Here is a 57,125-nt window from a genome sequence, read left to right on the forward strand (position 1 = left end):
GACCGGAGCAACGGGTTCGACGGGTGCGACCGGCCATACCGGCTCGACAGGCTCTACCGGTGCGACTGGCTCTACCGGGGCAACCGGAGCAACGGGTCATACTGGTTCGACCGGCGCMACTGGTTCGACKGGTGCGACTGGTCATACCGGSTCSACCGGAGCAACGGGTTCGACCGGCGCCACGGGTTCGACGGGTGCGACCGGCCATACCGGTTCGACAGGCTCTACCGGTGCGACTGGCTCTACCGGGGCAACCGGAGCAACGGGTCATACTGGTTCGACCGGCGCAACTGGTTCGACGGGCGCGACCGGCCATACCGGCTCGACAGGCTCTACCGGTGCGACTGGCTCTACCGGGGCAACCGGAGCAACGGGTCATACTGGTTCGACCGGCGCAACTGGTTCGACGGGTGCGACTGGTCATACCGGCTCTACCGGTGCAACCGGCTCGACCGGCGCCACTGGTTCGACGGGTGCGACTGGCCATACCGGCTCTACCGGTGCAACCGGCTCGACCGGAGCAACGGGTTCGACGGGTGCGACCGGCCATACCGGCTCGACCGGAGCAACCGGCTCGACCGGAGCAACGGGTTCGACTGGTGCGACGGGTCATACCGGCTCGACCGGAGCAACCGGCTCGACCGGCGCCACTGGTTCGACTGGTGCGACTGGTCATACCGGCTCTACCGGAGCAACCGGCTCTACCGGAGCAACGGGTTCGACGGGTGCGACCGGCCATACCGGCTCGACAGGCTCTACCGGTGCGACGGGCTCTACCGGGGCAACCGGAGCAACGGGTCATACTGGTTCCACTGGCGCCACTGGTTCGACGGGTGCGACTGGTCATACCGGCTCTACCGGTGCAACCGGCTCGACCGGCGCCACTGGTTCGACGGGTGCGACTGGTCATACCGGCTCGACCGGAGCAACCGGCTCGACCGGCGCCACGGGTTCGACGGGTGCGACTGGTCATACCGGCTCGACCGGAGCAACCGGCTCGACCGGCGCCACTGGTTCGACGGGCGCGACCGGCCATACCGGCTCGACAGGCTCGACCGGTGCGACTGGCTCTACTGGGGCAACCGGCTCGACCGGGGCAACCGGCGCGACTGGAGCAACGGGAGATCCAGGCGCCACGGGTTCGACGGGTGCGACCGGCCATACCGGTGCAACCGGCTCGACCGGAGCGGCGGGCTCCACCGGTTCCACAGGTGCGCCTGGTCCGACTGGTGCGACCGGTTGGGGCGGTGATCATGACAAGTATGACCAGCATGGTCACCATGGCCATCATGGCAACAACGGCAACGGCAACAATGGCAATGGCAATGGCCACGGCCACGACAACGACCACAAGAACAGCAGCAATTCAGGGAACGGACACAACAAGCATGACCACGATGGCAAGCCGGGTAACGGTCACGCCGGCAAGGTCACGTTCGAGTCGCTCGGGCTCAAGGACGCTGCGAAATTCCTGCAGTCGGGCTCGACACATGGCAACAGTGATCACGGCAGCCATGCGTCGTTCCGCAACCTGATCGGCCTGGCGTCCACATCCGTGACGACAGACCTGCTCAATGTCCTCAAGACGATTAGCGGATTTGGCCAGAACCAGAACAAGCCGTCGGGGGCGAGCACGGATCTCAGCTCGGACCAGACAAAGCATGGCGCTGGCTTCGCCAGCAACGACCACACCGCCAAGACCCTGAAGGACCTCTTGAAGCCGCACGAGTGAGCAAGAACCTTGAAGAGAGACGACCGACAGAAAAACGTGCGCGCGGATTACGCGGGAGAGCGGATTCGCGCGTTCATCATCTCAAGACAAGGAGTGGCATGAGAGTCGCGCGGCCGATCAGTTCGGAGTACAGTGGGGCATTGCGGGAAACCGAGGCTGAAACGCCTCGGCCCGGGCATTGTTGAACCTCGCCCTGCGTACCGGATGAGAAGTCCATGGTGAACGTCCCTGTGAATGCCGAAAACCAGCCGGTCCCGATCCGTGCCGGCACCGAAGCCGAAGTCGCGACGGGCAGGGCGGACGGCGAAAACGCGGCCAGGATTCCCGGCGGACCCGCCGAGTTCGACCGGATCCAGCCGCGCCTCAAGGCGATGCTGCGGGTCGCGCGCTATCATGGCGTCGAACTCGACCCCAACGAGTTCAGGGCGGCGGTCCCAAGCGCGGTCCCGAACGCGGCTGACCTCTCGCAATGGGCCCAGAACGGCGGCATGTGGTCGCGCGCGCTTCGCATCCGCTGGTCGCATCTCCTGCGCTTCGAGCACACGGGGCCGGTCGTCCTGCTGTTCAATGACGGTGGCGCGGGTCTGCTCACCGGGGCCAGCCCGGAGCGGAAGGTCGTCTTCCTCAAGAGCGCGGGCGCGCCCGACGATGACGAAGCCATCGCCATCGACGAATTGCGGCTGTCGCAGGTGTGGACGGGTGAGGCGGTGTTGTTGCGTCCGGCGCGATCCTACATCGCGGCCGATGCGCCTTTCACGCTGCGCTGGTTGATCGACCTGGTACGGTTAGAAGGCCGTTCCATGCGTGACATCGGTATCGCCTCGTTCACGCTCAGCATCCTTACCGTTCTGCCGCCGATCATCGTCATGACGTTGGTCAACAAGGTGCTGCAGTTCAACAGCGTTTCGACCCTCGTGCTGCTGTCGGCCATAATCGCCGTCCTGTTCGTTTACGAGACGCTCCTCGGCCACGCCCGAAGGCTGATCATCAACGTCGTCGGCGCCCGGCTGGACACCAAACTGAACTTGCACGTCTTCAGCAGGCTCCTGCGTCTGCCGCTCGACTATTTCGAGCGTCATCCGGCCGGCCAGACGATGTACCACCTCGCGCAGATCTATCGCATCCGCGAGTTCCTGACCGGAAAACTCCTCAGCACGTTCCTCGATCTGATCACGCTCTGCGTGCTGATCCCGGTGATGTTCTACATCAACGCCACGCTGGGCTGGATCRTGCTTGCCTGCGCGGGCGTGATCATGCTGATCATCTTCGCCTTTCTCGCGCCACTGCGCCGCAGCTACCAGCAGGTGGTCGAAGCGGAGACCTGGAAGTCGGCGGCGCTCGGCGAAACCGTTGTCGGCATCAAGACGGTGAAGGCGCTCGGTCTGGAGCCGCAACGCAAGGCGCTTTGGGATGAGCGGGTGGCGGACGCGGGCAGGGCCCGCCTTGCCTTCGGGCAGCTTGCCAACTGGCCGCAGACGCTTGTCACACCAATCGAGCGTGTGATGGTCCTCGGAACCATGTTGATCGGCGCTTATCTCGCGATGAGCGACACCTCTGGCTACATGATCGGCAGCCTGTTCGCATTCATGATGATCGCCCAACGCGTCGCGCAGCCTCTCGTTGGTCTTGCTCGACTGGTCGAGGACTTCGAGGAGGTAGGGGCGGCAATCGGCGAAGCAGGATCCGTCCTCAACCGACCCCTGGAAAGCAGTTCGAATTCGACCGGCCTAAGGCCGAAGCTCGTTGGCGAGATCAGTTTCCGTGACCTGACCTTCTCCTACCTCGGCACCAAGACGCCGGCGCTCGACCGGGTCAGCTTCGACATTCCGGCAGGGACGATGTTCGGCATCGTCGGGCGCAGCGGTTCGGGAAAATCGACGGTTGCGCGGCTGCTGCAAGGGATCAATCGCGATTACAGCGGTTTTCTCAAGCTGGATGGCGTCGACCTCAAGGAAATCAACCTGCGTCACCTTCGCCAGGGGCTCGGCGTGGTCCTCCAGGACAATTTCCTGTTCCGCGGGTCGATTCGCGACAACATCATCGCCGGGCGCCCCGGCCTGACCCTTTCGGATGCCATGCGAGCCGCCCACCTTGCCGGCGCCGAAGAATTCATCGAACGCATGCCGAACGGCTATGACACCTATATCGAGGAAGGGTCGCCCAACCTGTCGGGCGGTCAAAAGCAGCGGCTGGCGATCGCGCGCGCGCTCATCCACAATCCGACCGTCCTGATCCTCGACGAGGCGACCAGCGCGCTTGACCCGGAGAGCGAGGCGGTGGTCAGCGCCAATCTCATGCGCATCGCCAGGGGCCGCACGATGATTATTGTCTCGCACCGGCTTGCCTCGCTGACCGAGTGCGACCAGATCCTGGTCATGGATCAGGGCAAGGTCCTCGATGTCGCGCCGCACGCGACCCTGCTGGAACGATGCGCGCTCTACCGCCAGCTTTGGTTGCAGCAGAACCGACATCTCGACAGCCGTCACGGTCGTCTGGCCGCCGTGCCGCCGCGACTTGTTTGAGCATCGGCTTCGGGGCGCCCCATGAGCAGCATCAGCATCACCCAATCCAGCCTTCCCGCCCGCCGGCGCCGGACAGAACCGAGCGATCCGACGATGCCCGCCATCCTGGAATTCCAGTGGCCGTCGACGGCTATCGCCAATGCGCCTGTTCCGCGGATGGCGCGCAGCATCGTCTACATCATCTTGAGCATGGTCATCGCCCTGATAACACTTGCAGGGATCATACCGGTCGATCAGGTCGTCACCACCAGAGGGCTCGTGGTCTCGCAATCGCCAAACATCGTGGTGCAGCCGCTTGAGACGGCGATCGTGCGCTCGATCGAGGTACGCGAAGGACAGCGCGTGCGAGCCGGTCAAACGCTTGCGCGCCTCGATGCGACCTTCGCCTCGGCTGACCTCACCGCGCTGGCGACACAGGTTTCGACGCTTGAGGCCGAAGTGGCGCGGTTGAAGGCGGAGGCCGACGGCAAGCCCTTCAACTATGACGGCCTGGACCCGAGCTGGACCTTGCAGGCGTCGATCTATGATCGCCGCAAAGCCGTCTACGACGCCAAGCTGGCCAGTTTCGACCGGCAGAACGATGAACTCAGTTCCGTGATCTCGCGTTCCCAGTCCGATGCTGACGGCTACCGCCAGCGGCTGGCCGTCGCGGCCTCGATCGAGCAGATGCGCAAGCAACTGGAAGCAAGACAGGTGGGGAGCCGCCTCAACACGCTTATGGCCGAGGACAACTCGGCGGAAATGTCCCGGGCGCTCGGCAACGCCTTGCAGACATCGGAAGCCGCCAAGCGACAGCAGGCGACGGTGTCCGCCGACCGCGATGGCTACATCCAGAGCTGGCGCGCCGAAGTCTCGCAGGGCCTGTCTGAGGCGGGATCGCGCATGTCGGACGCCCGCGAGCTTCTCAACAAGGCAAAGCTGCGCAAACAGCTGGTCGAGCTGAAGAGCGAGGCGGATGCCATCGTCCAGTCGGTAGCCAAGGTCTCCGTCGGCTCGATCCTGCAGTCCGGCGACCGATTGATCACGCTGGTGCCGGACGACGCGGTGCTGGAGATCGAGACGAACATTGTCGGTCGCACCAGTGGGTTCGTCCACGTCGGCGATCCCGTGGCCATCAAGTTCGACACCTTTCCTTATTCGCAATATGGCCTGGCTCATGGCACTGTGCGCGCGGTCAGCCCGGATTCCTTCTCGGCTCGCGAACAAGCGCGCGACCCGAACAGCTCGTTGGCCATGCTGCCATCGGACACTGACCTGTTCTATCGCACGCAGATTTCCATCGACCAGGTCGCCCTCCATGGCGTGCCCGCCAGTTTCACGATCAGCCCCGGCATGCCGGTGACCGCTGACGTCAAGGTCGGCCGTCGCACCGTCCTCAAGTACATTCTCGGCGCCATGCTCCCCGTAGGCCAGGAAGCGATGCGGGAGCCATAGGCTTGGGTGCCGTGCCGCGACAAACGGAGGTATGAGTTCTCGCATCGATGGCAATCCTTGACCGGCTGACTGCCCTTGCCCCGCCGGCGCTGGTGTTGCGCCGGGCGATAAAGCTTTCTGACAGCGGCAAGCCTTCAGAAGCCTTTCCGCTGATGGCAATTGCCGCACGCGCCGGCATCACCGAGGCCGAATACCGGGTCGCTCGTTGCTATCTCGAAGGTTTGGGTGTGCCGCCGAGCCGGTCGGAAGGCGCGCGCTGGCTGCGGCGAGCGGCCGATCACGGCAGCCCCGATGCGCAGTCACTTCTCGCCGCGCTTTACGTGGCTGGACTGGCGACACAGGAGCCCGACGGCAATCGCATCGGATCGGAAAGCCTGTTCGAACGGGATTCCTCGCGGCAGCCGGAATTCGCGCCGGCGCTCGGTCTCGCGAAAAAAGCAGCCGAAGCCGGCTCCGCGACCGGGCAGGCAATCCTCGGCTATATCCTCAGCAGAGGCCCCGAAGCGATGCGCGACCTCGATGCGGCGCATGGCTGGTATGAGAAGTCCGCGGCCGCCGGCTGCCCCGAGGGATGCCTGGGCCTTGCTCTTTCCCTCGCCCGGCGCAGGCAACCTGGGCAAGCGGACAAGATTGCCGCCGAGGTTCGACGCGCTGCCGACGCCGGCCTGCCCACCGCAATCTACCTTCTTGGAGTGCTGACCGAGCATGGGCGTGGCGTGCCGGTCGATCGAGCGGCAGCGGCGCGACTGTATCATCTCGCCGCGGAGAAAGGCCTTCCCTCGGCCCAGTTCCGGTTGGGATTGGGGCTCATCGATGGTGGCCTTGCAGACCAGGATATCGCGGCCGGCGAGGCGTGGCTGCGGCGCGCCGCATTGGCGGGAAACATCGAGGCAGCCTACCGTCTCGGCGATCGCTACGTGAAGAGTTCGCAGCCGGACTATGCGGAGGCCGCGACGTGGTATCGACGCGCGGCCGATGCAGGCCATCAGGCCGCCGCCCGCGCCTTGGCATCGCTCTATCTCTCGGGAAACGGTGTCGCCCAGGACGTCGAGGAGGGAGCGCGCTGGCTGCGCACGTCCGCAAATGCGGGAAATCAGGAAGCGCAGGTCGACTTTGCCAATCTGGTCCTCGAAGGGGCAGGCGAGCCTGACGACCGCGACCGCGCCAGCATTGCCGGATGGTTCGAGGCGACCGCCTCGTCGGGCGATCTGGTTGCAGCCTTCAACCTCGGCCTCTGCTTTGCCCAGGGCGTCGGCGTGCGAAAGGACGAGGAGCAGGCGGCGCAATGGGTGAGGCGCGCGGCCGAAGGCGTGGCCGAGGCGCAATATGCGTATGCGCGCATGCTTCAGGATGGGCGCGGCGTGGCCGCCGACCAGAAACAGGCCCGTCTTTGGTTTGAGCGGGCGGCCAACGCCGGCATGGTCGACGCGCAGGTGGCGCTTGCCGAAATGCTCCTCAATGGGCGCGGCGGCGCATCCTTGCCCGTGGCTGCGGCGCAGTTGTTCAAGCGGRCAGCCGCCGCCGATCACGTCGGGGCCATGTTTGCGATCGGCGCCCTGTACGGGAGCGGCCAGGGCCTGTCACTCGACCCGGCGGCAGCGCAGAAATGGTTCACGGCCGCCGCCGAGCGGGGACACGGCCAGGCCCAACTCATGCTCGGGCGCTATCTTTCCAATGGCCTTGCCGGGGACCACGACCCGGCAGCCGGTCGCCTGTGGTTCGAGCGAGCGGCTGCACAAGGTGTTCAGGAAGCCGTCGACGAACTCGCCGAGTTCGCCTCGACTTGAGGCTGGTGTGGCGCTCGCTACAGGTTTGCTACACGACGCGCTTACCGGATCGGCGTCTCGCCGCGAAACAGTGGCTGGTGCGCCCGCATCAAGGTGGCGATCCGGTCGGCGACCTTTCGCACCGGCGGGGCGTGACGCTCCTCGTGATGGGTGACGATCCACTGGTCTGTTTCGAGTTCAGGGATAGGCTGGGCGACGCGAACCAGCCGCGGATCGCTGTCACCGACGAAGCACGGGAAGACCGAAAGGCCGGCGCCGGCGGCCACCAGTTCGCGCACCGAATGGGTGTTGTTGCCGCGCACCGCGATGCGGTCGCCATGATGGGCTTGCAGCCAGCGCGCCGAAGCAATGTTTGACCCGTCGCCGGTGACGCCCACGAACAGCCCGGCGGCGATGCCGTTGATCAGGTGGCGTCCGGAATAGATGGCGTGGGCGACCTTGCCGCTTAGACGACCGGCCAGCCACTGTTCGGTCGGGCGCTCGCTTCGGATGCCGATGTCGGCCGCACGGCGTCCGATATCGACCCTGTCGGTGGTGGTGACGAGTTCCACCCTGATGCCGTCATCGACCGTCCAGATCTCGCCGATATGGGCGGAAACGAAGGCCGAGGTCCATGGCCCGGCCGAGACGCGGACAATACGGTCGGGCAGGCTTCCCTCGCGCCAGCGGGTCAGCGACTGCATTGCCGCCTCGACCTCCTCGGCGCGCCGCAGCAGTTCTTCGCCGACCGGGGTCAGTTGGTAGCCGGTCTGCTGGCGCACGAACAGCGGTTCGCCGATCTGCTTTTCGAGCGCGGTGACGCGTCGTCCGAGGGTGGCTGCGCTGAGCCGCGTGGTTCTTGTCGCCGCGCTCAGGCCACCCAGCCGCGCAACGTCGAGAAACAACCTTAGATCGTCCCAGCCGATATCCATTTTGCAGAAATGAAAAACTCCTTGCGACCCTGGCTGTAGCGCGAAGCGGGCATCATACGCAAGCATGCAGGCCTTGGAGGCGTTGGACAATCCTGCCTGGCGGGACCGTGCCCAAGCACCTCGGCTGGCCAGCAAGCCAGTGCAATCCCTTGATCGCGCATGCGCTTGGCACGGACGCTTTGCGCTTTCGACCAACCAGGCGCACTGGCCATCCACGCGCCAGAGGAGACAATCATGTTGGATGAACTTCGACGCCGTTTCGCCCGCTGGCGGGCCTATCGCCAGACGCTTGCGCGCTTGAGGCATGTGTCGGACAGCACGCTGGCGGATGCCGGCATTTCCCGCCAGGAAATCCGCAAGCGCGCCCGCCAAGCCAGCCAGCGTCTTTGAGATCGTGTAGGCGGGCATTCGTCGAGGCCGCCTGGTGCGGTTCCGCCGTTTCAGGCAAGACGCAGAACCGCTCTATCGGCTGCCGAGAGCGGCGCTTAAGGTACCGGTGCGCCGGCTTCGATCAGCCGGGCCTGCTTGAGATCGGCCCACAAGGCCGGCGGAATGTCCTCGCGCAGGTAGGCCAGATTCTGTTTCAACTCGTCGGCTGATCGCGCGCCCGGAATGACGCTTGATACGAGAGGATGGCCGAGCGGGAACTGAAGCGCGGCCGCCGGCAGCGACACCTTGTGACTGATGCAGATCGCCTCGATGCGGCGGACGCGCTCGAGCACCGGTTCCGGCGCCGGCCTGGTGTTGAAGGTTGCGCCCTTGACGGCGCCGGTGGCCAGGATGCCGGAATTGTAGGGCCCGCCGATGATGATCCTGGTGCCGCGCTGCTCGCACAGCGGCAGTAAGGTCGCCAGCGGTTCCTGCTCGAGCAAGGTGTAGCGGCCGGCGAGCAGGAAATAGTCGAACGCACCCGCCACGACGAAGTCGGACAGCATCTGCCATTGGTTGATGCCGACGCCGACCGCCTTGATGACGCCTTGCGAACGCAATTCGTCGAGCGTCGGATAGGCGCCGTCCATCGCTTCCCTGAAACGGCTTCTGGCATAGGGATCCTCGCCTGGGCCGAAATGAATGGCTTCGTCCGGATCATGGATCGAGACCATGTCGACATAGTCGGTGTCGAGGCGCTTCAGCGTTCCTTCGAGCGAACGCATCACGGCGTCGCGCGAATAGTCGAACTCGGCACGGAATGAACCGGGCTGGTCCCACAGCGCCGGCTGAAGCTCCTCGGGCGGGATCGGCACGAGGTCGTAGCCGATCTTCGACGAGATGACGATGTCCGCGCGGGGTAAGGATCTGACCGCCAGCCCAAGCCGGGTCTCGCTCACGCCAAAGCCATAGACGGGTGCTGTGTCGAAATAGCGGATGCCATTGTCATAGGCCGCGTGCACCGTCTGGACCGCGGCGTCGGTGTCGACGGCGCGATACATATTGCCCAGCCCGGTGCCGCCGAGTCCGATCGTCGTCACCTTCAGGCCGTTCTTCGCGACAGCCCTGAATTCGATTTCAGCCATTTTCTCTTCCTGTGATCGTCGCTGTTCTTCGTGCCGGCCAAGCGGCTTCCCGCACCGCGCTCGGGCGGCGAAAAGCCCTTCGTGAATCCGGTGTCGAAAAAGCATTGACACAAAAGTTGTCATATAACAATGTAACCAGACGACAAATGTGGGCAAGCCCGCAAAACGAAGAGGGAGGAACCAAGTGGACGACGAAACGAAAAATCAGATGGAGATGGTCAATGCCGCCATCAGCCGGCGCAGTGCCTTTGCGCTGGCTGGCAAACTCGGCCTCGGTGCCGCCGGCCTGGCCAGCGGATTGGCGGGTGCCGGACTTGCTGGCGGCGTCAGCGCCGCGAAAGCTGCGGATTCATCGGCCGGCCTGCCGAAGAAGCCCTACAAGTTCCACTTCGTCTGCCATGTGACGCTCGACCAGTTCTTCACCCCGACCGTCTATGGCATCCAGGACGCCTGCGCGGCCTTTGGCTGCAGCTACCAGTGGACGGGTTCGCAGAAGAACGTCGTCTCCGAGATGGTCAGCGCCATGCAGACCGCGATTGCGCAGAAATCGGACGGCATTGCCGTCTGCCTGGTCGATCCGACCGCCTTCGATGCCGCAACCGACATGGCCGCCCAGGCCGGCATCCCGGTCGTCGCCTTCAACGCCGACGTGCCGGTCGGCAGCCCCAACAAGCGGCTGTCCTATGTCGGCCAGCCGCTCTACCAGTCGGGCTACAACTCGGCGCTGAAGTGGCTGAAGCTGATCCCCAAGGGCGGCCACGTCATGCTGTCGATCGGCGTGCCCGGTTCGCTCAACACGCAGCCGCGCCTCGATGGCTACATACAGGCGATCAAGGACAGCGGCAGCGGCGTCACTTACGATGTCGTCAACACCGGTCCGGATCCGGCAACCGAAATCTCGCGCGTCGAGAGCTACTATCTCAGCCACAAGGACGTGAAGGGCATGTTCGGCACCGGCGGTTCCGACACCTATGCCTGCGGTTTCATCTCCAACAAATATGGCCTGGTGAAAGCCGGCGGCGCCGTGGCCGGCTTCGACCTCTTCCCGCAGACGCTGGACTTCATCAAGTCCGGCGACGTCAACTTCACCACCGACCAGCAGGCCTATCTGCAGGGCTTCCTGCCGGTCCAGCAGATGTATCTCTACAAGCTGTCGGGCGGTCTCGTCGGCCCGGCCAACAGCGACACCAGCCAGGCCTATGTGACCAAGGACAACGTCGACGCCTATGTCGGCAAGTCCCGCTTCGAGGGCCGCAGCGACGTCGAGCCGACCTGACACCGTCCGGCAGGTGAAAACTCCTGCCCTCGCCACGTCACTGTCCGATGACGTTGCGGGGGCACCGCTGCCTGCACGCCATGCGGCCGGCTCACCCGTCGACGACCCGTCTTTTTCGCCCAGAATTCGAAATCAGGAAGACAAGAGTGCCGCCAATCGCAATCGCAAAAGCCGGGAAGGGCGCCGTTGGCGTCAAGGTTCCGCAGACGATGACGGAGAGGCTGCTCATCCTGCTTTCCCGTTATCGCGAGGCCAGCATCGCCGTCGTCGCCATCGTGCTTGTGGTCTATTTCCAGGTCGGCAGCGATGGCGGATTTCTGTCGCCGCAATTCATGAGCGTCGTGCTGCGCGACACCGGCCGGCTTGGCCTGATCGCCGCGGCCGAAGTCATGCTGATGATCACCGGCGAGATCGACCTTTCGCTGAGCGCCATCTTCTCGATCGCGCCCTATGTCATGGCGCTGATGTCAGTCACCTGGGGCGTGCCGCTGGCCGTCGGCGCCGTTGTCGGCGTCTTGATCGGTGTGCTGGTCGGCGCCATCAACGGCATCATCACGGTGCGTTTCCGCGTGCCCTCGCTGATCACCACGGTCGGCATGCTGTTCTTCCTGCAAGGCATCGTCGTCTCGATCTACAACAGCCAGCCGATCGTGGCGCCGGTCGAGCAGCCCTTCAACGCGATCTTCGGGCAGAGCCTCTACCAGCCGTCGGATGCGCTCCTGTCCTGGCACGGCGTGACGGCCTTCACGCCATTCCTGTGGGCGGTGCTGATCGTGCTGGCGCTGGCACTGGCGCTGAACCGCACCACCTTTGGCCTGCACACGATTGCCACCGGCAGCAACATCATCGGCGCGCGTGAAATCGGTGTGCGCACCGACCGCATGAAGATCTACAATTTCATGATCGCCGGCGGCTGCGCGGCCTTCGCCGGCATCATCAACACCGCCCAGTTTACCTCAGCCGACCCGCAGGCCGGCAGCCCGTTCCTCACCTTGCAGGCGATCGCCGCGGCAGTCATCGGCGGCACCTCGCTGCTGGGTGGTTCCGGCACCGTCATCGGCGCGCTGATCGGCGCGTTCGTGGTCGCTTCGCTCAACAACGGCCTGGTGATGATCGGCGCCCAGGCCACCGTTTCCGACATCTATCTGGGCGCCGCCATCATCGCGGCGATGATCCTGAGCATCCAGGTCGACCGGCTGCGCACACGGAGGCGCCTATGAACACGCAGACCATTCCGCCGCTCGCGCCCGATGCGCCCGTCGTCCTGGAAATGTCCAACATCTCCAAGAGTTTCGGCGCCGTCACAGCACTTGTCGACGTCTCGATCAAGCTGCGCCGGGGCGAGGTCCTGGCGCTGGTCGGCGACAATGGCGCGGGCAAGTCGACGCTGATCAAGATCCTGTCAGGCTTTCACCAGCCCGACACCGGCACGATCGTCTCGCAAGGCAAGGAAGTGCGTTTCGCCTCGCCGCGCGACGCGCGCGCCCAGGGCATCGAAACCGTCTACCAGGACCTGGCGCTGATCGGCGACCTCAGCGTCTTCCACAACATGTTCCTCGGTCGCGAATACCATAAGCGCATCCTGGGGCTGAACCTGCTCGACAACAGGAAGATGCGCGAACAGGCTCAACTCTACCTGGACACGCTGGGCATCTCGATCCCCAGCGTCAACAGCACCGTCGACCTCCTGTCGGGCGGACAGCGCCAGTGCATCGCCGTTGCCCGCTCGATCTATTCGTCGCCCAGGATCCTGGTGCTGGACGAGCCGCTGGCGGCACTCGGCGTGCGCGAGAGCGCGCATGTCCTGGGCCTGATCCAGAACCTGCGCCAGCAGCGCCAGGTCTCGGTGATCCTGATCGTCCACAACTACAACCAGATCTTCGAAGTCTGCGACCGCATCAACTTCCTGCATTCGGGCGAAGTCGCGCTGGACGCCTCCACCGCCGACACCAGCGAGGAGGAATTGATCCGCATCGTCAAGTCGGGCCTTGGCCGCAAGGCAATCGACGCCGCCGCGGCCGAAGTCCGGCCCGGCATCGTATGAACCCACCCAACGCCACGGCTGCCAAAATCCCTGCCGTCCAAGCCGATTTGCCGGCCCCACACACGGAGTACTCGTTTTGACGTTCTCACCGACCGAGCTGACCAAATCCCTTGGCCGCGGGCTGCTGTCCTTTCCGCTGACCTTCTTCGACGATGCCGGCGCCTTCAACGAAGCGGGCTATCGCGCCCATGTCGCGCAGCAGGGCGCTGCCGGAGCAAGCGGGCTGTTCGCGGCCGGCGGCACGGGCGAGTTCTTCTCGCTGACGCTCGAGGAGTACAAGCGTGTCGTGCGGGCGGCATCGGATGAAGTTCCCGATCACCTGCCGCTGTTGGCCGGCGTCGGCTACGGCACGCATATGGCGGTCGAGTTCGCCAAGGCCGCGGAGGCCAACGGCGCCGACGGCCTGCTGGTGCTGCCGCCCTATCTGGTCAAGTCCGAGCAGGAAGGTCTGCGCCGGCATCTGACCGCCATCTGCCGCTCGGTCGGCATCGGCGTGATCGCCTACAACAGGGACAATGCGGTGCTGACGCCCGAGACCCTCGACCGGTTGGCGCAGGATTGCCCGAACCTGATCGGGCTCAAGGACGGCGTTGGCGATATCGAGCTTCTCACCGCCTTGCGCTACCGCATGGACGACCGCCTGATCTTCATCGGCGGCATGCCGACGGCCGAAGTCCATGCCAGTGCCGCCGCGGCAATAGGCATGACCACCTATTCGTCGGCGATCTATAATTTTGCCCCCGAGATGGCGCTGCGTTTCTTCAACGCCTTGCGCGCCGGCCGCATGGCCGAGGTCGGCGACCTCATCCGCAGCTTCTTCCTGCCCTATCTCGCCATCCGAAACCGGCGTGCCGGCTATGCCGTCTCGATCGTCAAGGCCGGTGCGCGCATCACGGGGATCGACTGCGGGCCGGTCCGGTCACCGCTGCTTGACCTCACGGTGGATGAAGAACGGCAGCTCGCGGCTCTCATGCAGTCCTGCCGCATGCCGGTTGGAGAGCTGGCGTGAGATCAGGGAATGAAGGTCAGGCGCGACGCCGTGCTACGAGCTGACCGAACCGTCGACCATGCGGCGATAGCGCTCGCGGCCCGCCTCCAGATGCTCGCGCAAGGTGAAGCGGGCGGCCTCGACATTGTGCCGCTCGATGGCTTGGTAGATGCGTCGATGCTCCGTCTGGACCTGTTCGAGATAAAGCCGCCGCTGCTCCGGCGTCTCAGTCCGCGGGCGGATCGACTGGCGCGGAATGATGACGGGTCCCAGAAAATGCATGAAGCGCTCGAAATAGGGATTGCCGGTGGCCGAGGCGATCGCCCGGTGGAAGGCAAAATCCGGTTCGATGGCGCTGTCGCCGGCAGCGATCGACGCGTCGATGGCGACAAGGCAATCGCGCATGCGGGCAAGGTCGTCGTCGCTGCGCTTCTCGGCGGCGATGCCGGCGGCTTCGAGTTCCACGGCGAGCCGCAGCTGCAACACGTTCTGGACTTCCGTCAGCGAACGAAGTTCGTCGGAGACGATGCGAAATGTGGTGTTGGCCTCGTGGTCGGCGACGAACACGCCCGAACCCTGGCGGCTGACGACCAGCCCTTCCGAGCGCAGCGAGGCCATCGCCTCGCGTATCACAGTGCGGCTCACTCCGAATTGCGCGATCAGTTCCTGCTCGGTTGGCAGTTTCTCGCCACTGGTCAGATGACCGGCGCGTATTTCGCGCGCAAACCAGTCGGCCACCTGCGCGGTGCGGCTGATCTGAGGGGGAAGGCCAAAGGAACGTTTCATCGTCACCAAGCAATAAACGAACCGCTGTTCTTGGCAACCAATTATTTATATGGTGATATGATGACATTGCTGGGGCGCTTCAAGCGCCCAACAGCCGTTCGCCTTGCCGAGCCGGCACGAACATCTCTCCCGATTTCCCTAACATGAAAGGACAGGGATTGGCTCTCTCCGACAAACCGGTGCTGCTGACCGGGGCATCCGGCACGATTGGACGCCTGCTTTCGGTCAGGCTGGCAGAACTGGGCTGGACCTTGCGGCTGACCGATGTCGCGCCCTTGCCAATCCCGCTGCCGCAAAACGCAAGCTTCGATCGTGTCGATCTCGAGGACCAGCAGGCGGTGAACGATCTTGCCCAAGGCTGCGGGCTGATCCTGCATTTCGGCGGCATATCCACCGAGCAGTCCTTCGAGACCGTGCTCGGCCCCAACCTGCGGGGCAGCTACCACATCTACGAGGCGGCGCGCAGCCAGAAGGCACGCGTGGTTTTTCCTTCCTCCGTGCACGCGGTGGGCCTCTATGAGCGGACCGAGATTCTCGACCAGGACTGCTTGTTGCGCCCGGATGGTTATTACGGCCTGTCGAAGGCCTATGGCGAAATGCTGGCGCGGCTTTACTGGGACAAGCATGCGGTCGAAAGCGTGCTGATCCGCATCGGCTCGGTGCTGCCGGAAGTTCCCGACGAACGGATCCTGTCGACCTGGATATCCCACGGCGATTTTATCAGCCTGATCGAGCGCTGCGCCGAGGCCGAGCATGTCGGCTGCTCGGTGATCTGGGGACAGTCCAACAACAGCCGCGGTTTCTGGCGGCATGATGCCAGGCAAAAGATCGGCTGGACGCCGCTGGACAGTTCCGACAGCCAGGCCGAGCGCGTGCGTGGCAAGGTGACGGACAATCCGGTCGTGGAACGATACCAGGGCGGCAAGTTCATTGTTGTCGACTACAGCCGCGCCGACTTCCCGCCGCGTTCGATGTTCCCGGACGAGTGAGTTTGTTGCGCCGGCAACCGGCCTCGCCCGGCGATCATATCGGCGGCCTTTTCGGCGATCATGATCACCGCTGCGTTGGTGTTTGACGACACGATGCTTGGCATCACCGAGCTGTCGCAGACGCGCAGGCCCTGAAGCCCGCGCACGCGAAGCTCGGGATCGACGACGCTTTGCGCATCGCCGCCCATCCGGCAGGAGCCGACCGGATGGTAGGCGCTGCGGCCATGTTCGCGGGCGAAGGCCTCCAGCGCCGCGCGTCCCTTGGTTGCGGCACCGGGAAGATGCTCCCGGCTGATGTATATGGCGAAGGCCGGCTGGGACAGGATCTCGCGGCTGATCTCGATGCCGTCGACGGCGCGCTCCAGGTCGTAGCGTTCGGCAAAAGGGTTGGGATCGATGATTGGCGGATCGCGCAGATCCGCTGATCTGAGCGTGACGCTGCCGCGCGAGCGGGGGCGGACATGGTAGGAATTCAGTGTGCAGCCATTGCCGCCGGGAACCGAGCCGATGCCTTCCTCGACGCCGGCGCCGGGCAGGAAGTGGAACTGGATGTCAGGCGTCTTCTCCGCACGGTCGCCCCACCAGAAGCCGCCGGCTTCGACGATGTTGGACGCCACCGGGCCCTTGCCGAACAGCGCGTATTCGAGGCCGGCGACCGCCTGCCAGCGCTTCTTCTTGTAGCGGTCGATGCCGTGTGGCCCGTTGAGTTCGGCCACGACATCGACATCCATGTGATCATGCAGGTTCTGGCCGACCCCGGCGAGGTCGTGGATCACCTCGATGCCGTGCGTCCCGAGATGGGCGGCCGGGCCGATGCCGGACAGCATCAGAAGTTTGGGCGAGCCGATGGCGCCGGCGGTGACGATCACCTCGCGCCCGGCGCGCAACAGCTCGGTTCTGCCGTTGACGACGATCTCGACGCCGATGGCGCGCCCGCTCTCGACAACGATGCGGCCGACCGTGGCGTCGGTGCGCAAGGTGAGATTCTTGCGCGCAAGCGCCGGCTTGAGATAGGCGACCGCCGTGCTGCTGCGTTTCCCCTGACGCGTCGTCGTCTGGTAGAACCCGGTGCCTTCCTGCTGGCCGGCATTGAAATCGGCCCTGAAGGGTAGGCCGGCCTGCTGCGCCGCCTTGACGAAGACCCGGGTCAGCGGATGCGGCGCGCCGCTCGAAACGCCGAGCGGGCCATCGGTGCCGTGCTGCGGGCCGGCGAAGGTGTCGTTGCCTTCGGAGCGCCGGAAATAGGGCAGCACGTCGGCGTAGCTCCAGCCGGCGCAGCCATCGTCGACAGCCCATCCGTCGTAATCCTGCGGGCAACCGCGGGTGAACACCTGGGCGTTGATCGAAGAGCCGCCGCCCAGCACGCGCGCCTGCGGATAGACCATGGTGCGGCCCTCGATCGCCTTGCCGGGCGCCGTGTCATAGCCCCAGATCAGCGGCCCGGCCGTCATCTTGAAGAAGCCGACCGGCAGATGGATGTAGCGATCGGTGTCCGGTGGGCCGGCCTCCAGCAGGACGACGGACAGGTCGGGATCCTCGCTCAGCCTGGCTGCCAGAATGCAGCCGGCCGAGCCGCCGCCGACGATGATGTAATCCGGCATTCTCGCTCCCTCATGTGGGCACAATCGGCGCCCCCTCGTGTGCGCGACGATCTCAAGTCCCTTGTGCCGCGTCAAGAGAAAAGGTATGGTTGCCGTGTTGAAGGGTTGTCGTACAAGTGAGGAGCTTGACAATCCGTCGATCGGAGGCCCGGCCGCGCTCCCCGCGCAAGCCGCCGGGCGGGAAACAGAATTCAATTGGGAGGTTCGATACATGAAGGACAGGACAGGTTTAACGCTTTCCGGCGCGGTCAGCCGCCGGACGCTGATGATGGGCGCCACCGCCGGAATGGCGGCGCTCGCCATGCCAAAAGTTTTGCGCGCGCAGGAAAAGCCGACTTTGGTGACGTCGATCCGCTCGTTGTCCAACCCCTACCACGCGGTGTGGAAGACCGGCGCCGAGGCCTACGCCAAATGGGCCGGGCTCGAACACGTCACGCTGGTTTCGGAAGGCAACAGCGAGAAAGGCATCGCCGACATCAAGGCGATGCTGGCCAAGACCGGCGGCAACATGGTGCTGAATTCCGACCCCAACGACACCCCTGATGCACGCCCGATCGTCGAGGCCTGCGCCAAGGCCGGCGCCTATGTCGTGACGCAGTGGAACAAGCCGGCGGATCTGCACCCCAAGGACTTCAACCCGAACTATGTCTCCCACATCGAGTTCGACGGCATCGCAAGCGGCAAGACCATCGCCGAGATCCTGTTCAAGACCATCGGCGGCAAGGGCGGCATCGTCGCCCTCGGCGGCCTGATCTCGACCACGGCGGCGATCGAGCGCAAGAAGGGTCTCGACGCCGCGCTCGCCGCCAATCCCGACATCAAGCTGCTCGACTTCCAGGTCGCCAACTGGAAATCGACCGAAGCCTTCGACCTGATGGGCAATTTGCTCACCCGCTTCGGCGACGACATCAAGGGCATCTGGGCCGCCAATGACGACATGGGCTCCGGCGCACTCGAGGCGCTGCGCGCCGAAAACCTTGCCGGCAAGGTGCCGATCGTCGGTGTCGACGGCATCAAGACGGCGGTCGACGCGGTGCGCACCGGCGAATTCGCCTGCACCGTCACCTCGGATCCGTTCTGGCAGGGCGGCATGGGACTGGCCATCGGCTACAACGCCAAGATCGGCAAGTTCGACCCGGTCAAGGAACCGCCGGAGCATCGCGAATTCTATGGCAAGGCGGTGCTGATCTCGCACGACAATGTCGAGGAATATTACAAGACCAATGTCGACGCCAAGCCGGAGATCGACTGGAACGATCTTTGGGGTCGGGTGACCGGAGCCATCCGGACCTGACCACCGGGGCGGGCTGCTGCTCCCTGGCGGCCCGCTCCCCTTTACAGTCGTCGTGCATCGCACCGGCGATGGTCATCAGCAGACGGGAAGCGGTTTCTTGACAATCCATACAGAACCCCTGAAGTCCGTTTCGGACATCGAGCGGACGACGCTTATGACATTTCTCCCCGGCCGCATCGCCACCATGTTCGGTGGCAGGCGCTGGCGCAGCCTGGCGCCGCTGGCGGTGCTGGTCGTGCTCTGCCTGCTGATCGCCATCGCCAATCCCAATTTCATCGAGCTGCGCAACCTGGTGCGCCTCGCCAACTCGGCCGCCGTGCCGCTGACGCTGGCGATGGGGCTGACCTTCATCATCCTGATGGGCAGCATCGACCTCTCGGTCGAGGGCACGCTGTCGGTCTCGGCGATGGTGGTGGTGCTGCTCGCCGCCAATGACAGCAACGGCAACGACTATGGCTGGTGGGCGGTACTGGCCGCGATCGTCGCCGGCACCGCCATGGGTTTCGTCAGCGGCCTCGTCCAGACCATGCTGCGCATCCCGTCCTTCATGGCGACGCTCGGCATGTGGTTCATCGGCCTTGGCCTGTCGGTCTATATGCTCGGCGGTTCGGCGATCCGGCTCAACGACGCCTCGATCCGCGAACTGGCATTGGCCCGGTTCCTCGGCCTGCCGCTGGCGGTGTGGGTCGCCACCGGGGCGTTCCTGCTCGCCGCCGTCATCCAGTATCACACCAAGCTTGGCCGCCACATCCTGGCCATCGGCGGTGACGAGGACGTCGCCAAGCTCTCCGGCGTCAACGTGGTGCGCGTGCGCGTCACCGCCTTCGCGCTCGCCGGTTTCTTCTTCGGCATTGCCGGTGTGCTTGCCGCCGCACAACTCGGCCAGTCGCATGCCGTCATCGGCGACGGCCGGCTTTTTGCCGCGGTCACCGCCGTCGTCGTCGGCGGCACGGCGCTGACAGGCGGCGAAGGCGGCGTCGTCAACACGCTGATAGGCGTGCTGATCGTCACCGTGCTTGCCAACGGCATGATCCTGCTCGGCATTTCGCCCTACATCCAGCAGACGGTGCAGGGCCTGATGATCATTGCCGCGGTGGCGCTGTCGCTCGACCGCGTCCGCCTCAGGATAGTCAAGTGACCGCCATGCTGAGCGCTTCCGGCATCATCAAGAATTTCCCTGGCGTCCAGGCCCTGCGCGACGTTTCGATCGAGGTCCGGCCGAACGAGGTGGTCGGGCTGATCGGCGAGAACGGCGCCGGCAAGTCGACGCTGATGCGCGTGCTGGCCGGCAGCTACCGGCCGGACGGCGGCAGCCTCACCCTCGACGGCGAGCAGCTGCGCATGCGCAGCCCGCGCGACGCCGCACGGCATGGCATCGGCATGGTGTTCCAGGAACAGTCGCTGGTGCTCAATTTGACGGTCGCCGAAAACATCTATCTCGGCGAGGAAGACCGCTTCACCCGCTTCGGCATCGTCAACTGGCGCGCCATGAACGCGGCGGCGCGCCGGCAACTGGCCAAGATCGGCATCGACATCGACGTCACCGCGCGCACCTCCGAGCTCACCTTCGCCGCGCGCCAGATGGTCGAGCTGGCCAAGGCGCTGACGCTCGAGGAAGTGGTCGAGCGGCAGCTGCTCATCCTGCTCGACGAGCCGACCTCGGTGCTCAACGCCGCCGATATCGAAGTGCTGTTCGCCCGCGTGCGCTCGCTCAAATCGCGCGCCAGCTTCGTCTTCGTCTCGCACCGCCTCGACGAGGTGCTTGCGATCTCCGACCGTGTCTACACGATGAAGGACGGTGCGGTCGTCGCCGAGCATCGCGCCGCCGATGTCACCGCGCCGGAGCTGCACGAAATCATGGTCGGGCGCGGCCTGCAGGCGGAGTATTACCGCGAGGCGCGCCAGCAGGCTCCTCGCGAGACGGTCATGGTCGAGGCAAAGGGGCTGGGGGCGGGCGGCGCCTATCACGGCGTCGATCTCAAGATCAGGGCCGGCGAGATCGTCGGCATTGCCGGCGTCGTCGGCTCCGGCCGCGAGGAGGTCACGCGCACCATCGGCGGCTTCCTCCAGCACGATGCCGGCGAAATGAAAATCGCCGGCGACGCGGTGCGTTTCGGCTCGCCGGAACCGGCGGTGCGCAGGGGGATCGGCTATGTGCCGCGCGAGCGCAGGCTCGAAGGGCTGGTGATGTTCCTGTCAATCGCGGAGAACATTTCGCTGGCCGACCTGTCGAGCGTCATGCGCCATGGTGCGATCGACTATGGCAAGGAGCGCCGGCTCGCCGCCGACTGGATCAAGCGGCTGCGCATCAAGGCGCCCGGGCCCGACGCCGCCTGCCGCAAGCTCAGCGGCGGCAACCAGCAAAAGGTGGTGCTGGCGCGCTGGATGACGGCGGGCTCGCGCATCCTCGTGCTCGACCATCCGACGCGCGGCCTCGATGTCGGTGCCAAGGAGGAGGTCTACGAACTGGTCCGCGATCTCTCCGCGCAAGGCGTGGCGATCCTTTTGATTTCCGACACGCTGGAGGAAACCATCGGCCTGTCGCACCAGGTGCTGGTGATGCGCGACGGCGAGATCACCGCGCGTTTCGACGCCAGCCCGGGCAACAAGCCGAACCAGGTTGAACTGTTGCGGGCGATGGTATGAGAGACCGTTTGGAAGCTCTGCTCTGGCGGCCATCCGAAGGCGTTTTCTGCGCTTCCGGTGCTCGCGGACCAACGTCCGCTGCGCTCCGGTTCTCGAAACCACCATCATATGATGACTCGCCAGAGCGAGTTTCGAAACAGTCTCTGAGGCCGGCCGATGAATGAAGCCTTTTCGCTGCGGCGCATCTTCGAAGGCAAGTGGACGCAAGGCGCCATTCCGCTGGTCCTGCTTGTCGCCCTGCTTTTGATCATCGAGATCGCCGCGCCCGGCTTTCTCACCGGTGAGACCGTGGCGCTTCTGTTTGCCAACACCGCCGTGCTGTTCATCCTGGCGACCGGCGTCACCTTCGCCATCCTGCTCGGCGGCATCGACCTGTCGATCCAGGCGGTCGCCTCGCTGGCCAGCGTCATCCTGGCGCAGCTGCTGCCTTCGCTCGGCCTTGCCGCCTTCCCGGTGGCGATCCTGTCCGGGCTCGCCTTCGGTACCTTGAGCGGCATCGTCCACGTCAAGCTGCGCGTTCCGTCCTTCGTGGCGACGCTCGCCACCGGCGGCGTGGTCACCGGCATCGCACTGTGGGTGTCCGACGGCCGCGCCATCACCATCGAGGAAGGCGGCCGCGAAAACACCGCCTGGATCAACGCCACCGTCGCCGGCCTGCCGGTGGTGGTGCTGATTTCGGCGGTCATCGGCATCGCCAGTTTTCTCGCGCTGCGCTACACGCGCTTTGGTCGCCAGGCGATCGCCGTCGGTGCCGGTGAGCCGGCCGCCTGGGCGGCGGGCATCAATGTCGACCGCACCAAGATCATCGCCTTCGCCGCCTCCGGCATGCTGGCCGCAATCGCCGGCGTGGTCTTGGCGGCGCGACTGTCGAGCGGCTCGCCGGTCCTCGCCAACCAGTTGCTGCTGCCGGCCATTGCCGCCGTCATCGTCGGCGGCACCGCCATCACCGGCGGGCTGGGCGGCGTCGCCCGCACGGCGGTCGGCGCGCTGATCATCTCGATCGTGCGCATCGGCATGACCTTCGTCGGCGTCAATATCTTCCTGGAAAACATGGTGTTCGGCGCGGTGCTCATCGCCGCCGTCGCCATCACCATCGACCGCAGCAAGATCGCGGTCATCAAGTGACAGATCCATCCGCACCGCCTCCCAAGCAAGCGCGGACCGGACGGGGTCGCATCAAAGGCGCGATGCGGCCCCGCCTGCTCAGATCATTGCATCGTGTCGAGGCCGATCAGCTCGATCTTGTAGCCGTCCGGGTCCTCGACGAAGGCGATATGGGTGGTGCCGTGCTGCATCGGCCCGGGCTTGCGCGGAATCTTGGCGCCGCGCTTTTCCAGTTCGGCGCAGACGGCGTAGATGTCGTTGACGCCGAGCGCCAGGTGGCCGAAGCCGGTGCCGATCTCGTAGGGCTCTTCGCGGCCCCAGTTCAGCGTCAGCTCGACGACGGCTTCCTTGTCCTCCGGCCCATAGCCGACAAAGGCGTTGGTGAACTTGCCACCGGGATAGTCCTCCCGGCGCAGCAAGGTCATGCCGAGGACCTCTGTGTAGAAGGCGATCGACTTGTCGAGGTCGAGCACCCTGATCATGGTGTGCATATAGCGAAAGCCCGGGGCGTCGCTCATTGGGGAAGTCCTCCGTGTCAGGTGATTGGGTGGTCTGACCGTCCACATCAAACAGCTGGCGGGAGCGTGGCCTCGCTTGATGTTCTAAATCAGGGTTGTATGATAACACGACAAGCAAGGTGGTTGTCCAGTCGTTTTCCCAGAGGGTCCAGAGCCAGGTCATGAATGTCGTGCCGCCCATTTCCGCATCGCTGCTATCGGCCCTGGCCGGCGTGCTGCCGGATGGCGGGCTGCTGACCAGCGACGAAGACCTGGCGCGCTACAGCCGTGACTGGTCCGGCGACCATTTCGGCCGCCCGCTGGCGGTTGCCCGTCCGGCCTCGGTCGAGGAGATGTCGGCGCTGATGCGGCACTGCCACGCGGAGCGCATCCCGGTCGTTCCGCAAGGCGGCCTGACCGGCCTCGTCGGTGCGGCGGTGGCCGCCGATGGCGGCGAGATAGTCATCTCGCTGGAGCGCATGAACCGGATCCGCTCGATCAGCCCGATCGACTTCGCCATGGTGGTCGAGGCCGGCTGCATCCTCGAGGATGCCAAGCGCGCCGCCGCAGAGTGCGACTGCCTGCTGCCGATCACCTTCGGGGCGCAGGGAAGCTGCCGCATCGGCGGCAACGTCGCCACCAATGCGGGCGGCTTCAACGTGCTGCGCTATGGCATGACGCGTGACCTGGTGCTCGGCCTCGAAGTGGTGCTGGCCGACGGCCGGATCTGGAACGGGCTGAAGGTGCTGCGCAAGGACAATCGCGGCTATGACCTCAAGCAGATCTTCGTCGGCTCGGAAGGCACGCTCGGCATCGTCACCGCAGCCGCGCTGAAACTCTTTCCCAAGCCGACGCAGATCGAGACGGCGCTGGTCGGCCTGCGCTCGGTCGAGGACGCCATGGCGCTCTATGCGCGGGCGCGGCGCGACTGCAGCGATCTGCTCACCGCCTTCGAACTGATCCTGCGCCAGGGCATCGAGATCACCATGCGCGAGGGCGCGGATTTTGCCGATCCGCTGGCAAAGGCCTACCCTGCCTATGTGCTGATCGAGGTTTCCTCCGGCGGGCTGATCGACCTGTCCGCCATGCTCATGGGGTTTCTCGGCGGCGTCGCCGATATCGTCGAGGACGGCATCGTCGCATCGACCCGGGCGCAGGCCGAGCGGCTGTGGCTCTATCGCGAGATCATGGTCGAGCGGCAGGGCAGGGGCGGCCGCTATCTGCGCACCGACGTCTCGGTGCCGATCTCCAAACTCGCCGATTTCGTCACCGACGCGCTCTTCGAATTGCAGCGCGCCCGACCCGACGCGCTCGCCGTCACCTACGGCCATGTCGGCGACGGCAACATCCATTTGAACGTCGTGCCGCCGGAAGGCATGGATCCGCAAGCGGTGGAGCAACTGTTCGAGGAGGCGGAAGCCGAGATCTTTGCCGTCGTCGACCGCTATGGCGGCTCGATCAGCGCCGAGCACGGCATCGGCCGGGTCAAGCAGAAGGCGTTCCTCGATCGCATCGATCCGGTGACACTTGATCTGGCGGCAGGCATCAAGCAAGCCTTCGATCCGCGCCATATCCTGAGCAATGGCCGCATTCTGGCAAGCAAGGCCAATCATGGTCTATAGGTGAGCGATGACGCTGAAGCTCGACAAGGTCAATCGCGGTCCGCACCTCTCAACCCTGGTCGCGAGTTCCATCTCGCGCGAGATCGCGCAGGGGCGCCTGAAGCCCGGTGACCAGCTACCGACCGAGCAGGCGTTGGCGACCACGTTCGGCGTCAGCCGCAACGTCGTGCGCGAGGCGATCGCCCGGCTGCGCTCGGAAGGCCGCATCTGGTCGCAGCAGGGGCGCGGCGCCTTCGTGGTGGAGAGCACCAACCCGACGGTGCTGACCATCGACTACGAGGCGCTGCAGCGCGCCGACTCCTTCCGCAGCCTGTTCGAGCTGCGCGGCATCCTCGAGGTGCAGGCGGCAGCCCTTGCCGCAAGGCGGCGCACCGAAGCCGATCTCACCGCGATGGGCGATGCGCTGGCCGGCATGCGTGCCGCCCCCTATGGCAGCGTCGCCTGGCTGCGCAGCGACCTCGAATTCCACCGTACCGTCGCCGAGGCGACGCGCAACGCCTATATGGGCCAGTTCCTTGTCTTCGTGTCCGAGCGGGTCCGCGAGAGCATCCTGGCCGCCGGCAACCAGCAGAAATCGGACGACATGGCCCGCATCACGCTCGGCGAGCACGAGCGCATCCTGGCCGCCATCCGCGCCGGCGACGCCGAAGCGGCGCAGGCGGCCATGCGCGACCACCTGGCAGGCGCGGCGTTGCGGGTCGGGTTGCATGATGGTGAGGCGGAGGCAGCGCCAACACCTCCGGTGCGGCACTCAAGGCTGAGGAAGGCTATCCGCGGGCAAGCAGCGGGATGAGGTCGCCCTCCTGCACCTTGGAGAGCTATGGCGGCTCTATCGGATTGTTCCATGTCTAGCCATTTAACGAAAACATGGTGTGCGACATCTGCGGGATCGAAGCGGCGTTTGCTGCTTCGACTCGGCGGGCTCACGTGCTTCGGAGCTTTGCCTTGCCTCGCGACTGATGATGTCGGTGACCTGACTGGATGCGATGACATTGACGGGATGACAGATCAGGAGCAACTTGGGCGCACCGACCGAGCCCCGGGCGGGCCCGGCCACCGCGTGTGCGGTGAAAACCTCGAGCAGCACGGAGACTGACGGGAGGAAGAAATGATCCGGGTCAAGGACGTTTGCGATCGAGCACAATCGCTATGGCTGCGGGTGGTGCGATCGACCCACCCTGTCGACGATGTCGAGAACGAGGAGCTGTATCGGCTGATCGACGGCAAAAACAAGGATAACACCGGCACCAACTTCGAGGCGTCCCGCTTCGACATCGAGACCCGTCTATCGCGATGGGAGAGCTACAAGCCGCCGAACCGTAACTGAAAACTATTCCGGTTCGGAGTACTTTGGACAGCCAGCCACCGCGCTGGGCTTTTCCATTTCAGTGAACAATGCGATCGGCTATCTCGGCTCGAAGCCGGGTTACGAGCGCGAGTGGCCCGACCGCGACCCGGCGAGCACTGCGAGGGCGCAGCAAGATGCTGATGGCGAAAGCGGTCAGTTGGCTTTCGGCGCGAACCTTGCCGTCCACTCTTCCATCGACATTTGCTGCCGGTCGCTGGGTTCGAATTTTTCGACTGGTCGGCAGAGTGCTCTCACGGCAGAGTGCGACCATGTGCAATCTCTACAACATCACCACGTCGCAAGAGGCCGTCCGCCAATGGACTCGGACTTTGCGGGACATCTTGGGCAACCTTGAGCCGTCCATCGACATCTATCCCAACCAACCCGGTCCGGTGGTGCGCAACGCACTGGACGGACAGCGCGAGCTTGCCAACCTTCTGTGGGGCATGCCGACACCCACCGAGCGGATGAAGGGGAAGGCCGACTACGGCACCACCAACATACGCAATCCACAGTATGGCCATTGGCAGCAATATGTCGGTGTCGAGAACCGCTGCGTGGTCCCCGTGACGAGCTTCGCGGAACCGAGCCCGACGCCCGGCGACAAGGACCCCGAGACGGGCATCCAGCGGAACTATTGGTTCGCGCTCAATGAGGACCGCCCGCTGTTCTTCTTCGCTGGCCTCTGGACGCCATGGCATGGGGTGCGCAAGGTCAAGGACGGTCCCGGCGACTTCGAGCTTTACGGTTTCATGACGACCGCGCCGAACGCCCTCATCAAGCCCATCCACGAAAAAGCCATGCCGGTGATCCTGAGGACGCAGGAGGAAACCGAGACGTGGCTGACAGCGCCTTGGTCGGAAGCGAAGCGGCTGCAGCGCACGGCCCCGGACGATGCCCTGGTGATTGTCAAGAAGCCGGCCACGCAGATCAAGTTTCCGCAGCAGGCACCGCAGGCTCCGGCTCAGGGCTCACTGTTCTAGGCGGTGTGGACAAATTCCGCATACCACCGTGGCCCCCAGCGCCCCCTGGGCCGGCAGGGGCGAGGCGCGAGGCCGACGACGGAGTGGACCTCAAGGCCGAGCAACGCTGCCAAGGCCGCCGCTTCGATCGGGACCTTGGCCGATGAATTTTCGAGGAGGGTTTGAGCTTCTTGTTCGTTCCTTCGTCACTACGGCGAAACCCGAACCCTCCTCAATATACACTCCCAAATGTCTACCATAGGCGATAATGGATGAGAGATGTCGTCAAGACCTGATGAACGAGAGCAGGTCGGGGTTGAGGACATCCGCATGCGTGGTGAGCATGCCATGGGGATAGCCGGGATAAGTCTTCAGCGACCCGTTCTTAAGCAGGTCGACCGCACGCGGCACGGAACTTGCGAACGGGACGACTTGATCAGCCTCGCCATGCATCACCAGCACCGGCACGGTGATCTTCTTGAGGTCTTCGGTATAATCTTCGAGCCAAGAGTCGACAGTCGCGTAATGAGCGAGGGCACCGCCGGCCATGCCTTGGCGCCACCAGTTCGCAATGATCGCCTCCGAAGGCTTCGCCCCATCCAGGTTGTAGCCGTAGAACGGATTCTCAGGGACGAAACGGTAGAACTCCGACCGGTTGCCCAGCACGCCTGCCCGGATCGCTTCGAACCACTCCGGCGGTTGACCGGACGGGTTGTCCTCGCTCCGGTACATGTTCGGCGTCAATGAAGCGACCAGCGCCGCCTTCGCGACGCGCTCCTGGTGGCGAGCGACATAGCGCGCCACCTCACCGCCACCTGTGGAGTGGCCGATGTGGATCGCGTCGCGCAGGTTGAGGTGTTCAGTCAGGGCCGCGAGGTCGGCAACCCAGTGGTCCATGTCGTTGCCAGTGCTGGGCTGGTCGGACCGTCCGTGGCCGCGCCGGTCGTGGGCGATCACCCGATAGCCGTGGCGAAGGAAGAAGGTCATCTGGGCGTCCCAGTCGTCCGCTGTCAGCGGCCAGCCGTGGCTGAAAACGATCGGCTGGCCTGAGCCCCAGTCCTTGTAGAAGATGTTTACGCCGTCTGTAGTAGTGATCGTGGGCATTGTTCAGCTCCTTTAGATTAGCCGCGGATGAGAGTCATCGCTCGCTGGCGCGGCGTTCCAGCGATGATCTGGTAAACCAAGACGACCAGTCGTCTATTAATTGGTCAAAATGTTTAACTCAGCAGAGATGGCAAAACAAAGCGCTCGAAGCTGTCGAAGGGCGCCCGGCTACGTTCGACCTTGGCCCGCATGACCGCCCCTTCGAACGTGTCAATCAGCGCGACGGCAAGCTGCCCTGGATCCTTTCCGGCCGACAATTCCCCTTTCTCCTGCGCTTCCCGCAAGCATGAGGCGAGCGCGGCCGACCACTCGCGATAGATCGCCGCAAGCTTGATCCGCACATCCTCGCTCGTCGGCGTGACCTCCAGTGCCATGTTCCCGATCAGGCAGCCGACCGCGTAACGGCGGCGCTCGTGAAACTCGGCAAGCCCGGCGAAATAGCGCGCGATGCGCGACAAGGGCGGCGTCCGGCGTTGATTCAAAATGGCCCCATACTCAGCGACAACCGCCTCCCAGTATTCGGTCAATACGGCGACGGCGAAGGCTTCCTTGCTGTCGAAGTAATTATAGAACGAACCCTTGGGCACGCCGGCTGCCGCGGTGATCTCCTGCACGCCCGTGGCGTTGAAGCCGCGGGTGCTCACAAGGTCTCCCCCTTTTTCCAGGAGGCGCGATCGCGTTTCAGGATTGGCTGGTCTAGGCATGGGTTAATATATGACCGGTCGTCTTATTATCGTCAAGCAGTTTTTTGGTGTGGGCATCGGTTCGTCCGGTTGAACTGCGTCTCCAGCCGCTGAAACTACCGGATAGACGAGGCATTTCGTTGACGCCGTCCAACGCGCTCTTGGCTGCTCGCGGGGCGGGTTCACCAGTAAGCTTCACTGCCTGGCTGACGCCCTCGGACGACCGCTCGCTTTCATCCTAACCAGCAGCGAAGCGACAGACTGCAAGGCGTATGATGCATTAATCGGCTTGCCCGAGCGCACGCCCGACGCCCTGCTCGCAGACAAGGGATACGATGCCGAGGCCATTCGTGCCGACCTTGCCGATCGGAAGATCGAGGCCGTCATTCCAGGTCGCTCAAATCGTCGCGTAAAAATCGAGCATGACCGCGCTCTACAAGCAGCGTAATCGCATCGAACGCATGTTCGGTCAGCTGAAGGTCAACCGCGCCATCGCCACCCGCTACGACCAACTTGGCCAGCAGTTTCCTCGGAATGGTCCATCTCGCCACCGCCAGATACTGGCTCAAATTTGTCCACGCCGCCTAGGCTAGCTGTCATCCTTCCAGATCACCCGCCGCACCATGCGGATTTCAACAAGCCGCCTCACGCGTATCTTCATGCCCTCCAATGCGCTTGGCAGCAGGATGTCCACGTCGAGCTCGCGGCGTTTGCACCGCTCGCAACGCATGTGCCGGGCCACGTCCCAAAACGGAATGTCCCCGACGAGCTTGGCGAGGTCCCCCGGCAGGTAGTGGCGGGTGATGTTGCAGTTGATGCAGCGGACGCGGATCAGCTGCCCGACCTCATGCGCTCGGCACAAGGTCTGCACAAGGCGGCGCGGTCGTCTGCTCTGTTCCGGCATGGCCAAAAATAGGAACCTATTCCTCGCCGAGTCAATTCGCTCTTGACATTTTCGTTCACTTTTTGTTCACTGCGGCTATGCAGCGTTTGGAGGAATTGCCGTGGATCGCATTGTCACACTCAACAGCCGTCAGGAGGCAGCCCTCCAGGCCCATGCCGAGGACTTCATCGCAGTCTACAAGGGCGACGTGATGAAGGCGCTCAAGGAAATGATCGTGCTCAACGGGCACCTTCAAGAGCGGCTCGACGCGCTCTCGGCCCCGCGCAGAGCAAGCCGCTAGAGGAGGGACCGCAAATGGCCAGGGCGATGTTCCGGCTCGTGGACTCGGCCAGCCGTCGCCCGTACAATCCCGGTTCTGCTGCGCTTGAAGGACAATTTCGCGAATGGCCGAGGGACGCGTCCAACGCCGTCTTGCCGCAATCCTGGCCGCTGACGTGGTGGGTTATACGCGCCTGATGGGCAGCGACGAGGCCGGCACACTTGGCAAACTGAAGACGATACGAGCCGACCTCATCGACCCCAAGATGGCCGAGCACCAAGGCCGCATCTTCAAGACGACTGGCGATGGCGTCCTCGCCGAGTTTCCGAGCGTCGTCAACGCCGTGGCTTGTGCGGTCGATATCCAGCGGGCCATGTCGGACCGAAACGGAGCCATACCCGAAACCCGGGCAATACAATACCGGATCGGGATCAACGTCGGAGACGTAATCATCGAGGGTGATGATGTGTTCGGTGATGGGGTGAATATTGCGGCCAGGCTTGAAGGCATAGCTCCGGCAGGCGGTGTCACGGTCTCGGGGGCGGTGCGAGACCATCTTGGAAGTCGCCTCGATCTTCAGTTCGATGACATTGGCGACCAGACACTTAGGAATGTCGAGCGGCCCGTTCGAGCCTATGCAGTGCGCCTGGATGTGCCTGCCGAAGTCCCTATCGCGCAGCCTTCGCCTTCGGACAAGCCCTCCATCGCGTTGCTGCCGTTCGTCAATATGAGCGACGACCGTCAGCAGGACTACTTTGCCGATGGGATCACAGAGAACGTCATCACCGGATTGTCTCGGTTTCGCGATCTTTTCGTCATCGCGAGCAATTCGACGTTCGCCTACAAGGGCAAAGCCACGAAGATACAGGATGCCAGCCGGGAGCTGGGTGCCCGCTATATCCTGGAGGGCAGCGTCCAGAGGTCGAAGGACCGCGTCCGGATTACGGCCCAGCTCATTGACGGCAAGACCGGGGGGCACCTTTGGGCAGAACGCTACGACCGGGGCGTCGACGATATCTTTGCCGTGCAGGACGATGTCACCGAAAGAATAATTGGCAGTTTGGCCACAGCGTACGGAGGCCGACTGTTAAAGGCGTGGCAAGAGCGCCCGGAAGTCGCTGGGACGCGGAACTTTCAAGCGCTGGACTACTTCGTGCGGGGTATGGAGGCTATGGGCCATATTACCAAGGAGGGCAATCAGCGTGCACGCGAACTCTTTCGCAAGGCCGGTGAGCGGGATCCCAAATTTGGCAAGGCCTTTGCGAAGGTTGCCTGGACGCACATGATGGACGTAGTCGATGGATTTAGCGAGAACCCCGAGTCCTCGTTGGCTCATGCTTTGCGCTACGCCAATCTCGCCATCGAACGCGACGACGCTGAAGCGTGGGGCCACTACGCTCTCGCAGGACACTGCTTGTATTGCGGGCAGTACGAACCTGCCATTGCAGCATTTCACCGCGCCCTTGATCTCAATCCCAATGATGCAGACATTCTCATGGACTTTGGCTACTGCCTGAGTTGCGCGGGAAGAACCACCGAAGGCCTCGACGCAGCACAAAAGGCGTTGCGGCTTAATCCTCGCCATCCCGAGTGGTACGTCGTACAGCTCGGCCAGATTTATTTCGACTCCCGACAATACCATGAAGCAGTCACGGCTTTGCGTAGCTTAATGATAATCGACACGGTGTACCGCTGGCTCTATTTGGCAGCCAGTCACGCTGCATTGGGGAATATGACCGAAGCGAAGATGGCCGTGGCGCGGATCAATCAAATAGACCCGGCAGCCACAATCGTTGGGCGAACTGGCCCCCAAATGACGCCTTACAAAAGTTCCGGGGATCTGGAACACCTTCGCGAGAATTTGCGCAAGGCCGGCATGCGGGAATAAGACGAAAAGCTGGCGCTTCGCCATCGGCGTACCCGGTGAGGGTCGGCTCCTATCGCAGTGTCTTCGTCTGCCTATCGCCGACCCATGCTCCGCCGTTCACGCAGAGCGGGCTTGCCCGTATGCCGTGCTGGCAGCCATGCCAAATCGCAAGATCGGTCGAGCGCGCCATGTCCCGGAGGGCCTAGCTGGTGTCGCCACGGAGGACGAGACGGTGAAGGCGGCACTTGAAAACTACCATGCCCGAATGCAGCGGGTGCTGGACCACATAGACCGGCATCTCGACGACGATCTGGGCCTGGATGCGTTGAGCGGTGTCGCGGCGTTCTCGAAATACCATTTCCACCGGCAGTTCATGTCCACCTTCGGCTTGTCGGTGCATCGCTATGTCCAACTCGCCCGCATGAAGCGCGCTTCGTACCGGCTGGCCTACACGCATGCCCAAAGCGTCACGGACATAGCGATGGATGCCGGCTACGACGCACCGGATGCCTTCGCCCGCGCCTTTCGGCAACGGGTTGGGCAATCGCCGTCGTCGTTTCGGAAGTCTCCCGAATGGGAGCCGTGGCTTGCGGCCTTCGGACCTCTCGACAACGCCAGGAGCAAGCTCATGCAGAAGACTTTTACCMCCGACGACGTGACGATCCGCGATKTGGCCCCGACGSSGGTGGCGATCATRGAGCATCGGGGCGACCCGGCGATGCTCGGCGCCACCATCCAGCGGTTCATCGCCTGGCGCAAGGCCGCCGGCCTGCACCCCAGGACAAGCCCGACCTYCAATGTCTGGCGTTCGGAGCGGCGTCCTGCGTCGCCTGCCGATTATAGCGTGGACCTTTGTGTCGGGACCGGCCAACCGATCGAGGCGAACGACGAACACATGAAGGCTGGCGTGATCCCCGGCGGACGCTGCGCGGTGCTGCGTGTCGTCGGCAACACCCACAATCTGGAGCCCGCCGCGCTCTACCTCTATCGCGACTGGCTGCCGGCCAGTGGCGAGGAAGCACGCGACTTCCCGATCTATTGCCAGCGGCTGAGCTTCGTCCCGGAGGTGCCGGAACATGAGACCGTCGCGGAGCTGTTCCTGCCACTGAAATAGCACCGCTGGACCCCCTCACATCGCCGGCGGCTCAACCAGCGAAACCCCGTTCAGGCCGGCGATGATATCGGACAGCGCCGGCACGAACTTCTCGCCATGGCCGGTTGCGACCGCGGTGGCGAAGCCGTTGCGCACCGCCGCACCGATCGGGTTGGCGACATTGGCGGCCTGGGCGAAAGAGGCGAGATAGGTCATGTCCTTGAGCGCATTGACGATGGCGAAACGCTGGGCGTTCTCGTTGCGGGTCAGCACGAAATCGAAGAAGGCCTGGTAGAAGCCGCAATCCATGCGGCTGCCGGAGATGACGCTGTTGAAGACCTGCGGCGTCAGCCCGGCCTTGGCGCCGAGCGTCAGCGCCTCGGAGTAGATCGCCGAATAGCCCATCGAGACGAAGTTGTTGAGCAGCTTCATCGTGTGGCCGCTGCCGGTAGGTCCGGTGTGGATGACGCGCGCCGCAAACGCCTCGAGCACCGGCCGCGCGCGGGCGACGGCGTCGGCCGGGCCACCGACCATGACGTCGAGCTTGCCTTCGGCCGCTTCCTTGGGCGTGCGCGCCAGCGGCGCATCGATCAGCGTCATGCCAAGTGCCGCCAGGTCAGCGGCAAGCGCTGTCGTCGATGACGGGTTGGAGGTCGAGCAGTCGATGACCAGCAGCGGCTTGCCTGCCGCAGCCAGTCCATCCTGTCCCTTGATCAGCATTTCCACCTCGCGCGAACCGGTGACGCACAGGATGACGACATCGCAGGCGGCGGCGAGCGCGCGCGGGCTTGCCGCCTCGGTGGCGCCGGCTGCGATCAGCCGGTCGGCGGCGGTGCGGCTGCGATGCACGCACACCGTCAGTGGCCAGCCCTTGCGCAGCAGATTGTCGGCCATGCCGGCGCCCATGCTGCCCAGACCGATGAAGCCTATGCGTTCTTTCATGCAATCCTCCAAATGGCCCACGTTGGCGGGCCGCATTTCGTCACCTTGCGGCGGGCACCTGTCGATGCAATCCTTTGAAGAAGAATCGGCCTTTGCCGAAGAATCGGACCGGAGGCCGTATCCCCCGATGGCGGAGCCCATGCTTTTCGATGCCATACCGCAAGCGCCCAATCTGCGGACCGGGCTGGTCAACACGCTGATCGCGCAGATCGAATCCGGCGACCTGGCGCCGGGTCAGCGGCTGCCGACCGAACAGGAGATCGTCGCCGCTACCGGCGTCAGCCGCACCGTCGTGCGCGAGGCGCTTGCGGCACTGCGCGCCCGTGGCCTGATCACCACGCGTCAGGGCCTCGGCGCCTTCGTCGCCAAGGATCCGCTGCCGAGGACCTTTTCCATCCTGCCGGACGACCTTGAATCGATCGACGAGGTGCTGCGCGTGCTCGAACTGCGCATGGGCATCGAGGTCGAAGCGACCGGCCTTGCCGCCGAGCGGCGCAGCGACGCGGCACTCGAGCAGATGGGCTCGCGGCTGGACGCGCTGGAGGCGGCGGTGCGCGCCGGCGGGTCGGGGTCGGAAGAGGATTTCGGTTTCCATCGCGCCATTCTCGCGGCGACGCAGAACGCCAATTTCACCCGGCTGTTCGACACCTTCGGCAGCGCCATGATCCCGCGCCAATGGATACGGCTCGACCGGATGACCCTGCCCGAGCGGGAGAAATACCTGGCACGCATGCAGCGCGAGCACCGCGCCATTCTCGCCGCGATTGAGGCCAGGGATGCCAACGCGGCGCGGCGCGCCATGCGCAGCCATCTGACCAAGAGCTATGCCCGCTTCGAGGAGTTGCGCGACAGGGCAAGCCACGACTGAGCGCTTGCTCATGCCGTCGCTCCCGCCACGCCGCCGAGATAGAGTTCGCGCATCAGCGACATGTCGCGCAATTCGGCAATCGGCCCGGAGACGACGATGCGGCCGTTCTGCATGAGATAGCCGCGCGACGCGACGGAGAGCGCCAGGCCGGCATTCTGCTCGACCAGCAGCACCGAAGCGCCGAAGCGCTCGCCGATGCCGAGGATGATCGCCTTGATCTCCTTGACCAGCAGCGGCGACAGGCCGAGCGACGGCTCGTCGAGCAGCAGCACGCGCGGCCGCGTCATCAGCCCGCGCGCGATCGCCAGCATCTGCTGCTGGCCGCCGCTCAGCGAGCCGCCCTTGTCGCGCCGCTTGGTGGCAAGGATCGGGAAGAAGGCCAGCATCGTTTCGAAATCGGCCTCCACGGCGGCATCGTCGCGGCGCGCATACGCGCCGAGGCGCAAATTCTCCTCGACGCTCATCTCCACGAAGATCTTGCGCCCTTCCGGCACCAGCACGACGCCGCGCCTGGCCATGACATCGGCGGCAAGCCCGGTCACGTCAGTGCCATCGAAAGAGATGCTGCCGGCGCGCGGCCGGATCAGTCCGGCGATCGCCTTGAGCAGCGTCGACTTGCCGGCGCCGTTGGGGCCGAGGATGGTGACAATCTCGCCCGCCCCGAGCGTCAGCGAGACGCCGCGGTTGACGATGGTCGGCCCGTAGCCGGTGACGACATCGGAAACGGCGAGCAGGTTCACAGATCGCCTCCCAGATAGACTTCCAGCACCTTGGGATCGGCAAGCACCGTCTCGGTCGGCCCATCGGCGATCTTGGAGCCGAAGTCGAGCACGGCAAGGCGCCGGCACAGCATCTGCATCAGCTTCATGTCATGGTCGATGACGCAGACGGATATGCCGTGGCCGGGAAGCTGACGGACAAGTCCGACAAGAGCTGTGGTTTCGCGGTCGTTGAGGCCTGCGGCGGGTTCGTCGAGCAGGAGCAGCGACGGCCGCGTGGCGAGCGCCAGCGCAAGGCCGAGCAGGCGCAGGCTGCCGAACGGCAGCACACCGGCCTTCTCATTGGCAACCGCGCTCAGCCCGACGAAATCGAGCAGCGCCTGCGGAGTCGGCCACGGGTTGGCGATGCTGCCCGTCCCGACATGCTCACCGGCGATGCGGACATTCTCCAGCACGCCAAGGCCGGCAAAGGCCATTGCCTGCTGGAAGGTGTAGCCGATGCCGGCCCGCGATATGGCATACGGCTTGAGGCCGGTGATGTCCTGACCGCGGAACAGCACGGTGCCGCCGCTCGGCCGGTGCACGCCGGTGACGACATTGAACAGCGTGGTCTTGCCCGAACCGTTCGGACCGACGACGCCGAGGATCTCGCCCTCTTCGATGGCAAGGTCGACGCCGGCCAGAGCCGTGACGCCGCCGAACTGCTTGCTCAGGCCGCTGATGGCCAGGATCGGGCTCATCGCCGTGCCTCCGAGGGCGCCGCGTTGCGCTGTTCCGTCTCCTGTTTCGGCTTGCCTGACAACACTGCACGAAGCGCGCGCACGATGCCGCCGATCAGGCCATCGGGCAAAAGCATGATCACCGCGATCAGGCAGACGCCGTAGACGATGCGCGACTGGACCGGGTCGAGGTTGAGCACTTCCGGCAGGAAGGCGACCAGGATGCCGCCGGCGAGCGGCCCCTCGATCAGGCGGGCGCCGCCGATCATGACCATCAGCGCCAAATAGATGCTGGGGAAGGAGGAGAACTGCGACGGGGAGATATGCCCGAGGAAATAGGCCAGCAACACGCCGGAGATGCCGGCAAAGACGCCGCTGACGACAAAGGCGCCGATCTTGTGCCGGCCGACATTGATGCCGAGCGAGGCGGCAAGCTTCTCGTTCTCCCGGATGGCGCGCAGCGTGCGGCCATAGGACGAGTTGATGATCGCCCAGCTCGCCACCGCCGCGGCCGTCACGAAGGCCACCACCATCAGGTAATAGCGCGTCAAATCGCTCATATCGGCGCCGAACAAGGTGACCGGGCCGGCAAGGTCGAGCCCGGTCGCGGCACCGGTATAGTCGCCGCCATTGGTGAGGACGATGGCGAGCAACTGCCCGAAGGCAAAGGTCATGATGACAAAATGGTGGCCGCCGACCCGCAGCGACGGAATGCCGACGATCATCGCGAACACGGCACTTGCCAAAGCCGCCGCCGGCAGTGCTGCCCAAAACCCCACGCCAAAGTCCCGCGCCAGGATCGCCGCCGCATAGGCGCCGACGCCGACCAGGGCCGCGTGCCCCATCGACAGGATGCCGGTCTGGCCGAACAGAACCGACAGGCCGTAGAGTGCGATCACATTGATGCCGGCCGAGATCGCCAGCGACAGGAAGCGGTTGCTCGGCGAGAACAAYGGCACCAGCGCGATCAATGCCAGGATGACCAGTACCGGCAGCAGCGATCGCAATGCCTTGAAGGTGGAACCGGCGCGATCCTGGTGGAGGCCATCCTTCATGACGCCATCCTGGGTCCGCTGGTGCCGCCGAACAGGCCGTGCGGGCGGACGATCAGCACCAGGATCATCAGGGCGAAGGAATAGGCATCGGTCCATTGCGAGAAGCCGTAGCCGGCGCTGAAGCCTTCGACGATGCCGAGGATGAGCCCGGCGGCGACGGCGCCGTAGATGTTGCCGAGCCCGCCGATCAGCGCCACGGCAAAGCCCTTCATCACCATGGTGCCGCCCGTGAACGGGGTGATCGGAAACAGCGCGATCAGCAATGCGCCGCCCAGCCCGGCCAGCGCACTGCCGAGCACGAACACGCCGGTGATGTAGCGGCGCACCGGAATGCCCATCAGGGCGGCCGTATCACGGTCTTCGACGCTCGCCCGCAACGCCCGGCCGTAGCGGCTTGCGGTGATCATGCGGAAGCTGAGCGCCACCACGGCAATGGTGATCGCGATGACCATGACGCGCACCGACGCGATGCGCACGCCGCCGACCTCCCAGACCGTGGTCAGCGGGCGCGGGATGCTCTTCTGGTTGGGGTTCCAGAACAGCACGACGACATGCTGCAAGACGACGATGAGGCCGAGCGAAACGATGAAGCCGTTGGTCGGTCGCTCCAGCGTGAAGCGGAAAAGGCCGCGCTCGAGGATGTAGCCCATCAGCCCGACCGCCAGGATCGCCAGCACCACCGCCAGCGGGAAGCCGAGGCCGGCGCTGACGGCAAGCCAGGTGACGATGCCGCCGATCATCAGGAATTCGCCATGGGCAAAGTTGATGATGCCGGTCAGGCCGAAGATCAGGGTGACGCCGATGGCGATCAGCGTAATCACGCTGGCGATCGAAAGCCCGTTGAGGATCTGCTGGATGAAAATGTCCACGGCTCGCATTCTCTGTCGAAGTGATGGCGCTTTTCACGTGGTGGCCGGCTTTCAAGCCCTGCCTGCATTTCTGAGAAGGAGAGGTTGGCGGCGTGAGTGACGCCGCCAACTCAAGGTAGGTTCGCCAGATCAGCTCTTCGGTGCTTCAGCCGGTGGCTGTTGCATCGAGCAGGAGATGGCGCCGCCGGGTGCCGCGGCGCAGACCTCGGTGGCATGGGTGACCTGATGGGTTGGATTGAAGGTCAGATCATCCGAGACCACGCCCTGATGGTGCAGCGTCAATAGCGCCTCGACCGTCTTGTCCGGATCGAAGCTGCCCGCCTTCTCCCACGCTTCGGCGAGGAAGTGGACATAGTCGTGGTAAAGCAGCGACACCGACGAGGTCACGCCGTGCGGCGCGCCGGCCGCGAAGTAAGCGTCGAAATAGGCCTTGGCTTTCGGGTTGGACGACTCGCCCCAGCATACCGGCACGCAGCTCATCGCCACCGGCACGTCGGCCGAAAGCTGCTTTTCCTTCCAGATGCCGGGATCGACGCCGAACAGGAAGTAGCTCTTGGCGGCTCCCAGTTCGAGCGCCTGCGGCAGCGCCGTCAGCGTTGAATCGCCATTGTACCAGAAGTGGATGATATCCGGATTGAGGCTCTTGGCGCGGGTCAGGAACGGCGAGAAGTCGGTCGTGTCAGGCGGATAGAAGATGATGTCGGGAACGTCCTGCCCCTCGGCCTTCAGCGCCTTGAAATAGTAGGACGACAGGAACTGGCCGGTGGCGTCGTTGCCGACGATCATGACCGATTTCTTCGGCTTATAGCCAAGCAGCGGCTCGAGCAGCGTGAGCACGCCGCGCGCGGTCGATCCGGACCGCTGGAATTCCTGCGGCTCGGACTGGAAGAGATAATGATCCTCGCCGCCCGACTTGACCGAGTCCGGTGTCAGGATTTTCGCCAGGGTCGAATTGCCGGCGAAATGGATGATCTTGGCCGGCTGCGTGATCTTGGCCATGGCCAGCGTGAAGTCATGCGTTTCGGATCCGAAGATCGCCTGCACCTTCACGTCGCGCACCAGTTCCTGGGTGGCGGCGATTGCGGTCGCGATATCCGTGCGGTCGTCGCGTTTAACCATTTCCAGTTTGTAGTTCTTGCCGCCGACATTGATGCCGCCGGCGTCGTTGATCTGTTTCACGGCCAGTCCGACGCCCGCCGGCAAGGTATGGCCGGCGGAAACGAACGAGCCCGACTCCGCCGCGACGACGCCGATCTTGACGATGTTGTCCTCGGCGAATGCCGGATGAGCAAGCACGCCAAGGCACAAGGCCGCCGACGCGCCCATTTTCAGAACGGTTTTCAACTTGAGATCCTCCCGACTCCAAATCATTGCAGTCTTACCGGGTTGTCATACAACCCTGTTATCTGGTAAATCCAACGAACGGGGATGTCAATCGCGTTGCCATGCGATAAAAGGCGGCCCGCAGATCAGCAATCACCACCAAGCCGCAGTTAGGAACAGGACATGCAGTCACGGAAATTCGGCCGTACCGGCCACGACGTCAGCGAGATCGGCTTTGGCTCATGGGCGATCGGCGCCGCCTGGGGCGAGGTCAATGACGACGATGCGGTGGCCGCCCTGCATGCCGCCCTCGACGCCGGCGTCACCTTCATCGACACCGCCGACGTCTATGGCGACGGCCGTTCCGAAAAACTCATTGCCAGGGTGATGAAGGAGCGCGGTGGCGAGCGGCCGTTCATCGCCACCAAGGCCGGAAAGCGCCTGCCGCAGCAAACGGTCGAGGGGTTCAGCCAGAAGAACTTGACCGACTGGATCGACCGCAGCCTGAGATATCTGGAGGCCGACACGCTCGATCTGGTGCAACTGCATTGCCCGCTGACCGACCTCTACTATCATCCCGAAGTGTTCGAGCGTCTCGACCGTCTCGTCGAGCAAGGCAAGATCCGCAACTACGGCGTCAGCGTCGAGCGCGTCGAGGAGGCGCTGAAGGCGATGCAGTATCCCGGCGTCGTCAGCGTCCAGATCATCTTCAACGCCTTCCGCCAGCGGCCAGCGGAACTGTTCTTCGACCTGGCGAAAAAGAACGATGTGGCGATCATTGCTCGCGTCCCGCTGGCCAGCGGTTTGCTGTCGGGCAAGTTCAAGGCGGATACCAAATTCGAGGACAGCGACCACCGCAAATTCAACCGCCATGGCGAGGCCTTCGACGTCGGCGAGACCTTCTCGGGCGTGGCCTATGAGGTTGGGCTGGCGGCGGTCGAGCGCATCCGGCCGCTGGTTTCCGGCGACACGACGATGGCCAAATTCGCCCTGCGCTGGATCCTGATGTTCGACGCGGTCACGGTGGTCATCCCGGGCGCCCGCAATCCGGCGCAGGCGATATCCAATGCCGAAGCGGCGGACCTTGCGCCGCTATCGGATGAACTCATGGGCAAGATCCGGGATATCTACGACCAGGACATCAAGCCCCATGTGCACCAGCGCTGGTGATCGAAGGCCCGCAAGCCCTCGTCAGTTCACGGCGCGGCGAACCTGATGGCTGGGGCAAGCCTGTTCGCCCTCTATCAGTTTCCCTGGCCCAGCCTACTTCGCTGGCTGAGCTACCCGGCGGCTTGCGAGATGAGCTGGGCGATCTCGTGCGGGTGAGAGATCAGCGACAAATGGCTTGCCTTCACCTCGATGGTCTTTGCGTTCATGCGCTTTGCCATGAAGCGCTCGAGATCCGGGTTGATCGTGCGATCCTCGGTCGAAACCGCATACCAGCTTGGCTTCGAGCGCCAGGCCGCTTGCGTCGTCTTTCCGGTGAAAAGCTTGTCCGAGATCGGCCCCTGGACGGCATAGAGGATGCGCGCCTTCTCGTGAGCAATATCGCCGGCGAAATCCCGCAGGAAGGCCTCCTCGCTGAGCTTGCCATAGCCTTCGGACCAGACAAGGCCGGCGGAGGCAGGCGGCGCCGCAAAGGTCTTGGCGAGCGCCGTGTAGTCTTCGCCCGCGTCCGGAGCGCGCGCCGCGACATAGACGAGCGAGGAAACCTTGGGATCCATGCCCGCCTCGGTGATGATCATGCCGGCAAAGGAATGTGCGACAAGTATCGTCGGTCCATCCTGGAGCGCGATCGCTCGCCGCGTTGCATCGACGCCCGCCTCCAGCGTGGTCAGCGGATGCTGGACGACGGTTGCCCTGAAGCCGGCCTGCTGCAGCATGCCAACCACGTCCGACCAGCACGAGCCATCCGCATAAGCGCCATGGACCAGCACGACATTGCGGGCCTTGGGGCCTGTCTGCGCTTGCGACTTGTGGGAGCCGGCCAACAAGCCCGTCGCCACCCCGGCGACAAGTGCGGTGGAGAAAGTACGCCGATTTATCATGATCGTGAATTCCTTGGGCGGTTGGCAGATGGGGATCTGGTTTGTGCCGAAACTTCGGCCGAGACGAGTCGCAAGCGCTTTGTGCGGCGCTCACGTCCAATCTTCGCAGCCCAGTGCGCCTTCATTACAGCCGTCACCGCTTCGTGATCGCCTGCCACGGGCTGCCTCCTTCAGCAATGCATTGTCCCCGCGACTATCCACAGGTTCGCCCGGCTATTTCGATGCGTGGGGCGGTGGCGTAGAATGACATGCAATTCGGCGGGTCTGCAGCCCGCCGACGTCTGGGGAACGAAGTGGAGAGCTTGATGCGGAACACGATGCTGGGCTTCGCGGCACTTATCCTGGCCGCGTGCCAATCGGCTCCTGAAGCGCCGCAATCGGCCGCTCCCGAACCCGCGGCCATTGCTCCCCTATCTACCTTGGATCCGGCCGCCGCTGCTCCTGGTTCGGCCACGATGGATCAATCCACAACGATCACCCCGCCAGCGAAGGGCGTTCCTGCAAAGTACGCCGCGTTCTCGGGCATGTGGGCTGGACGGTTGGAGGGGACGTCCGAAGCCAAAGTCGCTGTGCAGACGATTTCTCCCAGAGGCGATGTGACGGCCACGGTTGCGTGGGGCAATCTGGGCGACAACAGTCCCGGAGAGGCAGCCGGCGCTGGAAGAATTGCGGGGAATACATTGAAGCTCAAGCGCCTCCCGAATGGCGCGGACGTCAGTCTTGTGATGCTGCCCGAAGGAACCTTGGCCGGAACCGTTGCGCTTGCCGGCCAGACCTACACGGGCCCGTTCATCAAGCAATGATCACTGAACCATCCAACCGGCCGCATTGATTGCGCATCGTCTTCCGGTTCATCTCGGACTGTTCAAGCGTAACGATGGCCACCGTGAAGGACGGGACAGACGCCATCGTCTTGTCGCATGCCTCGTCTTTCCCGCGGCTTGATTGGAGCGGCCCGGCATCCCTTCTGTTGGGATGAGCTAGGACACCGGGCCTAACCGACAGGATGCCTGTGAGGAACAATGCCGCCGGCTGGATAATTTATGCGCCTCCGCTAATGTAAAGTGAAGCCCATCCGAACGAGGGAACGCAACGGTCCGGCGATGACCGACAAACCGGTGACGACCTGCATCGTGAGCGTGTTCGAGGAGCCGACGAAGGACAGGCGAAGGCTTTTTATCTCGCCAGAGAGATCGGAGACAAGGTGCGGATCGACTGATCACGCCAAAGAAGCGAAAACTGAAAATGGCCGGCACCTGTTGGGCGGGGGGCCTGGTTGGGGTAAAGGCGCCGGCCAGGCGGAACAGGTCCGCCACCCGAACAATCTAACAGACGGACCGCTGGCGCCTATGGTGTTATCGCGGAAGCAGGGCCGGACACCGATGGACCCCGCCGACGCACACATGGCGGTTTGCCGCCCGCTATCCCTGACACTTGACTCCTCGACGGGAGACTTCGAGGGACGAGGAGTCGTATGCCGATACGACCTAGCTTTCGATATATTCGTGCTCGAACCCAGCAAACTTCGTCAGGCCTGGTTGATCGAGTACGCGCACCTGGCCTTGGCGGAATTCGAGAAACTTGCGCTCGCGCAATTCCCGCAGCATTCGATTGACATGAATTGGAGTGAGGCCGAGAGCGTCAGCGAGATCGTACTGGGTGAGAGGGCATTCAAAGCTGTTCTGGGTAACAGAGCCGGTCCGTTCCAGACGCGCCTTCAGTTCGAGGAAGAGATGCGCTGTCCGCGCCAATGCGCTGCGTCGTCCTACATTGGTGAGATGTTGAGCGATAACCGCTCCGTTGTGCACGAGGGTTTCGAGAACAAGGGAGAAGAGATGGGGCGATTGCATGGCAGCAAGGGTAAATGTCTTGGTCGAAGCCACCAGCACCGTAAGTTCAGTTTGAGCCACGAACGTTTCAAGAGCGCTGCCCGAGTACGATTGAGGCAGGACGATATCGCCTCTCAGTGCAAAATCCAGGATCTGTCGCTGCCCGCCGGCGAGTTCATGGGATCTACAGCCCCAGCCCGACTCGACTATGAACATGCGATCGCTGTCCTCGCCCTGATTGACGATGACCGTCTCCGCCAGATAGCGCTTCGGCGTGAATCCCAACGTCTTGATAAGCGCYGCATCGTCGTCGTTAAGTCCGACATACGATGGACGATTTTCATTCCCGCGCGAAAAAGGATGTGAAGCGTACGTCATCTATAGCCCCGCCCAATGCCCCAAAGTACCTCCCTCTGATGGAATGTACATCAAATTTGATGTGATGAGTATCCGTTGATGGCAAACTATCGATCGGTGTAGCGACGGCGCTTTTCGATGAAAATGCGCAGGTTCCACCGGCTCGCCACCGGCACGCTTCGAAATTGGCATGTGGCGGCAGGACTAGGTTTTGTTTCTCTTGAAACTTTCCCGCATGGAGTCGACGATTTCGCTGGCAATGAGACAGCTGCGATTGTCGACCTGATCGGCGGCATTTCGTAACGTCGTCGACGCGTCCTTCAGCAATCCTCTGATCTCGGCCGCTGACAACAGCTCGGATGCTTCGAGTTCCAGCAGCACGGATTCACTCACGTGCAGCGCGGCAAGCGCCACCGCTCTCGGCCTGGTAGCAAGCAGTTTTAGGAGGTCACCGCTGGCCCTGGCACGCGCTTTTTTTTTTGCCATAGTTGCGTCTCAACCGTTCGGACATGAAGGTTCATAGGCTCAAAATTACAACGCCTCGACGAGTTTGCCGCAACTCCAAGATCGGAAGAGGTCGCTCAATGCCTCTCTTTGAGGCATCCTGTAAGCATACTATCCCGGTTTGCAGCCACGACACAGAGGCACGGGATACCGAATTAGCCGTAGTTACTACCTCCCTACCACCTCTGGGCTACCGTGGTTACAAGCCGACGCAGGAGAAAGCATAGCTGCTCGTAGCCTCTTTGGATTGGCGTCGCTCAGGTTCGCCGTATACGACCACAGTGGCACGAACATCGTATCCCAGGATCGGCGCATTAGCGGCGGCTGAGGACCTGCTTCAGACCTGTCTTGCCCACATCCAAAGCTGGAAGCGGGAAAGGTTCGACCTGTCCACCGGTCTTGTCCAGATACTGCATCAACGCCGTCACCAGATGGTAGAAGATGCTTGCCGGGACTTCCGTCGCCACGGATCTTCCGCGCTCGTCGATCCTGTCGACCCACAAGCCAAGCGGTGCGGGATCGATATGCCATCTGAACAGGCGCGCGACGCGAGCTTCGATCTCGGGTTTCAGATCAGGCCCGCCAATGCCGTCCAGGGCGGCGGCTGCCTTGACGGCTTCGCATTGCGGCCAGCTGCGGGAGAACCGGTCGAGAGGCATTCCCTGCCGCGATACGGCTGCGTAAGCCAGACCCGTGGCTCGGTTCAATCCACTGGCGACCGCCGATGAATAGAGCTTCCTGGCGTAGGCGACCAGGTCTTTTTGCCCGCTCGCCCGCGCGAACTCGACAAGGAGCGAGGCCCATTCGAAATGATGCCCTGGTTCGGTCCATTGTCCTTTGTCTCCCGGCAAGGGCAGCCAATCGGCGTCGAAATATTCCCCAAGCGTCCAGCTTTCCTGGTCGAAGAAATGGCACCGGAAGAGATCGATGACGCGTGCCGCCCGTCGCAGATAGGCACGGTCGCCGGTGACGCCGTACCAGGCAAGAAAGGATTCCAGCATGTGCATGTGCGGGTTCGAAGACCGGGCCCCGTTGGAGCCGGGGCTCTCGAGGAACCCGGACAGGCTGTCGTCCTCGAGATGGGTGTCGACGAAATGAAATGTCTGTTGTGCAAGCCGCAGGGCGTCCTGATGGCCGCATCGATGAGCATGAGCCAGCGCCAGGAGCACGCAGGAATGATCGTAGGCGTCCTCGGTCGGGTCAGCGACGCTGCCGTTGGCATTGAGCGTGCGCACCCAGCCGCCACGGTCGGTGCGGCCGTATTTTGCGATGAAGTCGATACCGTGGTCGATGAGTTTGTCGGCCGGTCCAGTCCAGCCGCGTTCCTTGGCCACCGCGAAAGCATAGATTTGGCGAGCCATCGTCCGCATGCGCTTGGGTTTGCCCAATGGCCTCGCATCGAAGCCGAGAGCCTCGTGGAAGCCGCCATATACATCGTCGACACCGGCAGTGGACCACAATGGCAGGGTTTCTTCGAAGAGCCAGTGTTCGACACGCTTGCGCCATGAGCCGCTGATGATGACCCGGTCTTCCGAGGCGGTGAATTTCGTTTCGAGGCGTCCGCTCTTCTCCAGCTGTTCGACGACTTTCTTCACGTGCTGGCTGTGGCTGACGGGGGCGACGAACACCGCGTCCGGCGTCGCCACTATCGCTACATCCTTCATTCCGACGACGGTCAGCAGCCTGCCCTGGCTTCTGAGGTAGGAGTTGCCGCAATCCATGGCGACGATGTCCCCCATGACGACATTGCCGTCGCCGTCGGTAGGGCTGGCTTCCAGCAGCGATTGCCACGATCCAAGGTCGTTCCAGCGGAAGGAAGCCGTGACCATCGCGATGTCGCCCGCATGCTCCATGATCGCGTAGTCGATCGACGTCGAGGGGACAGCCAGGTAGAAGCCCTGTGGCAGGTACAGACCCGAGACCTCGGTCCGCGCTGTCTTGTAGGCCCGTTCCGCAGTCTCCCAGATGTCCGGCTGGAAATCGAGAAAGGCCTTGCGCATGGTGTCGGCACGGAAAAGGAAGATGCCCGCGTTCCAGTAGAATCGTCCCGACGCCAGGTATTGGCGTGCCGTTTCGGCGTCTGGCTTTTCGACAAAGCGTGAAACCGAGGCTACTCGGTCACCATTTGCCGTGGCCTCGATGTAGCCATATCCGGTTTCGGGATGCGTCGGCTTGATGCCGAACACGATGATACTTCCTGCATCGGCGGCAGGCACGCCCGCCTCGACGGTTTCCCAGAATTGCGCTTCGGTCGATATCTGATGGTCGGACGGGACCACGAGTACCAGCGCGTCGGCGCCATGTTCGGAGATCGTCTGCAGGGTGGCAATGGCGACCGCGGCGGCGGTATTGCGGCCGACCGGCTCGAAGATCGGTCTGCCGCCGTTCAGGCCGAGCGGAGCAATGTCCGAGATGACGCGGTCGGCATGCCGTTCGGACGCTATCAGGTAGATCGGTGTCTCACCGTCCGGCCGCGCCTTGAGGCGTCGAACAGTCTTCGCAAGCATGGAGCCGTCGCCCGAAAGGTCGTGGAATTGCTTGGGATTGTCTTCGCGCGAAAGCGGCCACAGCCGTGAGCCGACGCCCCCGCTCATGACGAAGCTTACGATCCGGTCCGGCATGGTCCAATTCCTCTCAGCCAATTCCCATCAGAATGTCTGGTTGTAGGCTCCGACCTCTGGATTGCGGCGCAGTACCGCATCGAGAGCCTCGAACATCTCGCGGCGTCGTTCCGACGAGACGGGGCTTTCCACCACGACGACAATCTCCGGTTTGTTCGACGAAGCCCTGACCAGACCCCATGTGCCGTCCTGGGCAACCACACGCACCCCATTCACGGTGACGAGATTGGCCAGCGGCTGGCCAGCGAACTCGATCCCGTCCCCCTTCATTTTCGTGAATTCCCCGACAACTTTCGCGACCACGCCGTATTTCACCTCGTCCGGGCAGTGGGGCGACATGGTCGGGGTGCCGAAGGTCAGCGGCAGATCGCGGTAAAGGTCGGCAAGTGTCTTACCCTGGTTGCGGTCGAGCATCTCGCAGACGGCGATCGCGGTCAGCAGACCGTCGTCGTAGCCGCGTCCAATCGGCGGGTTGAAGAAGAAATGCCCCGACTTCTCGAAACCAGCGATGGCATTGAGTTCGGCAACGCGCCTCTTGATGTAGGAGTGCCCGGTCTTCCAGTAATCCGTCCTTGCACCGTTCTGCAGGAGGACGGGATCTGTCATGAAAAGGCCCGTCGACTTGACGTCCACGACGAAGGCGGATTTCGGGTGCAGGCCGGAGATGTCTCGCGCCAGCATGACGCCGACCTTGTCTGCGAAAATCTCGTTGCCTTCGTTGTCGACCACGCCGCAGCGGTCGCCGTCGCCGTCGAAGCCGAGCCCGACATCGGCACCCGTCTCCAGAACCTTGTCCCGGATCGCGTGCAGCATCTGCATGTCTTCGGGATTGGGGTTGTAACGCGGAAACGTGTGGTCGAGCTCGACGTCCAGCGGGATGACTTCGCAGCCGATGCCTTCCAGAACCTGCGGTGCAAAAGCACCGGCGGTTCCGTTGCCGCAGGCCGCCACCACCTTCAGCTTTCGACCGAGGTTCCTTCCGGCAGTCAGGTCTTCGATGTATCTCTCGCGAAATCCGGACACGAATTCATAGCTTCCCCCGCCTATGAGATCGAAATCGCCGTCCAGCACGACCGCTTTCAAAGCGGTCATCTCATCAGGCCCGAATGTCAGAGGCCTCTGCGCTCCCATCTTCACGCCGGTCCAGCCGTTCTCGTTGTGGGAGGCCGTCACCATGGCCACCGACGGAGCGTCGAGCGCGAACTGGGCGAAATAAGCGGTGGGAGAAAGTGCCAGGCCGATGTCCTTGACGCGCGCGCCGGCCGCCATCAGGCCGGAGACCAGCGCCATCTTGATCGCCATGGAATAGCTGCGGAAATCATGGCCAGTGACGATGTCCGGGCCAACGCCCATTCGGCGGATCAGGGTGCCGAGCCCCATGCCGATCGCCTGCACGCCCATCAGATTGAGTTCGGGTTCTTTGTCCGAACCTGGCTGCCCGAACCACCAGCGCGCGTCGTATTCCCGGAAGCCAGTGGCTTTGACCAGGGCGCTGGTTTCGAAGGCGAATGTGTTTGGCCTGGCTTGGCCGACTATGGTCACGGTCACGGTTTCCGCTCAGCAGTTACAGGCGAATAGTCCTAGCACGCTGCCGGACGCAGCCCCCTTCATGAATTCGAGTAGCCCTAACGCGCTGGTTTGCACCCCCTCATCCAATAGGAGCATGACCGCCGACGGCCGAAAGGATGTCTCGTCCAGGCAATGGGGTCTTGTATTCTATAAGGTGCGTCCTGCTCGGGCGCCGACGAGAAAGGTGGGCTGCAAGATGCCGCTGACCGCATTCAAGTACCCGTTCCGTGAGGATGTCGACGAAAGGCGGTTCGGTCGCCTGGCTCGGCTTCTCGAGCTCATTCAAGTGGAAATCGAAAGGGAATCCGCGGCACTGCGTCCGTCCGTGGAAAGGATGACGGACTGCGCCGCGTTCGCTTTGGAGGCCATGGAAAATGGCGAGAGCCCCGAATGCATATCCGAGCGGATCGATTCCCTTGCGCGCGACCTGGCACTCAGCCGCGGACGGCAGGCCTTGCTGGAACAGCAGAAGTCTTTTGTCGACAGGACCAGAGCAGGGCTGCCGGGCATTCTCCCTTCCCATAGGGCGTAGGTCCCTACGCCAATTGGCGGCGTTTAACCTTCCCTGACGCAGGCGTAATCTTTTCGCGGCAAGTCTGGGATCGAGGGGCCTCAGCTTTCAATGAAAACATCGGCTGAATGTCATCGACCGCCAGCATGGGGACCGCCTGCATGGGAACCGCCTGCATGGGGACGGCGTGCGCGCAGGATTTCCCGCACGCCTGCAGGAGAATTTGAATGAACCGCATGTTTCCCAATCAATGGCCTCCGGCAGCGGACCAGCAGGCTTCCGTCAGTCAGGAGTTTATTGGCCTCTCCGACATAACCGAATTTCTGCGGCACTACGTTGGAACCATCTTCGCCTGCCTTGCTGCGGCTCTCTTGGTGGCCGGGTTCTACAATTCGACCACCGACCCAACTTTCATCGCCAGCGCGCAGATTCTGATCGAGCCGAAATTGCCACAACACTTGCAGGAGGGTGGCGAAGTAGATCTGTCGTTGGACACCGCCCAGGTGGAAAGCCAGATAGCAGTGATGCAGTCGGAAAAGATCGCCGCGATGGTCCTCGACCAGTTGAAACTCGTCGACGACCCCCAGTTCAACCGTCCGCAGACTCCGACTTTGCGGGAGAGATTCAAGAAGATAGGATCAGTCCTGCTCGATGCTTCCGAGCTTAGGAAGAGCGCCTGGCTGACGTCGCTTGCGCAGCATTTTGGCCAAGGCGTGCCTGAAACACCCGTGACGCTGACCGATTACCAAAAGTCCCGGCGCAGCATGTTGATTTTCCGCAACGGCCTCGACGTCCGCAGAGTCGGCGTTTCCTACGCGATAGACATATCCTTCACCTCTCTCGATGCCGAAGGTGCAGCCAAGGTTGCGAACGCCACGGCCGATGCCTTCGTGCGTGAGCAGATCGAAACCAAGGCCGACGCGGCAAGGGAAGGCGGCGCGTGGCTCGAGATGCGCCTTAAGCAACTGCGCACCCAGATGAACGAGGCCATGGCGAAGGCGCAAGAGTTCCGGTCACGGCACGACTACAGCGTCGGCGGTGAAGCCACGGACGAAGGTGGGGCGAACGCAGTGCCGACGCTCGAAGAACTCGAGGTGACTGCTGAAACCTACCAGAAGATGTACGAGAGCTTCCTGCAGGCCTACACCAACTCGGTAAGCCAGCAGTCGTACCCGGTCGCCGACGCAAGGGTGATCACAGCTGCGACGGCGCCGCTCTATCCGAGCACTCCAAGGCCGAAGCTGATGCTGGCCTTCGCGGCGGTTGCCGGCCTCATTTTCGGCATCGGACTTTCGTTTGTGAGGCATACGTTCGACTGGACCATCAGGTCAGCACGACTCATCCGGGAGAATTTGGGTGTCGAATGCGTCGGAGAGCTGCCGCCCACCACCAAGAGAAGGGAATCCGGCCACCTCGACGAAGTCGCAAGATATCCGCACTCCAGATACAGCCACAGTCTCAGGAAAGTGCGAACCGAAATCAGCCTTGCGGAAACCAGCCGCCCGATCAAGTTGCTTGGGCTGACGGCTGTATCCAACGACAGTTCGAAGAGCTCAGTCGCCAGCAATCTTGCCACGCTGTATTCGATGTCCGGGCTGAAGACGCTGGTAATTGACGCCGACATCAGGCGACCGACACTGACTACGCGGCTGCTCGGCCCGTCGGGCGCCCTCGACAAACCGTGCCAGGACCCCGTCCGGCTTAATATCGTCCGCGCTCCTGGGCGGCCGTTCGACTTGCTTCCAAGTTCGGTGGTGGACGCCAGGCACCTGCTGTCACCAAGCAACATGGAGGCGTTCCTCCTGGATCTGACCGCTCGCGACCTTGCCGCCTACGAACTTGCTGCCTACGACATTGTCATCCTGGACCTGCCGACGCTTGCCTCGGGAGCCGACGAATTGATTGTCGGATCCGTCCTGGATGGCGTCGTCGTCGTTGCCCAGTGGGGCAAGACACACGTCCAAACGTTGCGGGAACTCGTCAGGACGCTGCAGGCCAGCAGGACGCCCATCCTGGGCGTGCTCCTGACGAAGGCCCGCGCGATGAAGTCCAAGCCCCGCATGAAACTGGTGGCGAGACATTCCTCCCTCGGAGGTCGCAAAAGCGTGTAGGGGGATCATTCCTTGGGATTAGGGGGTAGCCCTGGAGCGTCACGCTACCTCCTTTGCCTTTCTTGCCGACAAGCCCCGACCTTGGAAGAGTGATCGGAACAATTCGAACAGCAACCGTCCCATGTCAACAAACACCTTCGAGTCGCATCAGGGAACCCCGATCTGGGTTCAGCCGCCTCTTCCCGTGGCGGCTGACAGCCGAACGGCAGTCCTGCACGTTGTTCCTGCGCCCGACCACAACAGTGCCGGGGCAGTATTGACAGACCTGTCGCCCGCCATCAGGACGGGAACGACGAACCCTCCCATCGGAGGTCTCCTGAAGCGGCTCATGGATCTGGTCATAGCGGGCACGGCGCTTGTCATGGCTGCGCCTGTGATGATCGTCGTTGCCCTGCTGATCAGGATCACGGCAGGAGGCCCGGCAGTGTTCTCGCACAGCCGTATCGGGTTCGGGGGAAAGCCATTCGATTGCTATAAGTTCCGCTCGATGGTTGCCAATTCGGAAGAAGTTCTGAAAGCATATCTCGAAGCCAACCCGCATGTCTGCAAGGAGTGGGAAGAGACCCACAAGATCAGGAACGACCCTCGCGTCACGCTGCTTGGGTGGATGCTGCGCAAGTCGAGCCTCGACGAACTCCCCCAGCTCTTCAACATCATCCGTGGCGACATGAGCTGCGTGGGCCCAAGGCCCATCGTAAAGGACGAACTCATACGCTACGGCGACCACCTGGGGGAATACCTTCGGACAAGGCCGGGACTCACCGGTCTCTGGCAGGTGAGCGGAAGAAGCAGCATGGACTACGCCAACCGCGTGGCGCTCGACAGCCAGTATGTGCGGAATTGGTCGATCTGGCTCGACATCGTGATCTTGTTCAGGACGATTTTCGCAGTGATGCGCTTCGACAGGGCTGCCTGAAGTCCCGACCGCTCACCCTTCCGTCCGCTTCCAGTGGACGGACAGCGACAGGCCGACGATGTAGGCGCAAGCCAATACGAATGCCAGGATCAGGAATTTGGTGACGGTCACATGGCCGGGCAACCCAAGGCCATTCCAGGCAAAGCTTCCGATCACAAGCAGTGCGGTAGCCGCGATCAGGGCGGGAGCCTTGAACCGCAGTCCCAACAGAACGCCCCCCGCCGATACAGCCACGACACTCATGAGCACCGAAATCTCCAGTGATACCCGCAGCACTGATCGACTCACTGCGGCAGGGAAGGTTTCGTCAGCGTGTGCTCACTGATATGCGGCCTCAAAGTGCATGGCAAGTGCCAGGGTATTGCGCAGACGATCCGGTTAGGCATAGCCCCCAGTTTTCTTGCGCCCTTGTTCTTCGTGCTTCCAGGCGGCTTCCAGCCGAAGCGCACGCCAATGGGTGCGACGGGTGAGGACCTCACTGAACCATGCAAGTTTGATCAGTTGGTGCCCTGAATCGGGAGCGTCTCTGCCTGCACGCTGCCGCCTGCAGGGAGGGCGGCCAAGCCGGACGGCGGCGGGGGGATATCGATCTTCACGGTATCGCCTGGCTCGATCGGCGTGGTTTCCTCAGCCGTGAGCTCTTGCGAGCCGCTGTCCGTCATCCTCACGATCTTGAAGATCGGCTTGGCCCGTTCGCCGCGCTCTCTAAGGGCGAGCAGAGCAGGTGCCGTGACCTCGGTATCGTGCAGTAACTGCACCGCGGTGTTGGCCTTGCTGGTCACTTCGTTGAGCTGCAACTGCGTCTCGCGCAAGGAAGCGGCGACTTCGCTGGCTTGGCTATTGGCGAGGTTGAGGATCTCGATGTCGGTCTTGCTTATCTCCTGCCTGACTCGCAAAAGCGAGGTCTCGGCAACCAACCTGTCGCTCTGCATCTGTGCGACCGTTCCCTGTAGAGAGAGTTCCCGCGGTGCAACCGCCAACCCCTTCTGGACAAGGGCCGAAACACCCGCGAGTTCCTTCTGGATGAGTTCGATCTGTTGGTCGTGGAAGGCCATCTGCTGGCCGAGCGAGGTCAGTTCCTTTTCGAGGAAATCCTTGAGTTCGCGGAGCGCACGGAGTTGTGTCGCCATCGCGTCCTTGCGGACAGCGAAGATCTTGCGCTCCTGCTCCATCGCAACCGCGACCGTCTCGTTCGAAGCTCTGTCCATCAGTTGCGCAGGGAAGGCGATGTCGTCGCTGCCAGCCAGTTCCGATTCCAGCCGCGCTTTGCGGGCGAGCAGACTGACGTTGCTCAGCGCCAACAGACCCACGTCGCCCTGGCCCGCGATGACTTCACGCTCGAGCCTCGACATGTCCTCCTCGCGTGTTCGCAGGCCGCCGGCGATTCCCATCGCCTGCAAGACCGTCAGTCCGGGCCTGAAGGGAAACTCGCCGGGCTGCGTGACGTAGCCGACGATGTAGAACGGCCTGTACTGGACAATCTCGACGGCGACATCCGGCTGGCGGCCGAGTCCCATCTGCTGCATCAGGCGGTCGCCGATCGCACGGGCGAGGTCGCCGGGGGCGGTGCCTTGCGCTCGTATCTGGCCGACGAATGGAAGGAAGAGCGTGCCGTCGGCACCGACAACGAAGCTGTCGTTGAGAGCGGTCCATTCGAAGATCACGTCGCGTGATGCGCGCCATTCGTAAACCTTGAGCCTGACCTTGTCCTGGGGTCCGAGGAGATACTCGGCAGCCATCGTCGGCAAGGGGCAGGCAGCTGCTGCCGCCAATGAAGCCGCCGCCACCGTCAAGAGCCATTTCCGCATTGTCTTTCCCGCCGTCAGATTTTCAGGATGTATTCGGGTTCGATTCGTCCCATGGCGATGTGCAGGATCGCCAGCATGTTGCCCCTGAGCCTGCCCCTGCGATCGATATACGGCTCGGGCCGCAGGCTCTTTGCGAGGTTGGCTGCAATATTCCTGAACATCAGGGGAAGCGCGAAAGAGGCCGGAACGGAGCCCTTCCTGATCAGGTAGATCGCATTCGCAACCTGGGAATAGCCGAACCGCTTTCCGCTGACCCGGCCTGACTTGATACCGAGGTGGACGCCCGTGATTTCAGTGACGCAGACCACGCGACCTTTGGATCTCATTTGGCTGGTGAAGTCGATGTCTTCCTGCCAGCCGTACAGGACCAGGCGCTCGTCGAAGCGCAAATCTCCGACAAACGAGGACCGGAAGGACATGTTGCATCCGTACGCACCGACATGATCGACCACCGGTGGCCCATCATGTTTTTTGCCGCGGGCTTCCCGCAAGGCGGCTTCGGCATCTTCCCAGGTGAGGCCGGCATTCGTGGCCCCGTCCCTGACGACCATGCCCATCACCACCGCCCATCCGTCATTTTCCACGAAAGCTTTCTCGACCTGCGCCAGGTATTCGGTGGACGGAACGAAATCGTCGTCGAAGAATGTGATGATGTCGAAGCGCGCCAGGGAAGGTACGAGAGCCGTGTTCCGCTGGGCAGACGATCCCATCGGTCCGAAAACGAGCGACAAGGGGAAAGGACAATCTTCCGGCAGTTCGACATGCGTGGCGTCGGGCGCAGACACGATGACCTCGTCAGGAAGTCTCGTCTGGTCACCCAAATACCGAAGCAGGCGCGCGACCTGTCCGCGGCGGCCAAGGGTCGGGATTATCACTGCGAGTCTCATGCTCGATCCAGTTTCGGTTCCCGCCGAACCTAGACCGACGAGGGGACCGAAACAGCCTGCATAAAAGGTGACGGAAGCAGCTTGGCCTACCCCCGGACACAGGCTTTCGGAGTATCCCTGTAAACGACCCACAGCCATAAGTATTAGATAGGCATGCGTCCGGAACAGCCTGTAACCGATCGTACAACTTGCCGGGGCAACAAGATGGAATGGAGACTGCTGGCCTGACGAGGCTAGGGGGAACCATGCTCCACGAACGCTCTTCCGATTTGGCGGTCGCGGCCAAGGTCGATGTGCCCATCGAGGAGTTCCCGGCCGCACCGGGGCCTGCCGTCGACAGGTATGCGAAGATAGCGGTCGTTCATGACTGGTGTCCGAATTTCCGGGGAGGGGAACGGGTTCTGGCGCAAATCTGCAAGCAGTTCCCCAATGCCGAAGTCTTCACGCTTTTCGATTTCCTGCCGCCCGAGGTGAAGGAGCAATATTTCCACGACGTGGAATTCCATACCTCCGCGGCCAACCGGATCCCGATGGTCCAGAAATTCTATCGATCACTCTTCTTCTTTTGTCCCTTCCTGATCGAACAGTTCGACGTGACAGGCTACGATGCGGTGATCTCGTCTTCGGCCGCATTTTCGCGCGGCGTGATCACCAGGCCGGACCAGCCGCATCTATGCTATGTGCACAGCCCCGTTCGCTACGCCTGGGACGAGCAGTTTTCGTATCTTCAGCAAGGGCGGCTTGGCTTCGGGCCCAAGGGAATGCTCTATCGGTACATGCTGCATCGCCTGAGGACGTGGGACACGAGAACCGCGCACGGTCCGGACCTGATGCTGGCGAATTCGAACTATGTCCGCTCCCGAATCCAGCATATTTACGGGCGCGCGGCGCGCGTCGTTTTCCCGCCGGTCTCACTGGGGGAACTGCCTTGTGTGGAGGACAAGGACGATTACTACGTTTCGGCGTCCTTCCTCGCCCCTTACAAGCGCACCGACCTCGTCATCCGGGCCTTCAACGAGATGCCGTCGCGGCGACTGGTCATCGTTGGCGAAGGACAGCAATCAGCCAGCTTGCGGGCGCTTGCTGGTCCCAACATCACCTTCTCGGGTTACCTGCCCCGGAAAGACTATGTGGACACCCTGGCGCGGGCGAAGGCGATGGTCTTTGCAGGCTGCGAGGATTTCGGCATAGCGCTGGCCGAGGCGCAGGCCTGTGGGACGCCGCTGGTCGCCTTCGGCCGCGGCGGGGCCGTCGACATCGTACAGCGCCTGGGATCATCCCCCGAGCCGACAGGGGTCCTGTTCAAGGCTCAGACCGTCGAGCACCTCAAGGAGGCCGTCGAACGGTTCGAAGCGAACAGCCATGCCATCACACCCCGCGCTTGCGCCAGGAATGCCGGACGCTTTTCCGAGGAGAACTTCGACCGCGCGATCCTGGAATCACTCGGGGCCGTCCAGGCACTTCACGAGATCATGTGAATTCGCGAGCCCTGACGATCTTCGCTTCCGCATCGACGCCGTCCGCGGCCGCCATCGCCTTGAGATAACGCAAGGCCGTCGCCCTCCAGCTGTATGCCGAGGCTCTCGCCCTTCCCTTGCCTATCATCTGCAGTCGCAAGGCCTGGGAACCGCGAAGCTGCGCGAAACTGTCGAACCATGCGTTCGGGTCGTCGGGCGGTGCAAACAGCGCTGCGCCGCCGCAGACTTCAGGCAGGCTGGCGCGGTCGGAAACCACCACGGGGCAGCCGACGGCCATCGCCTCAAGGGCCGGGAGACCGAAGCCCTCGGTGAGCGAGGGGAAAGCCAGGCATAGCGAGTCCCTGAGCAGGGCCGCCAATTCGCCATCGGAAACGCGGCCGAGCCAGTGGATGTTTCGAGCTTCGGTCCTGGCCGTCCCTGACCTGAAGACGCGCGAATCCGACATGCCGACGATCGCTATTCTGAGGCCGGCCTCGCCAAGACGATCAGCCATGTTCAGGAGGAGATCCACATTCTTGTGGGGCGCGGCACTGCCGATCAGGACAACGGTTTCCCGCGAGGCCGCCAGCCGTGTCTGTGCCGAGTGTTCAGGCTTCCATCGCAAGGCATGCTCATGGCCGTTCGGCGCGACGAAAGCCCGTCCTGCCGGGATGACGCCGCGGCGAACCAGTTCATCCAGGGAGTAGTTGGAAACTGTAGAAATTCCGCACGCCGTCTTGCCGAGGCCGGGCAACAGGTTCCTGTAGAGAAGCCTGAAGGCAAGGGAGTAGCTCTGCGGGGCGTTCCAGACATTTGCATCATGGATGCAGACGATATGCTTGCGGGAAAGCAGCGGCCCGGTGTTGCAGAGGCTGAGCAGTCCGCTGCCATCGAGGGACGAGGGGAGCTGCACCTGCTCCCAGACATGCCCGCTCGTGCGGCCGATCTCGCGACGTTCGATGAAAGCCAGGGGGATGTCCCCGGACCCGGGCGGACAGTGCAGACTGAGTTCGAGGCCGCGGGCGAGCGGCTCCTGTTCCGCGAT

51 protein-coding genes and 1 pseudogene (1 of these 52 running past the window's edge) are annotated in these 57,125 nt (G+C 63.3%); 29 read left to right on the forward strand and 23 right to left on the reverse strand.

Annotated features, from left to right (window positions below):
- From AC1D0I_RS22255 to AC1D0I_RS22270, 4 genes are all read left to right on the forward strand, one after another.
- A partial coding sequence (locus AC1D0I_RS22255) for a beta strand repeat-containing protein (protein ID WP_477397754.1) occupies positions 1-1,732 on the forward strand: 1,732 nt, incomplete at its 5' end.
- A 215-nt stretch (positions 1,733-1,947) separates the two neighbouring features.
- The gene (locus AC1D0I_RS22260) at positions 1,948-4,254 is read left to right on the forward strand and encodes a peptidase domain-containing ABC transporter (protein ID WP_477397756.1); all 2,307 of its coding nucleotides are present in this window, start codon (positions 1,948-1,950) and stop codon (positions 4,252-4,254) included.
- 21 nt (positions 4,255-4,275) lie between these two features.
- Positions 4,276-5,688: an HlyD family type I secretion periplasmic adaptor subunit gene (locus AC1D0I_RS22265; RefSeq protein ID WP_457153051.1), complete on the forward strand. Its 1,413-nt coding sequence runs from the start codon at positions 4,276-4,278 to the stop codon at positions 5,686-5,688.
- A 47-nt stretch (positions 5,689-5,735) separates the two neighbouring features.
- Positions 5,736-7,475, forward strand: a complete 1,740-nt coding sequence (locus tag AC1D0I_RS22270) for a tetratricopeptide repeat protein (RefSeq protein ID WP_477397757.1) — start codon at positions 5,736-5,738, stop codon at positions 7,473-7,475.
- Positions 7,476-7,516: 41 nt separating this feature from the next.
- Here the strand turns inward: AC1D0I_RS22270 and AC1D0I_RS22275 are convergent, their stop codons facing one another.
- Positions 7,517-8,386 carry a LysR family transcriptional regulator gene (locus AC1D0I_RS22275; RefSeq protein ID WP_477397759.1) on the reverse strand — a complete coding sequence of 290 codons (870 nt, stop codon included), beginning with the start codon at positions 8,384-8,386 and terminating at the stop codon, positions 7,517-7,519.
- A 234-nt stretch (positions 8,387-8,620) separates the two neighbouring features.
- Between AC1D0I_RS22275 and AC1D0I_RS22280 the strand changes: the two genes are divergently transcribed.
- Positions 8,621-8,776 carry a YjiS-like domain-containing protein gene (locus tag AC1D0I_RS22280; RefSeq protein WP_143748634.1) on the forward strand — a complete coding sequence of 52 codons (156 nt, stop codon included), beginning with the start codon at positions 8,621-8,623 and terminating at the stop codon, positions 8,774-8,776.
- Between the two features lie 95 nt (positions 8,777-8,871).
- Here AC1D0I_RS22280 and AC1D0I_RS22285 read toward each other — a convergent pair whose 3' ends face one another.
- On the reverse strand, positions 8,872-9,900 hold the full coding sequence (locus AC1D0I_RS22285; protein WP_477397761.1) for an aldo/keto reductase: 1,029 nt from the start codon (positions 9,898-9,900) through the stop codon (positions 8,872-8,874).
- A gap of 184 nt (positions 9,901-10,084) precedes the next feature.
- Here AC1D0I_RS22285 and AC1D0I_RS22290 point away from each other — a divergent pair, with 184 nt between their 5' ends.
- The 4 genes from AC1D0I_RS22290 (at position 10,085) to kdgD (ending at position 14,229) form a co-directional block, all read left to right on the forward strand.
- Entirely contained in the window at positions 10,085-11,176 is a 1,092-nt protein-coding gene (locus tag AC1D0I_RS22290) for a substrate-binding domain-containing protein (protein ID WP_184871754.1), read from the forward strand.
- Between the two features lie 146 nt (positions 11,177-11,322).
- Complete coding sequence (locus tag AC1D0I_RS22295) at positions 11,323-12,396, forward strand: ABC transporter permease (protein WP_457151234.1); 1,074 nt, start codon at positions 11,323-11,325, stop codon at positions 12,394-12,396.
- A complete protein-coding gene (locus tag AC1D0I_RS22300) occupies positions 12,393-13,220 on the forward strand; it encodes an ATP-binding cassette domain-containing protein (protein ID WP_095080556.1) in 828 nt (275 codons plus the stop codon). Before AC1D0I_RS22295 ends, AC1D0I_RS22300 begins: the two co-directional genes overlap by 4 nt.
- Positions 13,221-13,296: 76 nt before the next feature.
- Positions 13,297-14,229, forward strand: coding sequence for a 5-dehydro-4-deoxyglucarate dehydratase (gene kdgD, locus AC1D0I_RS22305; protein ID WP_477397763.1), 933 nt, complete (start codon positions 13,297-13,299; stop codon positions 14,227-14,229).
- A gap of 33 nt (positions 14,230-14,262) precedes the next feature.
- Here the strand turns inward: kdgD and AC1D0I_RS22310 are convergent, their stop codons facing one another.
- Positions 14,263-14,994: a FadR/GntR family transcriptional regulator gene (locus AC1D0I_RS22310; RefSeq protein ID WP_095080558.1), complete on the reverse strand. Its 732-nt coding sequence runs from the start codon at positions 14,992-14,994 to the stop codon at positions 14,263-14,265.
- A 158-nt stretch (positions 14,995-15,152) separates the two neighbouring features.
- Here AC1D0I_RS22310 and AC1D0I_RS22315 point away from each other — a divergent pair, with 158 nt between their 5' ends.
- Positions 15,153-15,983, forward strand: a complete 831-nt coding sequence (locus tag AC1D0I_RS22315) for an NAD-dependent epimerase/dehydratase family protein (protein WP_477397765.1) — start codon at positions 15,153-15,155, stop codon at positions 15,981-15,983.
- Here the strand turns inward: AC1D0I_RS22315 and AC1D0I_RS22320 are convergent.
- The gene (locus AC1D0I_RS22320) at positions 15,935-17,584 is read right to left on the reverse strand and encodes a GMC family oxidoreductase (protein WP_477397767.1); all 1,650 of its coding nucleotides are present in this window, start codon (positions 17,582-17,584) and stop codon (positions 15,935-15,937) included. The two genes, AC1D0I_RS22315 and AC1D0I_RS22320, sit on opposite strands and share 49 nt — an antisense overlap.
- A gap of 211 nt (positions 17,585-17,795) precedes the next feature.
- On the opposite strand from AC1D0I_RS22320, the gene AC1D0I_RS22325 reads away from it, so the two are divergent.
- The 4 genes from AC1D0I_RS22325 to AC1D0I_RS22340 all read left to right on the forward strand — a co-directional run bounded on the left by AC1D0I_RS22325 (position 17,796) and on the right by AC1D0I_RS22340 (position 22,649).
- On the forward strand, positions 17,796-18,878 hold the full coding sequence (locus AC1D0I_RS22325; protein WP_095080563.1) for a sugar ABC transporter substrate-binding protein: 1,083 nt from the start codon (positions 17,796-17,798) through the stop codon (positions 18,876-18,878).
- 154 nt (positions 18,879-19,032) lie between these two features.
- Positions 19,033-20,016, forward strand: a complete 984-nt coding sequence (locus AC1D0I_RS22330; RefSeq protein ID WP_095080565.1) for an ABC transporter permease — start codon at positions 19,033-19,035, stop codon at positions 20,014-20,016.
- A gap of 5 nt (positions 20,017-20,021) precedes the next feature.
- A complete protein-coding gene (locus AC1D0I_RS22335) occupies positions 20,022-21,524 on the forward strand; it encodes a sugar ABC transporter ATP-binding protein (RefSeq protein WP_477397803.1) in 1,503 nt (500 codons plus the stop codon).
- A gap of 156 nt (positions 21,525-21,680) precedes the next feature.
- A complete protein-coding gene (locus AC1D0I_RS22340) occupies positions 21,681-22,649 on the forward strand; it encodes an ABC transporter permease (protein ID WP_457151239.1) in 969 nt (322 codons plus the stop codon).
- Positions 22,650-22,732: 83 nt separating this feature from the next.
- On the opposite strand, the gene gloA is transcribed toward AC1D0I_RS22340, so the two are convergent.
- On the reverse strand, positions 22,733-23,146 hold the full coding sequence (gloA, locus tag AC1D0I_RS22345; protein WP_095080570.1) for a lactoylglutathione lyase: 414 nt from the start codon (positions 23,144-23,146) through the stop codon (positions 22,733-22,735).
- A gap of 161 nt (positions 23,147-23,307) precedes the next feature.
- On the opposite strand from gloA, the gene AC1D0I_RS22350 reads away from it, so the two are divergent.
- The 4 genes from AC1D0I_RS22350 to AC1D0I_RS22365 all read left to right on the forward strand — a co-directional run bounded on the left by AC1D0I_RS22350 (position 23,308) and on the right by AC1D0I_RS22365 (position 27,078).
- Complete coding sequence (locus tag AC1D0I_RS22350; protein WP_477397769.1) at positions 23,308-24,747, forward strand: FAD-binding oxidoreductase; 1,440 nt, start codon at positions 23,308-23,310, stop codon at positions 24,745-24,747.
- A gap of 7 nt (positions 24,748-24,754) precedes the next feature.
- Entirely contained in the window at positions 24,755-25,540 is a 786-nt protein-coding gene (locus AC1D0I_RS22355) for a FadR/GntR family transcriptional regulator (RefSeq protein ID WP_477397771.1), read from the forward strand.
- A 315-nt stretch (positions 25,541-25,855) separates the two neighbouring features.
- Positions 25,856-26,074 carry a hypothetical protein gene (locus AC1D0I_RS22360; protein ID WP_457151242.1) on the forward strand — a complete coding sequence of 73 codons (219 nt, stop codon included), beginning with the start codon at positions 25,856-25,858 and terminating at the stop codon, positions 26,072-26,074.
- Positions 26,075-26,364: 290 nt separating this feature from the next.
- Positions 26,365-27,078, forward strand: a complete 714-nt coding sequence (locus AC1D0I_RS22365; RefSeq protein WP_477397805.1) for an SOS response-associated peptidase — start codon at positions 26,365-26,367, stop codon at positions 27,076-27,078.
- 264 nt (positions 27,079-27,342) lie between these two features.
- Here the strand turns inward: AC1D0I_RS22365 and AC1D0I_RS22370 are convergent, their stop codons facing one another.
- Entirely contained in the window at positions 27,343-28,161 is an 819-nt protein-coding gene (locus tag AC1D0I_RS22370) for an alpha/beta fold hydrolase (RefSeq protein ID WP_271576301.1), read from the reverse strand.
- Positions 28,162-28,274: 113 nt separating this feature from the next.
- Positions 28,275-28,805, reverse strand: a complete 531-nt coding sequence (locus AC1D0I_RS22375) for a TetR/AcrR family transcriptional regulator (protein WP_457152747.1) — start codon at positions 28,803-28,805, stop codon at positions 28,275-28,277.
- A gap of 190 nt (positions 28,806-28,995) precedes the next feature.
- Here AC1D0I_RS22375 and AC1D0I_RS22380 point away from each other — a divergent pair.
- A pseudogene (locus AC1D0I_RS22380) lies at positions 28,996-29,432 on the forward strand (IS5 family transposase); the annotation flags it as partial.
- A 1-nt stretch (position 29,433) separates the two neighbouring features.
- Here the strand turns inward: AC1D0I_RS22380 and AC1D0I_RS22385 are convergent.
- Positions 29,434-29,748 carry a hypothetical protein gene (locus AC1D0I_RS22385; protein WP_457152750.1) on the reverse strand — a complete coding sequence of 105 codons (315 nt, stop codon included), beginning with the start codon at positions 29,746-29,748 and terminating at the stop codon, positions 29,434-29,436.
- A 100-nt stretch (positions 29,749-29,848) separates the two neighbouring features.
- Between AC1D0I_RS22385 and AC1D0I_RS22390 the strand changes: the two genes are divergently transcribed.
- The 3 genes from AC1D0I_RS22390 (at position 29,849) to AC1D0I_RS22400 (ending at position 32,988) form a co-directional block, all read left to right on the forward strand.
- The gene (locus tag AC1D0I_RS22390) at positions 29,849-30,028 is read left to right on the forward strand and encodes a hypothetical protein (protein WP_477225763.1); all 180 of its coding nucleotides are present in this window, start codon (positions 29,849-29,851) and stop codon (positions 30,026-30,028) included.
- Between the two features lie 103 nt (positions 30,029-30,131).
- Positions 30,132-31,895, forward strand: a complete 1,764-nt coding sequence (locus AC1D0I_RS22395; RefSeq protein WP_477397773.1) for an adenylate/guanylate cyclase domain-containing protein — start codon at positions 30,132-30,134, stop codon at positions 31,893-31,895.
- A 211-nt stretch (positions 31,896-32,106) separates the two neighbouring features.
- A complete protein-coding gene (locus AC1D0I_RS22400; protein WP_477397807.1) occupies positions 32,107-32,988 on the forward strand; it encodes an AraC family transcriptional regulator in 882 nt (293 codons plus the stop codon).
- Between the two features lie 15 nt (positions 32,989-33,003).
- Here AC1D0I_RS22400 and AC1D0I_RS22405 read toward each other — a convergent pair whose 3' ends face one another.
- Complete coding sequence (locus AC1D0I_RS22405; protein WP_477397775.1) at positions 33,004-33,909, reverse strand: NAD(P)-dependent oxidoreductase; 906 nt, start codon at positions 33,907-33,909, stop codon at positions 33,004-33,006.
- 127 nt (positions 33,910-34,036) lie between these two features.
- Here AC1D0I_RS22405 and AC1D0I_RS22410 point away from each other — a divergent pair, with 127 nt between their 5' ends.
- Entirely contained in the window at positions 34,037-34,777 is a 741-nt protein-coding gene (locus AC1D0I_RS22410; protein WP_184871733.1) for a FadR/GntR family transcriptional regulator, read from the forward strand.
- Between the two features lie 8 nt (positions 34,778-34,785).
- On the opposite strand, the gene AC1D0I_RS22415 is transcribed toward AC1D0I_RS22410, so the two are convergent.
- From AC1D0I_RS22415 to AC1D0I_RS22435, 5 genes are all read right to left on the reverse strand, one after another.
- Entirely contained in the window at positions 34,786-35,517 is a 732-nt protein-coding gene (locus AC1D0I_RS22415) for an ABC transporter ATP-binding protein (protein ID WP_477397777.1), read from the reverse strand.
- On the reverse strand, positions 35,514-36,236 hold the full coding sequence (locus tag AC1D0I_RS22420; protein WP_477397779.1) for an ABC transporter ATP-binding protein: 723 nt from the start codon (positions 36,234-36,236) through the stop codon (positions 35,514-35,516). The genes AC1D0I_RS22415 and AC1D0I_RS22420 overlap by 4 nt, the downstream gene beginning before the upstream one ends.
- Positions 36,233-37,270, reverse strand: coding sequence for a branched-chain amino acid ABC transporter permease (locus AC1D0I_RS22425; protein WP_477397781.1), 1,038 nt, complete (start codon positions 37,268-37,270; stop codon positions 36,233-36,235). The genes AC1D0I_RS22420 and AC1D0I_RS22425 overlap by 4 nt, the downstream gene beginning before the upstream one ends.
- Positions 37,267-38,148: a branched-chain amino acid ABC transporter permease gene (locus tag AC1D0I_RS22430; protein ID WP_095080594.1), complete on the reverse strand. Its 882-nt coding sequence runs from the start codon at positions 38,146-38,148 to the stop codon at positions 37,267-37,269. Before AC1D0I_RS22430 ends, AC1D0I_RS22425 begins: the two co-directional genes overlap by 4 nt.
- 120 nt (positions 38,149-38,268) lie before the next feature.
- A complete protein-coding gene (locus AC1D0I_RS22435) occupies positions 38,269-39,483 on the reverse strand; it encodes an ABC transporter substrate-binding protein (protein WP_477397783.1) in 1,215 nt (404 codons plus the stop codon).
- 162 nt (positions 39,484-39,645) lie between these two features.
- Here AC1D0I_RS22435 and AC1D0I_RS22440 point away from each other — a divergent pair, with 162 nt between their 5' ends.
- Positions 39,646-40,632, forward strand: a complete 987-nt coding sequence (locus AC1D0I_RS22440) for an aldo/keto reductase (protein WP_477397785.1) — start codon at positions 39,646-39,648, stop codon at positions 40,630-40,632.
- Between the two features lie 110 nt (positions 40,633-40,742).
- Here AC1D0I_RS22440 and AC1D0I_RS22445 read toward each other — a convergent pair whose 3' ends face one another.
- Entirely contained in the window at positions 40,743-41,513 is a 771-nt protein-coding gene (locus AC1D0I_RS22445) for an alpha/beta fold hydrolase (RefSeq protein ID WP_477397809.1), read from the reverse strand.
- 302 nt (positions 41,514-41,815) lie between these two features.
- Here AC1D0I_RS22445 and AC1D0I_RS22450 point away from each other — a divergent pair, with 302 nt between their 5' ends.
- Complete coding sequence (locus AC1D0I_RS22450) at positions 41,816-42,313, forward strand: hypothetical protein (protein ID WP_477397787.1); 498 nt, start codon at positions 41,816-41,818, stop codon at positions 42,311-42,313.
- A 684-nt stretch (positions 42,314-42,997) separates the two neighbouring features.
- Here the strand turns inward: AC1D0I_RS22450 and AC1D0I_RS22455 are convergent.
- The 4 genes from AC1D0I_RS22455 to AC1D0I_RS22470 form a co-directional block, all read right to left on the reverse strand.
- On the reverse strand, positions 42,998-43,717 hold the full coding sequence (locus AC1D0I_RS22455; RefSeq protein ID WP_095080601.1) for a Crp/Fnr family transcriptional regulator: 720 nt from the start codon (positions 43,715-43,717) through the stop codon (positions 42,998-43,000).
- A gap of 183 nt (positions 43,718-43,900) precedes the next feature.
- Positions 43,901-44,182: a hypothetical protein gene (locus AC1D0I_RS22460; protein ID WP_143748636.1), complete on the reverse strand. Its 282-nt coding sequence runs from the start codon at positions 44,180-44,182 to the stop codon at positions 43,901-43,903.
- 332 nt (positions 44,183-44,514) lie between these two features.
- Positions 44,515-46,821, reverse strand: a complete 2,307-nt coding sequence (locus AC1D0I_RS22465) for an AGE family epimerase/isomerase (protein ID WP_477397789.1) — start codon at positions 46,819-46,821, stop codon at positions 44,515-44,517.
- 27 nt (positions 46,822-46,848) lie between these two features.
- The gene (locus tag AC1D0I_RS22470) at positions 46,849-48,369 is read right to left on the reverse strand and encodes a phosphomannomutase/phosphoglucomutase (RefSeq protein WP_477397791.1); all 1,521 of its coding nucleotides are present in this window, start codon (positions 48,367-48,369) and stop codon (positions 46,849-46,851) included.
- Between the two features lie 217 nt (positions 48,370-48,586).
- On the opposite strand from AC1D0I_RS22470, the gene AC1D0I_RS22475 reads away from it, so the two are divergent.
- The 3 genes from AC1D0I_RS22475 to AC1D0I_RS22485 all read left to right on the forward strand — a co-directional run bounded on the left by AC1D0I_RS22475 (position 48,587) and on the right by AC1D0I_RS22485 (position 51,928).
- Positions 48,587-48,922: a hypothetical protein gene (locus AC1D0I_RS22475; RefSeq protein ID WP_457154860.1), complete on the forward strand. Its 336-nt coding sequence runs from the start codon at positions 48,587-48,589 to the stop codon at positions 48,920-48,922.
- 206 nt (positions 48,923-49,128) lie between these two features.
- Complete coding sequence (locus AC1D0I_RS22480; protein ID WP_477225776.1) at positions 49,129-51,012, forward strand: GumC family protein; 1,884 nt, start codon at positions 49,129-49,131, stop codon at positions 51,010-51,012.
- 121 nt (positions 51,013-51,133) lie between these two features.
- Positions 51,134-51,928, forward strand: a complete 795-nt coding sequence (locus tag AC1D0I_RS22485; protein ID WP_457155505.1) for a sugar transferase — start codon at positions 51,134-51,136, stop codon at positions 51,926-51,928.
- A gap of 12 nt (positions 51,929-51,940) precedes the next feature.
- On the opposite strand, the gene AC1D0I_RS22490 is transcribed toward AC1D0I_RS22485, so the two are convergent.
- From AC1D0I_RS22490 to AC1D0I_RS22500, 3 genes are all read right to left on the reverse strand, one after another.
- Positions 51,941-52,177, reverse strand: coding sequence for a hypothetical protein (locus AC1D0I_RS22490; protein ID WP_477225777.1), 237 nt, complete (start codon positions 52,175-52,177; stop codon positions 51,941-51,943).
- A 248-nt stretch (positions 52,178-52,425) separates the two neighbouring features.
- Positions 52,426-53,736, reverse strand: a complete 1,311-nt coding sequence (locus AC1D0I_RS22495) for a polysaccharide biosynthesis/export family protein (protein ID WP_095080625.1) — start codon at positions 53,734-53,736, stop codon at positions 52,426-52,428.
- A gap of 14 nt (positions 53,737-53,750) precedes the next feature.
- Complete coding sequence (locus AC1D0I_RS22500) at positions 53,751-54,623, reverse strand: glycosyltransferase family 2 protein (protein ID WP_477226412.1); 873 nt, start codon at positions 54,621-54,623, stop codon at positions 53,751-53,753.
- A gap of 245 nt (positions 54,624-54,868) precedes the next feature.
- Between AC1D0I_RS22500 and AC1D0I_RS22505 the strand changes: the two genes are divergently transcribed.
- Positions 54,869-56,101, forward strand: coding sequence for a glycosyltransferase (locus AC1D0I_RS22505; RefSeq protein ID WP_457153831.1), 1,233 nt, complete (start codon positions 54,869-54,871; stop codon positions 56,099-56,101).
- Here AC1D0I_RS22505 and AC1D0I_RS22510 read toward each other — a convergent pair.
- Positions 56,094-57,125, reverse strand: partial view of a glycosyltransferase family 4 protein gene (locus AC1D0I_RS22510; RefSeq protein ID WP_477397793.1) — the 3' portion only. 159 nt of this gene lie beyond the right edge of the window; the window shows 1,032 of its 1,191 coding nt (coding positions 160-1,191); the start codon falls outside the window, past its right edge; it ends in the stop codon at positions 56,094-56,096. The two genes, AC1D0I_RS22505 and AC1D0I_RS22510, sit on opposite strands and share 8 nt — an antisense overlap.

The sequence above is a fragment of the Mesorhizobium sp. P2_D1 genome, assembly GCF_056404455.1.

Excerpts from the sequence above, each read along its gene's own strand:
- AC1D0I_RS22330 (WP_095080565.1), top strand. The coding sequence starts at position 19,033 with ATGACATTTCTCCCCGGCCGCATCGCCACCATGTTCGGTGGCAGGCGC.
- AC1D0I_RS22385 (WP_457152750.1), bottom strand. The coding sequence starts at position 29,748 with ATGCCGGAACAGAGCAGACGACCGCGCCGCCTTGTGCAGACCTTGTGC.
- AC1D0I_RS22300 (WP_095080556.1), top strand. The coding sequence starts at position 12,393 with ATGAACACGCAGACCATTCCGCCGCTCGCGCCCGATGCGCCCGTCGTC.
- AC1D0I_RS22360 (WP_457151242.1), top strand. The coding sequence starts at position 25,856 with ATGATCCGGGTCAAGGACGTTTGCGATCGAGCACAATCGCTATGGCTG.
- gloA (WP_095080570.1), bottom strand. The coding sequence starts at position 23,146 with ATGAGCGACGCCCCGGGCTTTCGCTATATGCACACCATGATCAGGGTG.
- AC1D0I_RS22355 (WP_477397771.1), top strand. The coding sequence starts at position 24,755 with ATGACGCTGAAGCTCGACAAGGTCAATCGCGGTCCGCACCTCTCAACC.
- AC1D0I_RS22335 (WP_477397803.1), top strand. The coding sequence starts at position 20,022 with ATGCTGAGCGCTTCCGGCATCATCAAGAATTTCCCTGGCGTCCAGGCC.
- AC1D0I_RS22495 (WP_095080625.1), bottom strand. The coding sequence starts at position 53,736 with ATGCGGAAATGGCTCTTGACGGTGGCGGCGGCTTCATTGGCGGCAGCA.
- AC1D0I_RS22450 (WP_477397787.1), top strand. The coding sequence starts at position 41,816 with ATGCGGAACACGATGCTGGGCTTCGCGGCACTTATCCTGGCCGCGTGC.
- AC1D0I_RS22440 (WP_477397785.1), top strand. The coding sequence starts at position 39,646 with ATGCAGTCACGGAAATTCGGCCGTACCGGCCACGACGTCAGCGAGATC.
- AC1D0I_RS22480 (WP_477225776.1), top strand. The coding sequence starts at position 49,129 with ATGAACCGCATGTTTCCCAATCAATGGCCTCCGGCAGCGGACCAGCAG.
- AC1D0I_RS22420 (WP_477397779.1), bottom strand. The coding sequence starts at position 36,236 with ATGAGCCCGATCCTGGCCATCAGCGGCCTGAGCAAGCAGTTCGGCGGC.
- AC1D0I_RS22475 (WP_457154860.1), top strand. The coding sequence starts at position 48,587 with ATGCCGCTGACCGCATTCAAGTACCCGTTCCGTGAGGATGTCGACGAA.
- AC1D0I_RS22285 (WP_477397761.1), bottom strand. The coding sequence starts at position 9,900 with ATGGCTGAAATCGAATTCAGGGCTGTCGCGAAGAACGGCCTGAAGGTG.
- AC1D0I_RS22370 (WP_271576301.1), bottom strand. The coding sequence starts at position 28,161 with ATGCCCACGATCACTACTACAGACGGCGTAAACATCTTCTACAAGGAC.
- AC1D0I_RS22350 (WP_477397769.1), top strand. The coding sequence starts at position 23,308 with ATGAATGTCGTGCCGCCCATTTCCGCATCGCTGCTATCGGCCCTGGCC.
- AC1D0I_RS22500 (WP_477226412.1), bottom strand. The coding sequence starts at position 54,623 with ATGAGACTCGCAGTGATAATCCCGACCCTTGGCCGCCGCGGACAGGTC.
- AC1D0I_RS22365 (WP_477397805.1), top strand. The coding sequence starts at position 26,365 with ATGTGCAATCTCTACAACATCACCACGTCGCAAGAGGCCGTCCGCCAA.
- AC1D0I_RS22505 (WP_457153831.1), top strand. The coding sequence starts at position 54,869 with ATGCTCCACGAACGCTCTTCCGATTTGGCGGTCGCGGCCAAGGTCGAT.
- AC1D0I_RS22405 (WP_477397775.1), bottom strand. The coding sequence starts at position 33,909 with ATGAAAGAACGCATAGGCTTCATCGGTCTGGGCAGCATGGGCGCCGGC.
- AC1D0I_RS22275 (WP_477397759.1), bottom strand. The coding sequence starts at position 8,386 with ATGGATATCGGCTGGGACGATCTAAGGTTGTTTCTCGACGTTGCGCGG.
- AC1D0I_RS22460 (WP_143748636.1), bottom strand. The coding sequence starts at position 44,182 with ATGGCAAAAAAAAAAGCGCGTGCCAGGGCCAGCGGTGACCTCCTAAAA.
- AC1D0I_RS22410 (WP_184871733.1), top strand. The coding sequence starts at position 34,037 with ATGGCGGAGCCCATGCTTTTCGATGCCATACCGCAAGCGCCCAATCTG.
- AC1D0I_RS22430 (WP_095080594.1), bottom strand. The coding sequence starts at position 38,148 with ATGCGAGCCGTGGACATTTTCATCCAGCAGATCCTCAACGGGCTTTCG.
- AC1D0I_RS22280 (WP_143748634.1), top strand. The coding sequence starts at position 8,621 with ATGTTGGATGAACTTCGACGCCGTTTCGCCCGCTGGCGGGCCTATCGC.
- AC1D0I_RS22325 (WP_095080563.1), top strand. The coding sequence starts at position 17,796 with ATGAAGGACAGGACAGGTTTAACGCTTTCCGGCGCGGTCAGCCGCCGG.
- AC1D0I_RS22465 (WP_477397789.1), bottom strand. The coding sequence starts at position 46,821 with ATGCCGGACCGGATCGTAAGCTTCGTCATGAGCGGGGGCGTCGGCTCA.
- AC1D0I_RS22310 (WP_095080558.1), bottom strand. The coding sequence starts at position 14,994 with ATGAAACGTTCCTTTGGCCTTCCCCCTCAGATCAGCCGCACCGCGCAG.
- AC1D0I_RS22320 (WP_477397767.1), bottom strand. The coding sequence starts at position 17,584 with ATGCCGGATTACATCATCGTCGGCGGCGGCTCGGCCGGCTGCATTCTG.
- AC1D0I_RS22340 (WP_457151239.1), top strand. The coding sequence starts at position 21,681 with ATGAATGAAGCCTTTTCGCTGCGGCGCATCTTCGAAGGCAAGTGGACG.
- AC1D0I_RS22395 (WP_477397773.1), top strand. The coding sequence starts at position 30,132 with ATGGCCGAGGGACGCGTCCAACGCCGTCTTGCCGCAATCCTGGCCGCT.
- AC1D0I_RS22265 (WP_457153051.1), top strand. The coding sequence starts at position 4,276 with ATGAGCAGCATCAGCATCACCCAATCCAGCCTTCCCGCCCGCCGGCGC.
- AC1D0I_RS22485 (WP_457155505.1), top strand. The coding sequence starts at position 51,134 with ATGTCAACAAACACCTTCGAGTCGCATCAGGGAACCCCGATCTGGGTT.